This is a genomic window from Rhizobium sp. WSM409 (assembly GCF_057653825.1).
Genome location: NZ_CM172794.1, coordinates 1,172,547 through 1,228,596, shown reverse-complemented (window position 1 = coordinate 1,228,596; position 56,050 = coordinate 1,172,547). Strand labels below are relative to the sequence as shown.

The 56,050-nt window shown below is 61.0% G+C and carries 56 protein-coding genes and 1 tRNA gene (1 of these 57 running past the window's edge); 33 read left to right on the top strand and 24 right to left on the bottom strand.

All coding sequences use genetic code 11. The features are described from left to right. Positions 1–111 precede the first annotated feature (111 nt). The 4 genes from radA to AC25BC_RS06205 all read left to right on the top strand — a co-directional run bounded on the left by radA (position 112) and on the right by AC25BC_RS06205 (position 4,683). On the top strand, positions 112–1,512 hold the full coding sequence (radA, locus tag AC25BC_RS06220) for a DNA repair protein RadA (protein ID WP_026157303.1): 1,401 nt from the start codon (positions 112–114) through the stop codon (positions 1,510–1,512). 89 nt (positions 1,513–1,601) lie between these two features. Further along, the gene (locus AC25BC_RS06215) at positions 1,602–2,228 is read left to right on the top strand and encodes a CvpA family protein (RefSeq protein ID WP_128407196.1); all 627 of its coding nucleotides are present in this window, start codon (positions 1,602–1,604) and stop codon (positions 2,226–2,228) included. 148 nt (positions 2,229–2,376) lie between these two features. Beyond that, positions 2,377–3,867, top strand: coding sequence for an amidophosphoribosyltransferase (gene purF, locus AC25BC_RS06210; RefSeq protein ID WP_017993519.1), 1,491 nt, complete (start codon positions 2,377–2,379; stop codon positions 3,865–3,867). 75 nt (positions 3,868–3,942) lie between these two features. Further along, on the top strand, positions 3,943–4,683 hold the full coding sequence (locus AC25BC_RS06205; protein WP_128439168.1) for an SDR family NAD(P)-dependent oxidoreductase: 741 nt from the start codon (positions 3,943–3,945) through the stop codon (positions 4,681–4,683). Positions 4,684–4,797: 114 nt separating this feature from the next. Here the strand turns inward: AC25BC_RS06205 and AC25BC_RS06200 are convergent, their stop codons facing one another. After that, a complete protein-coding gene (locus AC25BC_RS06200) occupies positions 4,798–5,547 on the bottom strand; it encodes a glycoside hydrolase family 25 protein (RefSeq protein ID WP_128439169.1) in 750 nt (249 codons plus the stop codon). Positions 5,548–5,901: 354 nt separating this feature from the next. Here AC25BC_RS06200 and cysS point away from each other — a divergent pair, with 354 nt between their 5' ends. The 7 genes from cysS (at position 5,902) to rarD (ending at position 12,604) form a co-directional block, all read left to right on the top strand. After that, on the top strand, positions 5,902–7,293 hold the full coding sequence (gene cysS / locus AC25BC_RS06195) for a cysteine--tRNA ligase (protein WP_018070572.1): 1,392 nt from the start codon (positions 5,902–5,904) through the stop codon (positions 7,291–7,293). Beyond that, positions 7,290–7,766, top strand: a complete 477-nt coding sequence (locus AC25BC_RS06190; protein WP_128439170.1) for a GFA family protein — start codon at positions 7,290–7,292, stop codon at positions 7,764–7,766. The genes cysS and AC25BC_RS06190 overlap by 4 nt, the downstream gene beginning before the upstream one ends. Next, positions 7,763–8,251, top strand: coding sequence for a GFA family protein (locus AC25BC_RS06185; protein WP_128439171.1), 489 nt, complete (start codon positions 7,763–7,765; stop codon positions 8,249–8,251). The genes AC25BC_RS06190 and AC25BC_RS06185 overlap by 4 nt, the downstream gene beginning before the upstream one ends. Next, complete coding sequence (locus tag AC25BC_RS06180; protein WP_128439172.1) at positions 8,248–8,724, top strand: GFA family protein; 477 nt, start codon at positions 8,248–8,250, stop codon at positions 8,722–8,724. The genes AC25BC_RS06185 and AC25BC_RS06180 overlap by 4 nt, the downstream gene beginning before the upstream one ends. Beyond that, positions 8,721–9,683, top strand: a complete 963-nt coding sequence (pip, locus tag AC25BC_RS06175) for a prolyl aminopeptidase (RefSeq protein WP_128407193.1) — start codon at positions 8,721–8,723, stop codon at positions 9,681–9,683. Before AC25BC_RS06180 ends, pip begins: the two co-directional genes overlap by 4 nt. Positions 9,684–9,858: 175 nt before the next feature. Next, positions 9,859–11,472, top strand: coding sequence for a citramalate synthase (gene cimA / locus AC25BC_RS06170; protein ID WP_113547984.1), 1,614 nt, complete (start codon positions 9,859–9,861; stop codon positions 11,470–11,472). A 217-nt stretch (positions 11,473–11,689) separates the two neighbouring features. Then, positions 11,690–12,604 carry an EamA family transporter RarD gene (gene rarD / locus AC25BC_RS06165; RefSeq protein ID WP_003558146.1) on the top strand — a complete coding sequence of 305 codons (915 nt, stop codon included), beginning with the start codon at positions 11,690–11,692 and terminating at the stop codon, positions 12,602–12,604. A 115-nt stretch (positions 12,605–12,719) separates the two neighbouring features. Here the strand turns inward: rarD and AC25BC_RS06160 are convergent, their stop codons facing one another. After that, entirely contained in the window at positions 12,720–13,343 is a 624-nt protein-coding gene (locus AC25BC_RS06160; protein ID WP_128407192.1) for an LOG family protein, read from the bottom strand. A gap of 155 nt (positions 13,344–13,498) precedes the next feature. Here AC25BC_RS06160 and AC25BC_RS06155 point away from each other — a divergent pair, with 155 nt between their 5' ends. From AC25BC_RS06155 to AC25BC_RS06135, 5 genes are all read left to right on the top strand, one after another. Beyond that, positions 13,499–15,529 (top strand): LysM peptidoglycan-binding domain-containing protein, encoded by a 2,031-nt coding sequence (locus AC25BC_RS06155; protein ID WP_128407191.1) that lies wholly within the window; start codon positions 13,499–13,501, stop codon positions 15,527–15,529. A 212-nt stretch (positions 15,530–15,741) separates the two neighbouring features. Next, a complete protein-coding gene (locus tag AC25BC_RS06150; protein WP_113547987.1) occupies positions 15,742–17,619 on the top strand; it encodes an ABCB family ABC transporter ATP-binding protein/permease in 1,878 nt (625 codons plus the stop codon). A 133-nt stretch (positions 17,620–17,752) separates the two neighbouring features. Beyond that, positions 17,753–18,451: a phosphatidylserine decarboxylase gene (locus AC25BC_RS06145; RefSeq protein WP_128439173.1), complete on the top strand. Its 699-nt coding sequence runs from the start codon at positions 17,753–17,755 to the stop codon at positions 18,449–18,451. A gap of 79 nt (positions 18,452–18,530) precedes the next feature. Continuing rightward, positions 18,531–19,376 (top strand): CDP-diacylglycerol--serine O-phosphatidyltransferase, encoded by an 846-nt coding sequence (gene pssA / locus AC25BC_RS06140; protein ID WP_012756808.1) that lies wholly within the window; start codon positions 18,531–18,533, stop codon positions 19,374–19,376. A 310-nt stretch (positions 19,377–19,686) separates the two neighbouring features. Continuing rightward, positions 19,687–19,833 (top strand): hypothetical protein, encoded by a 147-nt coding sequence (locus tag AC25BC_RS06135; RefSeq protein WP_003558132.1) that lies wholly within the window; start codon positions 19,687–19,689, stop codon positions 19,831–19,833. Positions 19,834–20,056: 223 nt separating this feature from the next. Here the strand turns inward: AC25BC_RS06135 and AC25BC_RS06130 are convergent, their stop codons facing one another. Then, positions 20,057–20,821 (bottom strand): SOS response-associated peptidase, encoded by a 765-nt coding sequence (locus AC25BC_RS06130; RefSeq protein WP_012756807.1) that lies wholly within the window; start codon positions 20,819–20,821, stop codon positions 20,057–20,059. A gap of 41 nt (positions 20,822–20,862) precedes the next feature. After that, positions 20,863–21,183: a YnfA family protein gene (locus AC25BC_RS06125; RefSeq protein WP_012756806.1), complete on the bottom strand. Its 321-nt coding sequence runs from the start codon at positions 21,181–21,183 to the stop codon at positions 20,863–20,865. Between the two features lie 71 nt (positions 21,184–21,254). On the opposite strand from AC25BC_RS06125, the gene AC25BC_RS06120 reads away from it, so the two are divergent. The 8 genes from AC25BC_RS06120 (at position 21,255) to AC25BC_RS06085 (ending at position 26,311) form a co-directional block, all read left to right on the top strand. After that, positions 21,255–21,671, top strand: a complete 417-nt coding sequence (locus AC25BC_RS06120) for an NUDIX hydrolase (protein ID WP_012756805.1) — start codon at positions 21,255–21,257, stop codon at positions 21,669–21,671. Between the two features lie 34 nt (positions 21,672–21,705). Continuing rightward, a complete protein-coding gene (locus AC25BC_RS06115) occupies positions 21,706–22,152 on the top strand; it encodes a TIGR02301 family protein (RefSeq protein ID WP_171815676.1) in 447 nt (148 codons plus the stop codon). A 103-nt stretch (positions 22,153–22,255) separates the two neighbouring features. Continuing rightward, positions 22,256–22,513 (top strand): hypothetical protein, encoded by a 258-nt coding sequence (locus tag AC25BC_RS06110; RefSeq protein WP_012756803.1) that lies wholly within the window; start codon positions 22,256–22,258, stop codon positions 22,511–22,513. Positions 22,514–22,531: 18 nt separating this feature from the next. Next, positions 22,532–23,284, top strand: coding sequence for a hypothetical protein (locus AC25BC_RS06105; RefSeq protein WP_012756802.1), 753 nt, complete (start codon positions 22,532–22,534; stop codon positions 23,282–23,284). 97 nt (positions 23,285–23,381) lie between these two features. After that, positions 23,382–24,236 (top strand): CAF17-like 4Fe-4S cluster assembly/insertion protein YgfZ, encoded by an 855-nt coding sequence (ygfZ, locus tag AC25BC_RS06100; RefSeq protein ID WP_012756801.1) that lies wholly within the window; start codon positions 23,382–23,384, stop codon positions 24,234–24,236. Next, positions 24,233–24,841: an HD domain-containing protein gene (locus AC25BC_RS06095; protein ID WP_011651215.1), complete on the top strand. Its 609-nt coding sequence runs from the start codon at positions 24,233–24,235 to the stop codon at positions 24,839–24,841. Before ygfZ ends, AC25BC_RS06095 begins: the two co-directional genes overlap by 4 nt. Then, a complete protein-coding gene (locus AC25BC_RS06090) occupies positions 24,838–25,368 on the top strand; it encodes a tyrosine phosphatase family protein (protein ID WP_128439174.1) in 531 nt (176 codons plus the stop codon). Before AC25BC_RS06095 ends, AC25BC_RS06090 begins: the two co-directional genes overlap by 4 nt. Positions 25,369–25,426: 58 nt before the next feature. After that, positions 25,427–26,311: a mechanosensitive ion channel family protein gene (locus AC25BC_RS06085; protein WP_012756799.1), complete on the top strand. Its 885-nt coding sequence runs from the start codon at positions 25,427–25,429 to the stop codon at positions 26,309–26,311. A gap of 102 nt (positions 26,312–26,413) precedes the next feature. Here AC25BC_RS06085 and AC25BC_RS06080 read toward each other — a convergent pair whose 3' ends face one another. Both AC25BC_RS06080 and AC25BC_RS06075 read right to left on the bottom strand, forming a co-directional pair. Continuing rightward, positions 26,414–26,929 carry a superoxide dismutase family protein gene (locus AC25BC_RS06080; RefSeq protein ID WP_012756798.1) on the bottom strand — a complete coding sequence of 172 codons (516 nt, stop codon included), beginning with the start codon at positions 26,927–26,929 and terminating at the stop codon, positions 26,414–26,416. 138 nt (positions 26,930–27,067) lie between these two features. Next, a complete protein-coding gene (locus AC25BC_RS06075; RefSeq protein WP_206642386.1) occupies positions 27,068–27,421 on the bottom strand; it encodes a hypothetical protein in 354 nt (117 codons plus the stop codon). Between the two features lie 427 nt (positions 27,422–27,848). On the opposite strand from AC25BC_RS06075, the gene AC25BC_RS06070 reads away from it, so the two are divergent. The 3 genes from AC25BC_RS06070 to AC25BC_RS06060 all read left to right on the top strand — a co-directional run bounded on the left by AC25BC_RS06070 (position 27,849) and on the right by AC25BC_RS06060 (position 31,413). Further along, positions 27,849–29,750, top strand: coding sequence for a putative bifunctional diguanylate cyclase/phosphodiesterase (locus AC25BC_RS06070; protein ID WP_128407185.1), 1,902 nt, complete (start codon positions 27,849–27,851; stop codon positions 29,748–29,750). A 136-nt stretch (positions 29,751–29,886) separates the two neighbouring features. Further along, on the top strand, positions 29,887–30,546 hold the full coding sequence (locus AC25BC_RS06065) for an HD domain-containing protein (protein ID WP_171815713.1): 660 nt from the start codon (positions 29,887–29,889) through the stop codon (positions 30,544–30,546). Positions 30,547–30,555: 9 nt separating this feature from the next. Further along, positions 30,556–31,413 carry an MOSC domain-containing protein gene (locus AC25BC_RS06060; RefSeq protein WP_012756794.1) on the top strand — a complete coding sequence of 286 codons (858 nt, stop codon included), beginning with the start codon at positions 30,556–30,558 and terminating at the stop codon, positions 31,411–31,413. 67 nt (positions 31,414–31,480) lie between these two features. On the opposite strand, the gene AC25BC_RS06055 is transcribed toward AC25BC_RS06060, so the two are convergent. From AC25BC_RS06055 to rpoZ, 12 genes are all read right to left on the bottom strand, one after another. Further along, the gene (locus AC25BC_RS06055; protein ID WP_012756793.1) at positions 31,481–32,476 is read right to left on the bottom strand and encodes an aldo/keto reductase; all 996 of its coding nucleotides are present in this window, start codon (positions 32,474–32,476) and stop codon (positions 31,481–31,483) included. Positions 32,477–32,578: 102 nt separating this feature from the next. Further along, complete coding sequence (gene recO / locus AC25BC_RS06050; protein ID WP_113547995.1) at positions 32,579–33,349, bottom strand: DNA repair protein RecO; 771 nt, start codon at positions 33,347–33,349, stop codon at positions 32,579–32,581. 121 nt (positions 33,350–33,470) lie between these two features. Next, positions 33,471–33,956, bottom strand: a complete 486-nt coding sequence (locus AC25BC_RS06045) for a response regulator (RefSeq protein ID WP_012756791.1) — start codon at positions 33,954–33,956, stop codon at positions 33,471–33,473. A 208-nt stretch (positions 33,957–34,164) separates the two neighbouring features. After that, positions 34,165–34,917 carry a Crp/Fnr family transcriptional regulator gene (locus tag AC25BC_RS06040; RefSeq protein WP_012756790.1) on the bottom strand — a complete coding sequence of 251 codons (753 nt, stop codon included), beginning with the start codon at positions 34,915–34,917 and terminating at the stop codon, positions 34,165–34,167. Positions 34,918–35,067: 150 nt separating this feature from the next. Further along, the gene (gene era, locus AC25BC_RS06035; RefSeq protein WP_012756789.1) at positions 35,068–36,009 is read right to left on the bottom strand and encodes a GTPase Era; all 942 of its coding nucleotides are present in this window, start codon (positions 36,007–36,009) and stop codon (positions 35,068–35,070) included. 7 nt (positions 36,010–36,016) lie between these two features. Further along, entirely contained in the window at positions 36,017–36,736 is a 720-nt protein-coding gene (rnc, locus tag AC25BC_RS06030; RefSeq protein ID WP_003546941.1) for a ribonuclease III, read from the bottom strand. Continuing rightward, positions 36,733–37,476 carry a signal peptidase I gene (gene lepB / locus AC25BC_RS06025; protein ID WP_012756788.1) on the bottom strand — a complete coding sequence of 248 codons (744 nt, stop codon included), beginning with the start codon at positions 37,474–37,476 and terminating at the stop codon, positions 36,733–36,735. The genes rnc and lepB overlap by 4 nt, the downstream gene beginning before the upstream one ends. 157 nt (positions 37,477–37,633) lie before the next feature. Further along, positions 37,634–38,038: a holo-ACP synthase gene (gene acpS, locus AC25BC_RS06020; protein ID WP_012756787.1), complete on the bottom strand. Its 405-nt coding sequence runs from the start codon at positions 38,036–38,038 to the stop codon at positions 37,634–37,636. A gap of 38 nt (positions 38,039–38,076) precedes the next feature. Beyond that, positions 38,077–38,667 (bottom strand): DUF2062 domain-containing protein, encoded by a 591-nt coding sequence (locus tag AC25BC_RS06015; protein WP_012756786.1) that lies wholly within the window; start codon positions 38,665–38,667, stop codon positions 38,077–38,079. Between the two features lie 160 nt (positions 38,668–38,827). Beyond that, positions 38,828–38,977 (bottom strand): DUF3563 family protein, encoded by a 150-nt coding sequence (locus AC25BC_RS06010; RefSeq protein ID WP_012756785.1) that lies wholly within the window; start codon positions 38,975–38,977, stop codon positions 38,828–38,830. 193 nt (positions 38,978–39,170) lie between these two features. Continuing rightward, positions 39,171–41,405, bottom strand: coding sequence for a RelA/SpoT family protein (locus AC25BC_RS06005; protein WP_012756784.1), 2,235 nt, complete (start codon positions 41,403–41,405; stop codon positions 39,171–39,173). 203 nt (positions 41,406–41,608) lie between these two features. After that, positions 41,609–42,013: a DNA-directed RNA polymerase subunit omega gene (gene rpoZ, locus AC25BC_RS06000; RefSeq protein ID WP_003558080.1), complete on the bottom strand. Its 405-nt coding sequence runs from the start codon at positions 42,011–42,013 to the stop codon at positions 41,609–41,611. A 297-nt stretch (positions 42,014–42,310) separates the two neighbouring features. On the opposite strand from rpoZ, the gene AC25BC_RS05995 reads away from it, so the two are divergent. Next, positions 42,311–42,892, top strand: coding sequence for a LabA-like NYN domain-containing protein (locus tag AC25BC_RS05995; RefSeq protein WP_012756783.1), 582 nt, complete (start codon positions 42,311–42,313; stop codon positions 42,890–42,892). Positions 42,893–42,960: 68 nt separating this feature from the next. On the opposite strand, the gene smpB is transcribed toward AC25BC_RS05995, so the two are convergent. Continuing rightward, the gene (gene smpB, locus AC25BC_RS05990) at positions 42,961–43,440 is read right to left on the bottom strand and encodes an SsrA-binding protein SmpB (protein WP_128439176.1); all 480 of its coding nucleotides are present in this window, start codon (positions 43,438–43,440) and stop codon (positions 42,961–42,963) included. A gap of 102 nt (positions 43,441–43,542) precedes the next feature. Further along, positions 43,543–44,427, bottom strand: a complete 885-nt coding sequence (gene dapA, locus AC25BC_RS05985; RefSeq protein WP_012756782.1) for a 4-hydroxy-tetrahydrodipicolinate synthase — start codon at positions 44,425–44,427, stop codon at positions 43,543–43,545. A 214-nt stretch (positions 44,428–44,641) separates the two neighbouring features. Here dapA and AC25BC_RS05980 point away from each other — a divergent pair, with 214 nt between their 5' ends. Then, positions 44,642–46,717, top strand: coding sequence for a lytic transglycosylase domain-containing protein (locus AC25BC_RS05980; protein ID WP_012756781.1), 2,076 nt, complete (start codon positions 44,642–44,644; stop codon positions 46,715–46,717). Between the two features lie 65 nt (positions 46,718–46,782). Next, positions 46,783–47,679: an alpha/beta fold hydrolase gene (locus AC25BC_RS05975; protein WP_012756780.1), complete on the top strand. Its 897-nt coding sequence runs from the start codon at positions 46,783–46,785 to the stop codon at positions 47,677–47,679. Between the two features lie 102 nt (positions 47,680–47,781). Here the strand turns inward: AC25BC_RS05975 and AC25BC_RS05970 are convergent, their stop codons facing one another. The 4 genes from AC25BC_RS05970 to AC25BC_RS05955 all read right to left on the bottom strand — a co-directional run bounded on the left by AC25BC_RS05970 (position 47,782) and on the right by AC25BC_RS05955 (position 52,126). Continuing rightward, positions 47,782–48,789 carry a porin gene (locus AC25BC_RS05970; protein ID WP_012756779.1) on the bottom strand — a complete coding sequence of 336 codons (1,008 nt, stop codon included), beginning with the start codon at positions 48,787–48,789 and terminating at the stop codon, positions 47,782–47,784. A 557-nt stretch (positions 48,790–49,346) separates the two neighbouring features. Then, positions 49,347–49,437: transfer RNA gene (locus tag AC25BC_RS05965), tRNA-Ser, on the bottom strand. A gap of 169 nt (positions 49,438–49,606) precedes the next feature. Then, positions 49,607–50,824 carry an NAD(P)/FAD-dependent oxidoreductase gene (locus AC25BC_RS05960; protein WP_128439177.1) on the bottom strand — a complete coding sequence of 406 codons (1,218 nt, stop codon included), beginning with the start codon at positions 50,822–50,824 and terminating at the stop codon, positions 49,607–49,609. A 186-nt stretch (positions 50,825–51,010) separates the two neighbouring features. Then, entirely contained in the window at positions 51,011–52,126 is a 1,116-nt protein-coding gene (locus tag AC25BC_RS05955; protein ID WP_012756777.1) for a Gfo/Idh/MocA family protein, read from the bottom strand. 207 nt (positions 52,127–52,333) lie between these two features. On the opposite strand from AC25BC_RS05955, the gene AC25BC_RS05950 reads away from it, so the two are divergent. The 3 genes from AC25BC_RS05950 to iolD form a co-directional block, all read left to right on the top strand. Next, on the top strand, positions 52,334–53,209 hold the full coding sequence (locus AC25BC_RS05950) for a MurR/RpiR family transcriptional regulator (RefSeq protein ID WP_128439178.1): 876 nt from the start codon (positions 52,334–52,336) through the stop codon (positions 53,207–53,209). Between the two features lie 92 nt (positions 53,210–53,301). Further along, positions 53,302–55,236, top strand: a complete 1,935-nt coding sequence (locus AC25BC_RS05945; RefSeq protein WP_128439179.1) for a bifunctional 5-dehydro-2-deoxygluconokinase/5-dehydro-2-deoxyphosphogluconate aldolase — start codon at positions 53,302–53,304, stop codon at positions 55,234–55,236. 199 nt (positions 55,237–55,435) lie between these two features. After that, positions 55,436–56,050: the 5' portion of a 3D-(3,5/4)-trihydroxycyclohexane-1,2-dione acylhydrolase (decyclizing) gene (gene iolD / locus AC25BC_RS05940; RefSeq protein WP_012756774.1), read on the top strand. Its footprint extends 1,236 nt past the window's final position; the window shows 615 of its 1,851 coding nt (coding positions 1–615); the start codon lies at positions 55,436–55,438; the stop codon falls past the right edge of the window.

Below are 56,050 nucleotides of genomic sequence, written 5' to 3'. Positions count from 1 at the left end.
GGGGAAATCATTAGTTTTGATCCGTTGCGATAGCCATTATCTCAAGCACGACAATGATTCGATGAAGCGGCGCGTCGCGTCGCTCGCGAACCCCGACTGAAAGAGTAATTGATGGCGAAGGCCAGGACACAATTCATCTGCCAGAGTTGCGGCACGGTTCATAACCGCTGGGCCGGCAAATGCGAGAACTGCGGCGAGTGGAACACCATCGTCGAGGAAGACCCGATGGGTGGGATCGGCTCCGGTCCTGGTAAGACGCCGAAGAAGGGCCGACCAGTGGCGCTGACGGCACTCTCCGGCGAGATCGAAGAGGCACCGCGTATCCATACCGCCATGTCGGAGCTCGACCGGGCGCTCGGCGGCGGTTTCGTGCGCGGTTCGGCGGTGCTGATCGGCGGCGATCCCGGCATCGGCAAATCGACGCTGCTGATGCAGGCCGCCGCCGCCCTTGCGCGGCGCGGCCACAAGATCATCTACGTCTCCGGCGAAGAAGCCGTGGCGCAGGTGCGGCTGCGGGCACAACGCCTTGCGGCGGCCGATACCGACGTGATGCTGGCGGCCGAAACCAATGTCGAGGATATTCTGGCGACGCTCGCCGAGGGCAAGCGGCCGGACCTCGTCATCATCGATTCCATCCAGACGCTGTGGAGCGAGCTTGCCGAATCGGCGCCGGGAACGGTGACGCAGGTGCGCACCGGCGTCCAAGCAATGATCCGTTTCGCCAAGCAGACGGGGGCCGCCATGGTGCTCGTCGGCCACGTAACCAAGGACGGGCAGATTGCCGGGCCGCGCGTCGTCGAGCACATGGTCGACGCCGTGCTCTATTTCGAAGGCGATCGCGGCCATCACTACCGCATCCTGCGCACAGTCAAGAACCGCTTCGGCCCGACCGACGAGATCGGCGTCTTCGAAATGTCCGACAAAGGCTTGCGCGAAGTCGCCAATCCTTCCGAGCTCTTCCTTGGTGAGCGCAACGAAAAATCGCCGGGTGCTGCCGTCTTTGCCGGCATGGAAGGCACCCGCCCCATTCTCGTCGAGGTGCAGGCGCTGGTGGCGCCGACCTCGCTCGGTACACCGCGGCGCGCCGTGGTCGGCTGGGATTCGGCACGGCTGTCGATGATCCTTGCGGTGCTGGAAGCCCATTGCGGCGTCAGGCTCGGCCAGCACGACGTCTATCTCAACGTCGCCGGCGGTTACCGCATCTCCGAACCGGCGGCCGATCTTGCCGTCGCCTCGGCGCTCGTTTCCTCGCTTGCCGGTATTGCCCTTCCTGCCGATTGCGTCTATTTCGGCGAAGTCAGCCTGTCGGGTGCCATCCGGCCGGTTGCGCACACCGCCCAGCGTCTCAAGGAAGCCGAGAAGCTGGGATTTTCCGCAGCGCTGCTTCCGTCCGCCTCCGCCGAATTGCCGAAGGGCCCCGGCGGGCGCTGGAGCGAAGTCGCAAGCCTGCCGGATCTGGTCGCGCGCATTGCCGGATCGAAGGGAGCGCTGCGTGTGGAAGACGACGTTTGATCCTTTCATTGCCAAGAGTGGTGATGATATAGGAGCACACGATAAGGCACGACACGGCCGCCAAGCGGCAGTCCTGGAGTTGAATCTACATGCCCATTACGATTTTCGACGGTATTGTCATCGGCGTCGTGCTCTTCTCCGCGGTGCTGGCGATGGTCCGCGGCTTTTCGCGCGAGATCCTCTCGATCGCGAGCTGGGGCGGTTCGGCCGCCGCTGCCTATTATCTCTATCCGTACCTGCTGCCCTATGCGAAGAAATATACCGATGACGACCGTATCGCGATCGTCGGTTCGGCAGCGGTCGTCTTCCTGATCGCGCTCATCGTCATCTCCTTCATCACGATGAAGATCGCCGATTTCATCATCGACAGCCGTGTCGGCGCGCTCGACCGCACGCTCGGCTTCCTGTTCGGGGCAGCGCGCGGCGTGCTGCTCCTGGTCGTCGCCGTCGCCTTCTGGAACTGGCTCGTCGATGCCGACCACCGTCCGGCTTGGGTCAACGAAGCGAAGTCGAAGCCCTTCCTGGATTCGATGGTCGTGAAGCTGAAATCGATTCTGCCGGAGCAATTTGCCCAGATGATACCGGAAAGCATCCGTGATAAGCTGCAGCCGCCGGCACAGGGCGCCGAAGGTACCACTCCGCCGACGGGCGACCAGGCTCCGGCGGAAGACGCACCGACCGCGCCTGCAGGCGGCGCGCAGCAGCCGGCGAATTGACACAGTGTTCAAGAGCTTGACCCGCCTTCCGGCAATTGCCATTTGAGCGGGACATGAAATGAGGGTCCGGCCGAGCATTCCAGCTCCGCCGGGCTCAGCTATTTCTGGAAATGCCGATCCATTCTTGTGAGAGCAGAGGCCCGCAGAAATGAACCAGTCCCATTCCTTCCCGACCGACGATCCGCTCGACGGAGATACGCTGCATGAAGAATGCGGGGTTTTCGGAATTCTGGGACATCCCGATGCCGCCGCGCTCACGGCGCTCGGCCTGCATGCCTTGCAGCACCGCGGACAGGAAGCGGCCGGCATCGTCTCCTTCGACGGCAAGCGCTTTTATCAAGAGCGCCACATGGGCCTCGTCGGCGACCACTATACCAATCCGATGACGCTCGCCCGCCTGCCCGGCAGCATTACGATCGGTCATACCCGCTACTCGACAACCGGCGAAGTGGCCATGCGCAACGTGCAGCCGCTCTTTGCCGAACTGGAAGAGGGGGGCATCGCCATTGCCCATAACGGCAATTTCACCAACGGCCTGACGCTGCGCCGCCAAATCATCGCGACCGGCGCCATCTGTCAGTCGACCTCCGATACCGAGGTCGTCCTCCACCTCATCGCCCGCTCCCGCCACGCTTCCACATCCGACCGCTTCATCGATGCCATTCGCCAGATGGAAGGCGGCTATTCGATGCTCGCCATGACGCGCACCAAGCTGATTGCCGCGCGCGACCCGACCGGCATCCGCCCACTGGTCATGGGAGAATTCGACGGCAAGCCGATCTTCTGCTCGGAGACCTGCGCGCTCGACATTATCGGCGCCAAGTTCATCCGCGACGTTGAGAACGGCGAGGTCATCATCTGTGAAATCCAGCCCGACGGCTCGATCAGCATCGATGCGCGCAAGCCTAGCAAGCCACAGCCGGAGCGCCTCTGCCTGTTCGAATATGTCTATTTCGCCCGCCCGGACTCGGTCGTCGGCGGCCGCAACGTCTATACGACGCGCAAGAGCATGGGCATGAACCTCGCCAAGGAATCGCCCGTCGATGGCGACGTGATCGTGCCGGTGCCGGACGGCGGCACGCCGGCAGCACTCGGCTATGCACAGCAGAGCGGGATTCCATTCGAATACGGCATTATCCGCAATCATTATGTCGGGCGCACCTTCATCGAGCCAACGCAGCAGATCCGCGCCTTCGGCGTAAAGCTGAAGCATTCGGCCAACCGGGCGATGATCGAAGGCAAGCGCGTGGTGCTGGTTGATGATTCCATCGTGCGTGGTACGACGTCTCTCAAGATCGTGCAGATGATCCGCGAAGCCGGCGCGCGCGAAGTCCATGTCCGCGTCGCAAGCCCGATGATCTTCTTCCCGGATTTCTACGGCATCGACACGCCCGATGCCGAAAAGCTGCTGGCAAACCAGTATGCCGACGTCGAAGCCATGGCCAAATACATCGGCGCCGATTCGCTCGCCTTCCTGTCGATCAACGGCCTCTATCGCGCTGTCGGCGGTGAAGATCGCAACCCGGCTCGGCCGCAGTTCACCGACCACTATTTTACCGGCGACTATCCGACGCGTCTGCTCGACAAGAACGGCGAGTCCATGGGCAACAAGATTTCCATGCTCGCCAGCAACGGCTGATGCGGCTCGGCTTTCCCATTATCCATCCCGAGGGGTTCATCGCACCCCTCTCCCCTCGTGAGGGAACACCACATCATGAATATCAATCTTGAGGGCAAGATCGCACTCGTCACCGGTGCGTCGCGCGGCATCGGCTATTTCACGGCGCTGGAGCTTGCCAACGCCGGCGCCCATGTGATTGCCTGCGCCCGCACGGTCGGCGGGCTCGAGGACCTCGACGATGCGATCAAGGCCATCGGCGGCACGGCGACGCTCGTGCCCTTCGACCTTGCCGACATGAACGCGATCGACGCGCTCGGCGGCTCGATCTTCGAGCGCTGGGGCAAGCTCGACATCCTCGTCGCCAATGCCGGCGTGCTCGGCGTCATTTCGCCGATCGGCCATATCGAGGCGAAGGTGTTCGAGAAGGTGATGACCATCAACGTCACCGCGACATGGCGACTGATCCGTTCGGTCGACCCACTGCTTGCCCTCTCGGATGCCGGCCGCGCGGTGATCATCTCGTCGGGTGCGGCCCACAAGTGCCGCCCCTTCTGGGGCGCCTATTCCGCGTCCAAGGCTGCGGTCGAGGCGCTGGCACGCACATGGGCCGGAGAAAGTCAAAGCACACCGCTGCGGGTCACCAGCGTCGATCCGGGGGCGACCCGCACGGCGATGCGGGCGCAGGCGGTGCCCGGCGAAGATCCGCAGACGCTGCCGCATCCCTCCGAGGTCGCAAAGGCGATCCTGCCGTTGCTCGGGCCTGGAGTGACCGAGACGGGTAAGCTGTTCATCGTGCGGGAGAACAAGCTCGTCGATTACCGGTTGCCGGAATAAGCTCCTGCATAATTCCTTAAATCGGAATCGATTTAAGGATAAAATTATGCAGCAATTCAAAGTGCCACAGCGTCCTTTGCGGCTCTCGAAAAGACGCGTGGCGCTGTCGACGTCTCAGTTCGCTGCAACTGCCGGGAACAGATGCGCCAGGCCCGCTTCCGACGGGCAAAGCGCATTGAGGTCAACCGGTCCCTGGATGCCGTCCAAGGTGCCGTTATCGGCAAATTGCCAGATTGACCAACGACTGCACTCTTCCTGCCTCGGTTCCCTGAATACACTACGCAGCCACAGATAGTGGTCGGGAAAGCGCGATTCATTGCCTTTCAGATATTGATCGAAGAACTCCTGCGTGACGTAGAAAATAGGCTTCTCCGGAAAAGTGCCCTTCAGCTCGGTGAAGAATGCGTTCACCTCGGCAGCCATTTCCTCGAGCGTCGGGATTTTGTTACAATTGCCGACAAACTCCAGATCGACGGCGATGGGCAGAGTTCCCTGTTCCTTCGGGACGGTCGCGAGGACGTTCTGCGCCTGATCCTTGCCCGGTCGGCAGAAGGTGAAGAAATGATAAGCGCCCCTGACCAATCCAGCATCTCCGGCGCGCTGCCAGTTGTCGGCGAATTTGGAATCCCGATGATCTCCACCTTCGGTCGCCTTCATGAAGGCGAAGCGGACATTCGCCTGCGAGGCAACCACCTTCCAATCGATATCACCTTGGTGATGGCTGACATCGATGCCTTGGATCGGATAGCTGCTTAAGGAAGGATTGTTGAAGCGAAGCATTCCGAAATCGTATGCGAAATATGCAGCGAATGCGACCACCAGCATTGCGGTCGCTCCGATCGTCGATCGAGCCGGTCTCCGCATCCCTTCCTCCCTATTAACAACAGCTTCTCAACCGGCTATGCGAGATTTGCGCCGCGAGAATGGCGGGCGAATTTCAAGGGCGCGCCAACTGGTTTCACCAGATGTCGCGGCTGCGATCGATTCATCGGATGGATGGATCCTGTTGCCGCTGGATCGCTCTTCGCCCCCTTGACCGGAAGCGCGAACCGGGCCATAAAACCCGCCATGAAAACGGTTATCTGCATTATCTGCCGGAAAATTATTCGCTAGCGCGAGCGCTGGCCCGGCCGTTTTCGTCTCCCAAATAGTCAAGATGCGAAACGCCCCGGTCCGCCGGTCGCGATATTTTTCTGATCGTGCATTTGGGAGAGTAAAATGGACGCGACGCCGGAACTGAAGCTGTACAACACGCTGACACGGGAAAAATCGGTCTTTTCGCCGATCGATCCCAACAATGTCCGCATGTATGTCTGCGGCCCGACCGTCTATGACTTCGCTCATATCGGCAATGCCCGGCCGGTCATCGTCTTCGACGTGCTGTTCCGGCTGCTGCGCCATGTCTATGGCGAAGACCACGTCACTTATGCCCGCAACATCACCGACGTTGACGACAAGATCAATGCGCGGGCGCTTCGGGACCATCCGGGCCTGCCGCTCAACGACGCGATCCGCGCGGTAACGGAAAAGACCGAGACCCAATTTCACGCCGATGTCGCCGACCTCGGCTGCCTGGAGCCGGACTTCGAGCCGCGCGCCACCGACAATATCGTTGAGATGACCGAGATCATCGAGAAGCTGATCGGCAACGGTCATGCCTATGTCGCATCGGGCGAAGTGCTGTTCGACACCAAATCCATGGCGGATTACGGTCAGCTTTCGAAGCGCCCGCTCGACGAACAGCAGGCCGGCGCCCGCATCGCCGTCGACGCACACAAGAAGAATCCTGGCGATTTCGTGCTCTGGAAGCTGTCGAGCCACAACGAGCCCGGCTGGGACAGCCCTTGGGGCCGCGGCCGGCCCGGATGGCACATCGAATGCTCTGCGATGAGCAAGCGTTATCTCGGCGATGTCTTCGACATTCACGGCGGCGGGCTGGACCTGATCTTCCCGCATCATGAAAACGAGATCGCCCAGTCGCGCTGCGCCCACGGTACCGAGGTGATGGCGAATGTCTGGATGCATAACGGCTTCCTGCAGGTCGAAGGCCGCAAGATGTCGAAATCCGAAGGCAATTTCGTCACAATCCACGAGTTGCTGCACACGGAAACCTTCGGCGGCCGCAAATGGCCGGGCGAGGTGCTGCGCCTTGCCATGCTGATGACGCATTACCGCGAGCCGATCGATTTCTCGATCAAGCGACTGGAAGAGGCCGAACGTCTGCTCGCCAAATGGCCGGCAACAGATGCCGGCGATGCGGCGCCCGATGAAAGCGTGCTGAACGCGCTTTCGGACGACCTCAATACGGTGGCGGCGGTGCAGGCATTGCATGCGTTGGCGCAAGCTGCCCACACGGATCCTGCCGTGGGTGCCACTTTTGCCGCAACGGCCGACCTTCTGGGCCTGCTGCCGAAAAAGATGGAGATCGACGAAGCCGTCGCATCGGCAATCGATGCGCTGATCGCAATGCGTCTCGAAATGCTGAAGGCGAAAAACTTCACTGAGGCCGACAAGATCCGCGACGAGCTGACGGCCAAGGGTATCCAGTTGAAGGACGGCAAGGATCCGGTGACCGGCGAGCGCGTGACGACGTGGGAGGTCAAGAGATGACGACCTATACCGGCGGATGCCAATGCGGAGCGATCCGTTTCCGCGTCAGCGGTGACACCAAGGATTCGTCGATCTGTCATTGCCGCATGTGTCAGAAGGCGTTCGGTGCCTATTATGCGCCGCTGGTCTCGGTGCGCGGCGCCGATTTCGAATGGACACGCGGAGAGCGGAAAACATTCCGGTCTTCCAATTTCGTCGAGCGTGGCTTCTGCGGCGATTGCGGCACGCCGCTGACCTACGAGGCGCCGGATGGAATGGCGATTGCCGCCGGCGCCTTTGACGACCCTTCGGCGTTTCCGCCGGTGATCCAATTCGGCATCGAGGGCAAGATCGGTTTCGTCGATCATCTGCACGAATTGCCGGGCCACCGGACGGAAGAGGATGCGCAAGCCGCCCCCTTCCTGCTCGAGCTCGTCTCCTGCCAGCATCCCGATCATGAGACGCAGGCGTGGCCACCGAAGGAGATCGGATGACGACGGAATCAGACAAAAGCGGTGGGTGCCAGTGCGGGGCGGTGCGCTACCGCGCCAAAGGCGAACTCGGCTATCCCCATCTTTGCCATTGCCGCATGTGCCAGAAGGCAGCCGGCAACTATTTCATGCCGCTTGCCGCCGTGATACGCAGCGATTTCACCCTGACGCGCGGCGCGCCAAAATGGTTTCAGTCCTCGGATCTGGTGCGGCGCGGCTTCTGCGGCGATTGCGGCACGCCGCTGTTCTACGACATTCCGGAGACTGATTTCATCAACATCACGCTCGGCTCGCTTGATGATCCCGATGCGGTCAAGCCGGTGATGCAGTCGAACACCGGCCGCAAGATGTCCTGGTTTCACGCGCTGGACGGCCTGCCGGTGGAACCACAGGCTGAAACGCCCGACCGCGAGAATGCGATCGCGGCAAGCAACCATCAACACCCCGACCACGACACGCAAAATTGGCCCCTCGGAGAAACCTCATGACGGACACAATCAAGACAGGCGGATGCCAGTGCGGTGCCGTGCGCTTCCGCATCTCAGGCAAACTAGGACGTCCCTCGATCTGCCATTGCCGCATGTGCCAGAAGCAGTTCGGCGGTTTCTTCTCGGCGCTCGTCACCGCGCCTGAGGAAGGGATGGAGTGGACACGCGGCGAGCCGAGCTACTTCCAGTCCTCGGTCAATATCGAACGCGGCTTCTGCAACAATTGCGGCACGCCGATGACCTATCGTCATCCGGGCGGGCTGGAGCTTGCGATCGGCACTTTCGACGACCGCAGCGACCTCGCTCCGCTGATCCAGGTCAACTACGAGGCCCGCCTGCCCTGGGTCGAGGAGATCTTCGAGGCTCCGGTGCTGAAGGATCAGGATTTTTACTCCCGGCAGGAGGCGATTATCTCCTTCCAGCATCCCGATCACGACACCGAAGTCTGGCCCGCGAAAGGCGTGAAGATATGACCGAGATACTGCGCACGCTCTATCCCGAAATCGAGCCCTATGCTTCCGGCCATCTCGATGTCGGCGATGGCCATGTGATCTATTGGGAGCGCTCGGGAACACCTGGCGCCAAGCCCGCCGTCTTCCTGCATGGCGGCCCGGGCGGCGGCATCTCGCCCGCCCATCGCCGGCTCTTCGATCCCGCCCTCTACGACGTCATGCTGTTCGACCAGCGCGGTTGCGGCAGGTCGACGCCGCATGCGGAACTGCATGCCAACACGACCTGGCACCTCGTCGCCGATATCGAGCGGCTGCGCGAGATGGCCGGCGTCGACAGCTGGCAGGTGTTCGGCGGCTCCTGGGGCTCGACGCTGGCGCTCGCCTATGCCGAGACGCATCCGCAGCACGTCTCCGAGCTCATCCTGCGCGGCATCTATACGCTGACCAAGGCCGAGCTCGACTGGTATTATCAATTCGGCGTCTCGGAGATGTTCCCTGACAAGTGGGAGCGGTTCATCGCGCCGATTCCGCCGGAAGAGCGGCATGAGATGATGCATGCCTATCATCGCCGCCTGACGCATGAGGACAGGAATGTGCGCCTCGCGGCGGCGCAGGCCTGGAGCATCTGGGAAGGCGAAACGATCACGCTGCTGCCGGAACCTTCGACGAGCTTCAAGTTCGAGGAGCCGGAATTCGCCTATGCATTTGCGCGCATCGAGAACCATTTCTTCGTCCATGCCGGCTGGATGGACGAGGGACAGCTGATCCGCGATGCCGGCAGGCTCAAGAATATTCCCGGCGTCATCGTGCATGGCCGCTACGACATGCCCTGCCCGGCCAAATATGCCTGGCTGCTGCACAAGGCCTGGCCGAAGGCGGAGTTCCACCTGATCGAGGGCGCGGGCCATGCCTATTCGGAGCCCGGGATTCTCGACCAACTGATCCGGGCGACGGATAAGTTTGCCGGGAAGCAAGACTGATCGTTAGCATTGGGGGCAGCCCCTCACCCTAACCCTCTCCCCGCCCGCGGGGAGAGGGGACGTGCCCCGCGATACGGCATATCCCTTCTCCCGTCATAACGGGGAGAGGTGGCTGCAGCCGGATGAGGGGCAGCATCCGCACTCCATAACAACCCGCCTGGCGGGAGGAAACGACATGAAAGAACGCATCTACCTCTTCGACACGACGCTCCGAGACGGGCAGCAGACGCCCGGCGTCGATTTCTCCGTCGAGGACAAGATTGCGATCGCCGCCATGCTGGACGAGTTCGGCCTCGATTACGTCGAGGGCGGATTTCCCGGCGCCAATCCGACGGATACCGCCTTCTTCAGCGAGAAGCGCACCAGCCAGTCCAGCTTCGTCGCCTTCGGCATGACGAAGCGGGCCGGCGTTTCGGTCTCCAACGATCCCGGCATTGCCGGGCTGCTGCAGGCCAAAAGCGACGCCATCTGTTTCGTCGCCAAGAGCTGGGATTATCATGTCGCGGTGGCGCTCGGCTGCACCAACGAGGAAAACCTCGAATGCATTGCCGAAAGCGTCAAAGCGGCGGTTGGCGCAGGCAAGGAGGCGATCGTCGATTGCGAGCATTTCTTCGACGGCTTCAAGGCCAATCCGGCCTATGCGCTCGCCTGCGCCAAGACGGCCTATGAGAGTGGCGCCCGCTGGGTTGTACTCTGCGACACCAATGGCGGCACGCAGCCGCCGGAGGTGCGCGCCATCGTCGAGGCGGTGATCGCCTCAGGCGTTCCCGGCCACTGTCTTGGCATCCATGCGCATAACGATACCGGTCAGGCGGTTGCCAATTCGCTTGCCGCCGTCGACGCCGGCGTCCGGCAGATCCAGGGTACGCTGAACGGCATCGGCGAGCGCTGCGGCAATGCCAATCTGGTGACGCTGATCCCGACGCTGGCGCTGAAGAGCGCCTACAACAGCCGTTTCGAAACGGCGATCGACGAGGAGCGGCTGCTCAACCTCACCCGGCTCTCGCATGCTTTCGACGAGTTGCTCAATCGCTCGCCGGATCACCAGATGCCCTATGTCGGCGCCTCAGCCTTCGCCACCAAGGCCGGCATCCACGCATCGGCGCTGCTCAAGGATCCGCGGACCTATGAACACGTGCCGCCTGAAACCGTCGGTAACTTCCGCAAGGTCATGGTCTCCGACCAGGGCGGCAAGGCGAACTTCATCAATGCGCTGAAGCGGCGCGGCATCGAGGTCGCCAAGGACGATCCGAAGCTCGACCTGCTGATCTCGATCGTCAAGGAACGTGAATCGATCGGCTATGCATATGAGGGCGCGGATGCGAGCTTCGAGCTGCTGGCCCGCCGCACGCTCGGCACGATCCCAGAATTCTTCACCATCGAAGGCTTCCGCGTGATGATCGAGCGCCGCTTCGACAGTCTCGGCCGTGTGAAGATCGTCTCGGAGGCGGTGGTCAAGATCACCATCGACGGCCAGACGCTGATGTCAGTTGCCGATGCCGAAGGCCCGGTCAACGCGCTCGACCTCGCGCTGCGCAAGGATTTCGGCAAGTACCAGCACGAGATCGACGATCTGGTGCTCGCCGATTTCAAGGTGCGTATCCTCAATGGCGGCACGGAGGCGATCACCCGCGTGCTGATCGAATCCACCGACAGCGACGGGGTGCGCTGGTGGACGGTCGGCGTCTCGGAGAACATCATCGACGCTTCGTTCCAGGCGCTGATGGATTCGGTCATCTACAAGCTGATGAAGAACCGGCAGCTGGCGGGCAAGATCGCGGCGGAATAAACCTTTTCCGCGGCTCGGCGGAGGGGTCCCAGCCCTCGCCCGAATACCATTCGCATCCTTCGGACTTCGTCTTCCAGCCAAGGGCGTCGGATATCTTCTCGTCCATCGCTTCGTCTCCGGGTTCAAATCCTCTACCCTTCATTCAACGAAATGAATTGGCCTATTCACGGCGCTTAAGCTAGGCCGGATCAGAAGAAGAACAAAGATGGAAACACCGATGTCGACCGATGCATCCGTTCCGTTGGCCAAGAACGAAGACAGTCCGCGCGGGTTCGCCTTCGCGCTGACGGCCTATCTGCTCTGGGGCTTTCTGCCGATTTACATGAAGGCGGTGGCGCATATCTCGCCGGCCGAGGTGATCGCCCATCGTATCGTCTGGTCGCTGCCGTTGGCGGGCATCGTGCTGATCGTGCTCGGGCGCACGCAGGATATCCGCGCAGCACTCAGTTCGCCGCGCATGCTGGCGATGGCGGCGCTGACGGCGTCGCTGATCACCGTCAACTGGGGCACCTATGTCTGGGCGATCGGCGCCGGCCATTCGCTCGACGCAGCACTTGGCTATTTCATCAATCCGCTGTTCAGCATCTTCCTCGGCGCGGTGTTCCTCAAGGAAAAGCTGCAACCGCTGCAGATCGCGGCGATCGCGCTTGCGGCGCTTGCCGTCGCCATTCTCGCGCTGGACAGCGGCGGCATCCCGTGGGTGGCGCTGACACTGGCGATCAGCTGGGGGTTCTACGCCCTGTTGCGCAAGACGCTGCCGCTCGGGCCGAACCAGGGCTTCTTCCTGGAAGTGCTGATCCTCAGCGGGCCGGCCCTCCTCTACATTCTCTATCTGGAATTCGGCAGCGGCCAGGGCCATTTGTACCGCACCGGTCTTGCCGACACGACCCTGCTGCTCGGCTGCGGCGTCATCACCGCCGTGCCGCTGATGATCTATGCAAACGGCGCCAAGCTGCTGAAACTCTCAACGATCGGCATCATGCAGTATATCGCGCCGACGATGATCTTCCTGATCGCCGTCTTCGTCTTCCACGAGCCATTCGGCACGGCGCGCATGATCGCCTTCCCGCTGATCTGGGCGGGGCTGTTCCTCTATAGCTGGTCGATGCTGAAGGGAAGCCGCGGGCGCTGAGGCGCTAAAGCGCGTCACGTCGAATCGGATTCATGCGACGCGCTTCAGGTCTTTGTTTTATGCATGTCTTTGTCCCAAAACCGCTGGACACTTTTGGGCGACATGCATTGAATCCCTACATCTTCGAAATCACCTCGTCCTCGCCGTCACGATCGGCGGCGAGCTGGGCTGCCTGGGCCATGATCGCCGGAATGATGCCGGGGATCTCGTCGACGACGAGTGGCTGCACCCGGTGGGCGGTGTGCAGGAAGCCTTCTTCGGTCATATGGCGCATCAGTTCCATCATCGGATCCCAAAAACCGTTGACGTTGGCGAAGACCATCGGCTTCTCGTGGCGGCCGAGCTGCGCCCAGGTCATGATCTCGACGATCTCCTCCAGCGTGCCGATGCCGCCGGGCAGCGCGACGAAGGCATCGGAGCGCTCGAACATGGTGTGTTTGCGCGCATGCATGTCAGGGGTTACAATGAGTTCGTTCAGCTGACTCAGCGAGTGGCGAGTCGCTTCCATATCGATCAGGAATTCGGGAATGATGCCCGTGACCTGACCGCCGCCTGAAAGCACGCCGCTGGCAACCGCGCCCATGATGCCTTTGGTACCCCCGCCATAGACGAGGCGCAGGCCGTATTCGGCGATCTCTCTTCCGAGAGCACGCCCGGCCGCCATGTGGGAAGGATCGCGTCCCGGCCTGGAGCCGCAGTAAACGCAGATGGATCGAATCGATACAGATTGTTCGGTCATGAGGGCAAAACAACTATTCCATTTCAATGCAGTCAAGAAAATTGACTGAAAAGCAGCGTGCCTAGCTTGCCTAATTGCTTTGAATGCTTGTGGAAAGCAACGGGAATCGCTAGCAATTTTGGGTATTACGGCAAATTGCCGCTCTGGGAGACATAATGATGAAGAACCGTGCCGGCTTGCTGGCTCTTGCAGTCCTCGCAATCGCAATCCTACTGATGGTGTTTGTCGTCATGCCGCGTATCGGCGGCGATGCAACCAAGGTCGGCGACGCCATCAACCAGGCGAGCACGGAGCTCAAGAACACGGTTAACGAGGCGTCAAAGACATCGCGCTCCGCTGTGGGCGATGCGGCTGCGGTCGCCGATCAGGTCGGCCGCCTTTCGGCCGATGCCGGCGTGTCGCTCAGCGAGCTCAAGGCGCTGTTTGCCGACGGCAAAGGCCCTGCCATCGATGTCTTCACTGCCGCCAAGACCAAGGCCGTCAACGCGCTGACCGCACTTGCCGGCTTCACTATTCCCGAGGGCCTCGATCCCGCGACCCAGACCCTTGCCGCCAAGGCCAAGGACGGTGGCGCGAAGGCGCTCGCCATCGTCCGGTCGCTGCCCGAGAACATCGCCGATGCGCTTGCCGCGATCGCCAAGGCCGAGGTTGCGCTGACCGGTGCGCCGGAGACCGCCCCTGGGGCGAATACGGCAGCGGAAAATACCGGCCCGAAACTTCCCGCCTTCGACGTATTGCGCGTCGAGCCCGACGGATCGACGGTGATTGCCGGTTCCGCCGAACCGAACGGCAAGCTCGAGGTGCTCGACGGCGAGAAGGTGGTGACGACGGCCAATGTCGATGCGAGTGGCGATTTTGCTGCCGTTCTCGACGATCCGCTTCCAGCCGGCGACCACCAGCTGGTGCTCAAGTTCACGGGCAAGGACGGCAAGAGCACGCTTTCCGAAGAAGTCGCGACCATTTCCGTGCCGAAGGATGGCAATGGCGCCAATCTGCTCGCCATGGTTTCCAAACCCGGCGCGGCGAGCCGCATCATCACCGCGCCGAAGGCCGGAACCGAAGTTGCCGATGCCTCCAATCCGATGGCGCCGCCTGCGGACAAGCCGGCAACCGGTGAAAGCTCGGCTGCACCAACCGGCGAGCTGGCGCTGCAGACGCCGAACCTCACCGACACACCCTCCGGCGGCGCTGATACGGCACCGGCCATTCCCGGCACTGCCGCACCGGATAAGACGAATGCACCCGACGTGATGGTCAATGCCGTCGAGATCGAAGGCAACAAGATCTTCATTGCCGGCACGACGCGCTCCAATGCCAAGGTCATCGGTTATGCCGACGACAGCCTCGTCGGCCAGGATACCGCCGGCTCCGACGGCCATTTCGTCATCGACGGTGTGGTGGCGCTTTCGGTCGGCGACCACAAGATCCGCGTCGATGTCGTCGATCCCACTGGCAAGGTGATCGTGCGTGCGTCGGTGAATTTCAATCGCCCCGCCGGCGATCAGGTGAGGGTCGCCGCGCAATCGGCACCCGCCGACGCCAACGGCGCTTCCTCGATGGTGCCGCTCGACGAAGGCGAGCTCCGCAAACTCAAAGTCGAAGTCGGCAAGGCCTTCGGCCTGCTGAAGGGACTGTTTGCCGATGGCAAGCTGCCAGGCGCCGAGCAGCTTGCGGCGGCGCGCTCGGCAACGGAATTCGCGCTGCGCTCCGTCGCCGATTTCCGCCCGGCCGCTGATGCGCCAGATGTCTTCAAGCAATCGTCCGGTTCCTCCTCGCAGGTCGCCGGCAATGCGCTGAAGCTGCTGCAGGGCCTGCCTGGGGATGCGAAGTCGGTCGGCGCCGCACTCGTCAAGCTGGGCGGGATGATTGCCGAGCTCACCGCCGCACCCGCGCCGGCAACGCCGTCTGCAAACGAGGTCGGAAGCAACCAGCCGAAGACGATCGAACAGGCGCCGCTGACGGCGAACAACGCGGCGGTCATCATTCGCCGCGGCGACACGCTTTGGCAGATCTCGCGCCGTACCTATGGTCTCGGCGTTCGCTACACGACGATCTACATCGCCAACGAGGACAAGATCATCAATCCCGATCGCATCCGCCCTGGCCAGATTTTCGGCCTGCCGAAGGATGTACTGCCGAATGCCGAAGAGCTGCACCGCAAGCGCATGTCCGGCCAGCATCTCTAAGCTGCAAAACAACACGACGAGGCCGGGCGGGATGAGCGCCCGGCCTCGTCGTTTCCTTACCCCAGCAATTGTTGTATTCGTCCGCCCGGCACCCTATCTGGCGGTGGCGGCTGCGGGTTGTGGGAAGCGCTTTCAGGCACGTCCCGGTTCCGCGCTCTTGCCGGCATCGAATCGCCGCAATCGCGGCAAGCCCTTCCGGGCTGGAGACAATCATGGCAAACGGCAAGACAGTCTCGGAATCCAACCTGCCGCAGACGCTTCTCAACCTCTGGCCCTATATGTGGCCGGCCGGCCGGCCCGACCTCAAGATGCGCGTCGTCTGGGCTTCGGTCTTTCTGCTGATCTCCAAGTTCGTACTGTTGCTCGTTCCCTATTTCTTCAAATGGTCGACCGATGCGCTGAACGGCAGGATGGATCTTGCCGGCTCGGTGCCGCCGCTGCTGGCCGGCGCCATCGCGCTTGTCATCGCCTATAACATCACCCGGCTGATCCAGCTCGGCCTCAATCAGCTGCGCGACGCGCTCTTTGCCAGCGTCGGACAACATGCGGTGCGCCAGCTCGCCTACAGGACCTTCGTGCACATGCACGAGCTGTCGCTGCGCTTCCATCTGGAGCGCAAGACCGGCGGGCTGTCGCGCATCATCGAGCGCGGCACCAAGGGCATCGAGACGATCGTGCGCTTCACGATCCTCAATTCGGTCCCGACCGTCATCGAATTCCTGCTGACGGCAGTGATCTTCTGGTGGGGCTACGGCTTCTCCTATCTCGCCGTTACCGCCTTTACCGTCTGGGCCTATATCTGGTTCACGATCCGTGCATCCGACTGGCGCATCGCCATCCGCCGGTCGATGAACGATAGCGATACCGACGCCAATACCAAGGCGATCGACTCCCTCCTCAATTTCGAGACCGTCAAATATTTCGGCAATGAAGAGATGGAGGCCAAGCGCTTCGACAAATCGATGGAACGCTACGAGAAGGCGGCAACCGATGTCTGGACCTCGCTCGGCTGGCTGAACTTCGGCCAGGGCGTCATCTTCGGCATCGGCACGACCATCATGCTGGTGCTGTCGGCGCTGGCCGTGCAGCGCGGCGAGCAGACGGTCGGCGATTTCGTTTTCGTCAATTCGATGCTGCTGCAGCTTTCCGTACCGCTCAACTTCATCGGCTTCGTCTACCGGGAAATTCGCCAGGGGCTGACCGATATCGAGCAGATGTTCGATTTGCTTGAGGTGCAGACCGAAGTCAAAGACGCGCCCGATGCGACCGAACTTCGGATCGGCCAGGGCGCGATCTCCTTCAAGGACGTGCATTTCGCCTACGACGCGGCCCGTCCGATCCTGAAGGGCATTTCCTTCGAGGTGCCGGCCGGCAAGACGGTCGCCGTCGTCGGTCCGTCGGGTGCGGGCAAATCGACGCTGTCGCGCCTGCTCTATCGTTTCTACGATATCCAGAGCGGCGCGATCACCGTCGACGGCCAGGATATCCGCAAGGTGACGCAGAAGAGCCTGCGTACGGCGATCGGCATGGTGCCGCAGGATACAGTGCTCTTCAACGACACGGTCGCCTACAACATCCGCTACGGCCGCACATCGGCCAGCGACGGCGAGGTCTTTGCAGCGGCCGAGGTGGCGCAGATCGCACATTTCATCGAAACGCTGCCCGAGGGTTTCGAAACCAAGGTTGGCGAGCGCGGGCTGAAGCTTTCGGGCGGCGAGAAGCAGCGGGTGGCGATCGCCCGCACCATCCTCAAGGCGCCGCCGATCCTGATCCTCGACGAGGCGACGTCGGCGCTCGACACGACGACGGAACGAGAAATCCAGGAAGCACTCGACCTGGTTTCGAAGAACCGCACGACGCTTGTTATCGCCCACCGGCTTTCGACTGTCATCAGCGCCGATGAAATCATCGTGCTCAAAAGCGGCGAGATCGCCGAGCGCGGAACACATGCAGCCCTCCTCGAAAGGAACGGCCTTTATGCCTCGATGTGGAACCGCCAGCGCGAGGCGACACAGGCGGAGGAACATCTGAAGCAGGTGCGCGAAAGCGACGACCTCGGCGTGATAACACGACTTGCTCCGGCAAGCTGAGGGGGAAACCGACGTCGGCCGGCTTTTGTTGTTCAGAAACCCGGCGTGGGAACCAGGGCCGATGCCGCAGCATTGCCCCGGAGACGGTTTTTCGCTAACCAGCAAAAATGAAAACGCAAGGAGACCGGCAGCCATGAGCCTGTTCAACACGGTTCGCAACACGATCGTCCCCGTGCACAAGGAGGGTTATCCCTTCGTTGCCGCCTTCTTCGTCGCATCGCTGGTCTTGGGATGGATCTTCAAGCCGCTCTTCTGGATCGGCATGATCTTCACGCTCTGGTGCGCCTATTTCTTCCGCGATCCGGAGCGCGTGACCCCGCAGGACGACGACCTGGTGATCTCTCCCGCCGACGGCAAGGTCTCGGCGATCCAGATGGTGACCCCGCCGGCCGAGCTCAACCTCGGCTCCGAGCCGATGCTGCGCATCTCGGTCTTCATGAACGTCTTCAATTGCCATGTGAACCGGGCGCCGATGCGCGGGCGCATCATCAGCATCAACTACCGCTCCGGCAGCTTCGTCAACGCCGAGCTCGACAAGGCGAGCGAGGACAATGAGCGCAACGGGCTGGTGATCGAAACCCGCCACGGCCAGATCGGCGTCGTGCAGATCGCCGGCCTCGTGGCGCGGCGCATCCTCTGCTGGGCAAACCCCAACGAGCCGGTGGATGCCGGCAAGCGCTTCGGGCTGATCCGTTTCGGCTCGCGGCTCGACGTATTCCTGCCCGCCGGTGCTGCGCCGCGCGTCTCGCTCGGCCAGACGGCGGTTGCGGGAGAAACCGTCATCGCCGAATTCGCCTCCGCCAAGGGTCCCGTCATCAGCCGCCGCAGTTAGAGCGGGTGAGCTTTTCATGGAAGTGCAGAAGCGCTACGCACTGTTGCTGGAATTGCCTTAGGAACGATTGGAACGCGATATGGAAACGCCTTTTCCGCCTTTCGAGCCCAATGGGCCGGATGATTCCGCCCGCGGCCCGCGTCTGCGCGAAATCCCGCTCCGGCTCGTCTTTCCGAACCTTATCACCATTCTGGCGATCTGCGCCGGGTTGACCGGCATCCGGCTGGCTTTCGAGAATCGTTACGAGCTCGCCGTTTCCATGGTGCTGCTCGCCGCCTTCCTCGACGGTATCGACGGGCGCGTAGCGCGGCTGATGAAGGCGACTTCTAAGTTCGGCGCGCAGATGGATTCGCTTGCCGACATCGTCAATTTCGGCGTCGCACCCGCCCTCGTCGTCTATGTCTTCGCGCTCGACCAGGCGCGCTCGCTCGGCTGGATCGCCGCGCTGATCTATGCCATCGCCGCCGGACTTCGCCTTGCCCGCTTCAATGTCATGGCCGAACGCGAGAACAAGGCGAGCTGGCAATCGGAATATTTCGTCGGCGTGCCGGCGCCGGCCGGCGCCATGCTTGTGCTGCTGCCGGTCTATCTCGGCTTCCTCGGGCTGGCGACGGATCGCACCTTCGCCTATATCTCGTCGATTTACACCGTGCTCATCGCCTTCCTGCTGATCAGCCGGCTGCCGGTCTGGTCGGGCAAATCGGAAGGCAACCGCTTGCGGCGCGACCTCGTACTGCCGATGATGCTCGGCGTCGTGCTCTATGTGGCTCTGCTGATGAGCTACACCTGGGAGGTGATGGTCTTCACCGTGGCCGCCTACCTCGTATCGCTTCCCTTCGGCGCCCGTAAATGGCGGCGGAAATACGGGACGCTGACGATCGAGGAGCCGGGCATCGGCGACGACGATATCGGCCGGCACATCTGATCTCCTAGCATTTCCGGATTTCTTGGAATGACGGAAATGCTTCTCTCCCTTCGTTCTGACGTATCCCCGGGAAAAGCATGCGTTTTATCCGGATGAAGCTGTTCTGCGCTTTTCCCCAGAAAACCGCTTTCGGACTTTTATTGGAACTGCTCTCTTCAGTAAGTATTAACCAACGTAGGCTTCAGTTAAGCCTCGCGAATTATGGTGCGCGTTTACAAATCCTGATAAGCGACGCCCCCGTTTTGTCGCTATTCGTGATGAAACATCAAACTATAAAATACCCAGGGAAGAACCACGCAAGGAGAGTATCGTGACTTCGAAGAAGAGCAGTACCGGCGAACAGCAGGCGGCCAAGCCAGACCTCGCCGCCAATTATCGCCCCGTCGGCCTGAAGGCTGTTGCCGCAGCATCGCTGATGGCGAAGCATAAGCCGACCAGCGTCAAAAAATCCGCTTGAAGCGGAAGGCTTCAAATTGGAATCACGCGTGCTTTCGGGTTACATGCGTTAGGCACCGCTGACGAAGCGAATGACGAGGCGATCGTCGGAAATCTCCCGACAACGCTCTGGCGACCAAGCACAACGCGAAAAACCTGATGGAGGAAGCGATGCATCGCCGTCGCTTATGTGAGACGTCGGCGCCGATAGGTCGCCGACGGCCTGCAGGGATGGCGGATAGTGTTCAGAAGAAGCTGAGTTGGCCGCCGTCAGGCTTTTGCTTGTCGGGCGCCTTTAGCGGCTTTTCGACGACGACCGGCGCCTGCAGGTCGGGGCCCATGTTGGCAACCTTGTTGACTCTGTCGGAGACCGGTACGGCCTCGAAGAAATCATCCTGAACCGGCTGCATCAAGTCGACCACTTCGCGCGGCTCCTGAGTCTTGCAATCCAGCCAGCGCGTGAAATCCTCAGGTCTGATGACGACGGGCATGCGATCGTGGATCGCTGATATGGCTGAATTGGCTGATGTCGTCAGGATCGCGCCGGTATCGACCTCGGACCCGTCGGCCGAGGACCATGTCTCCATCAGCCCGGCAAAGGCGATGACCCCACCCCGGCGCGGCCTGATCCAGTAGGCCTGCGGCTTCTCGCCGCTTTCCTTCGACGGACGATGCCATTCATAGAAACCGGAGGCCGGGATGAGCACGCGGCGATGACGCATGGCGGCGCGGAAGGAGGCCTTGCCGATCGCGGTTTCGGAGCGCGCGTTGATCAGCAGCGGGAAATCCTTCGGATCCTTGACCCAACCCGGCGTCAGGCCCCAGCGCACGAGCACGGCGCGCCGGTCGGCCAAGTTGCTGCCCTGCTCCCTGCCCTCGCCTGATATGACAACGAGGATCGGTTGCGTCGGCGCGATGTTGTAGCGCGCCGGAAAATCGTCGAAATCGAGACCGGAGAAGACGTCGCGCAGGTCGACGCTGGAGATTGTCAGGGCGAAACGTCCACACATCGGCTTGTCTTTGCACCCGGCCGGTGCTCCGTCAAGACGCCTCAGCCTCTCGGCGCGAAGAGGATGAGGCTGGCGCCGGCAAGGCAGATCAGCGCACCGCCGATATCGTAACGATCAGGCACGCGGGCTTCGACCAGCCACAGCCAGTGCAGCGAAGCGAGGATGTAGATGCCGCCATAGGCTGCGAAGGCGCGGCCGGCGGCCTCGCTCGGCACCAACGTCAGAAGCCAGGCGAAAAGCGCCAGGGAGACCATGCCCGGCGCCAGCCACCAGACGGGTTTTTCGAGTTTCAGCCATGCCCAGAAGGCAAAGCAGCCGGCGATCTCGAAGAGGGCAGCAAACGCAAAAATGATGTAGGTCACGGAAGCACCTTTCGAATCCTCGTGGCACTATTCATTCGATAAGATGAGCCATCACAGCAAGAGCAGTCCCGATGACCTCCACCGCTAAACCCGGCTCAGCCGCCATTCTCGAACGTGATGGACGATTCCTTCTGGTGTTGCGACGCAATCCGCCTTCCGCCGACATGTATGCCTTTCCCGGCGGGCGGGCCGAGCCTGGCGAAACGCCGGAGCAAACGGCATTGCGCGAACTCCATGAAGAGACCGGCATTTCGGCACGGAATCCGCGGCTGTTTTCGACCTACGACCTGAAGACGCATGCGGCCGACGGCAGCGTCAACAGCCATTTCCTGCTATCGGTCTTTCGGGTCGATGCGGATGAAGACGCAGTGGCGGAAGCCGCCGACGATGCGGCCGCCCTCGGCTGGTACACGGTGGAGGAAATCCGGCGGCTGCCCGTGCCGCAGAGCGTGCTCGAATGCGCGGAACGGCTGGCGGGCGGCGAATAGACGTGGAAACTTTGAAGCACGCCTTGTTGCCGTCATGCTCAACGTATCAACTGGGTGCATGATTCCCGTTCGACGCGTTTTCCTGTCCCTGCTCGTGCTCGCCGGCCCCACGATGGCGCAGGGCAAGAATACGCCGCCTCCGCAGCAGGAGGAAATTGCGCCCCCACCTGCTGTGATCGTGCCCTATGACGACAAGCTGGCGCGGTTCGCCGAGGTGCTGGGTTCGGTGCATTATCTGAGAACGCTCTGCAAGGCGCCTGGCGGCGACGAGTGGCGAAACAGCATGCAGCAGCTGCTTGATTCGGAGACCGGCAACGAGCCGCAGCGCAAGGAGAAGCTGACAGCAGCCTTCAATCGCGGCTATCGCGCCTTCGCCTCGGTCTATACGGATTGCACCCCGGCGGCCATCGTGGCAGAAGAGCGCTACCGTAACGAAGGTGCAACACTTGCCACAGAAATTACCTCGCGCTTTGGAAATTGACGTTTAATTAACCTGTTTTCGCAAGCGGACGTGTCGTTTTGGGAAAAGGCTGTTAGTGTTGTTAACGGTGCAGTAAGACATGAGAAGTTCTGAGGAAAAGACAATGGAAGCAAGCCTCAACGACATCGACGACATGATCGTCCACGAAAAGATGCAGGCAGCTCTGGAGTACCAGAACGAGGCTTGGGCCGACGGCATGGCCGACGGGATCGAGCCTGAAATCATCGCTGATGCCGCCATTGCACATGCGCTGCGCGAGACGATCAGATTGCATGGGGAAAAGAGCGCCGAAGCCCTGCTGGATTCGCTGCGTGAGCGCATGCTTGCCGGCGATTTCTCCGCGAACCGCACCCTGCAATAATTGTTATCAGAGAGTTTGATGCACACCGGTAAAAAGAAAGTTTCGCGAATTTCCCTCGCGCCGGTGCTGCTTGCGTTCAGCCTCGCCGCCGGCAATGTTTTCCTTGCGCCGGCAGCCTACGCGCTTTCCGAACTGCACAAGATCCCCGGCCAAGCGGCCAACGAGACGCCACCCGCACAGGGAAGCGCTCAGGGACAGAGCCAGCCGCAGACCACTCCCGGCGTTCCCATGGCCGATCCGCTGGTCAACGGCCAGAACAATCAGGGTGTCGACAAGACGCCGGGCGCTCAGGACAATTCCAAGCCTGCCGAGGTGATCTACGACATCAGCAAGGTGCCAGAACCGGTTCGCAAGATGCGCGAGCAGATCGTCGAGGCGGCCGCCTCCGGCGATCTCGAGCGGCTGCGGCCGCTGATGGGCACTGGTGCCGACCAGACGCAGGTGACTGTGGGCGAACCGACCGACGATCCGATCGGCACGCTGAAGGATCTATCGGGCGATCCTGACGGTGACGAGATCCTTGCCATCATGCTCGACATCGTCTCGACCGGCTTCGTACATGTCGGCCAGGGCACAGCAGACGACATGTATGTCTGGCCCTATTTTGCCGAGAAGGACCTGAAGACGCTGACGCCGCCGGAGCGTGTTGAACTGCTGCGCATCGTCACTGCCGGCGATCTCTCCGACATGCAGGAATTCGGCGGATATAATTTCTACCGCCTCGGCATTACGCCTCAGGGTAAATGGAAATTCTTCACAGCGGGCGATTGATGCCCGTCTTGGCTGCGCTTTTCACGTTCGCATGGCGCTTGCGATCCACCTCATGAAGACATACCTCTGAGCGATGACCAACGCGACAGGTTCCGCCATGCCAGCCGTATTCCTGAAAGACCGCTCATTGCTCTTCGTCAGCGGCGCGGAAGCCCAATCCTTCCTGCAGAACCTGATCACCACCGATATCACCGCGCTTGGGCCTGATGAGGCGCGGCCCGGGGCACTCTTGACGCCGCAAGGCAAGATCCTGTTCGACTTCATGATCTGGCAGGACGGCGACGGCTACATGATCGAAACCGATGCCGGCCAGCGCGACGGCCTGTTGAAGCGGCTGACGATGTACAAGCTGCGCGCCGCCGTCACACTTTCGCCAAGCACCGAAGAGGGCGTTACCGTTTCCTGGGACGAGGGTGCCGAGGGCGTCCGGGAGAGCCAGGGTGCCCGAGACAGTCGCTTCGCCAAGGCGGGCGTCACGCTCACCCGTCGGGCAGGAAGACACGGCGATGGTGCAGAAGTGCTCTACGACGCGCTGCGCATCAGCCACGGCATCGTCACATCAGGATCTGACTTTGCCCTGCAGGACGCCTTCCCGCATGACGTGCTGATGGATTTCAACGGTGGCCTCTCCTTCAGGAAAGGCTGCTATGTCGGCCAGGAGGTCGTCTCGCGCATGCAGCATCGCGGCACCGCGCGCCGGCGCGTCGTGACAGTGTCCGCCGCAACGGCCCTGCCAGGGACCGGGACGGAGATCACCGCCGCCGGCAAGCCTGTGGGAACACTCGGTTCGGTCGAAGGCGGCAATGGACTTGCGATCGTGCGCATCGACCGCGCCGGCGCGGCGATGGCGGCAGGCACGCCGCTGCTCGCCGGCGACACGCCTGTGTCCCTCGTCCTGCCGGCATGGTCCGGTCTCGTCTTTCCCGCCAGCGCCGACGAGGCCAGCGCGTGACAACACCGAAAGCTCCGCGTGCCTGGCAGCGCATGCTGTCCGGGCGCAGGCTCGACCTGCTCGACCCCTCGCCGCTCGATGTCGAACTGATCGACATCGCTCATGGGCTTGCGCGTGTGGCCCGCTGGAACGGCCAGACCTCCGGAGATCATGCTTTCTCGGTGGCCCAGCACAGTCTCGTCGTCGAGGATATCTTCCGTCGCTTCAACGACGCGCGGCCGCAGGAGTGCCTGATGGCGCTGCTGCACGATGCGCCCGAATATGTGATCGGCGACATGATCTCGCCGTTCAAATCGGTGGTCGGCGGCGGCTACAAGACGGTGGAAAAGCGGCTGGAGGCCGCCGTGCACCTGCGCTTCGGCCTGCCGCCGCATCCCTCGCGCGACCTCAAGGACCGAATCAAAAAGGCCGATACGATCGCCGCCTATTTCGAAGCGACCGTGCTTGCCGGTTTCACACCTGCCGAGGCACAGAAATTCTTCGGCCAGCCGCGCGGCATCAGCAAGGACATGCTGATGATCGAGCCCTTGCCGGCCATCGAAGCACAGCGGTTGTTCTGCGAGCGCTTCGCCGCGATCGAGGTCGAGCGGGAGATGGTATCGTGACCTTCATCGTCGTCTCGCCGCTGTCGCGCATCGCGGAGATGGCGGTGCGCCACAAGGCGCGCGACATGATCAGCCTGATCGCCAAGGAGCAGGCCTTTCACCGGCCGGGCGTGATCGCGGCCGAACGTCATCTGACGCTTGCTGTGAACGACATCGTCTTCAAGGGCACCGGCAATCTCGTAGCGCCTGATGAGACGCATGTGCGCGGGATTATCGACTTTGCCGCCTCGTGGCGGCAGGAGACGCCGCTGCTCATCCATTGCTGGATGGGTGTGTCGCGATCGCCGGCCGCAGCCCTCATCGCCGCGCTGTCGCTGGCACCCGATCAAAGCGACGAAACGCTTGCCCGCCGGCTGCGGGCCGCCTCGCCTTTCGCGACACCGAATGCCCGGCTGATCCAAATCGGTGACGCGCTGCTCGGCCGCAGCGGCCGGCTGGTTGCGGCGGTGCGGGCAATCGGACGTGGCGCCGATGCCGACGGCAACGCGCCCTTCGTCCTTGCTGTCCGGGACGCCGCTTGCGGTTGACGCTGCCGCCAGCCGCTCCATCTAGGCCCCGATCACGCACAATCGACAGGGCCAGATCATGGAACAACAGGCAGCCGATGTCCTCCTCGCCACGCAAACGGCGCTCAGCCAGGCAAGCGCGCTTGCCGTGCAATATTCCTTCTCTGTCCTCGGGGCGGTGATCCTTCTCGTTCTTGGCTGGGCGCTGGCCGGTTTTACCAGTCGTTGGGCCTATGAAGGCCTGTCGCGCGTTCATGGCATCGACGAGACGCTAGCGCGTTTCTTCACCAATGTGCTGCGCTATGCCCTGCTCATTCTGGTGTTCATCACCGTGCTCGGTCAATTCGGCGTCCAGACCGCCTCGATCATCGCAACCCTCGGCGCGGCAGGCCTGGCGATCGGACTGGCGCTGCAAGGCACGCTGCAGAATATCGCCGCCGGCATCATGCTGCTGATCCTCAGGCCGTTCCGCGTCGGCGAATATATAGAGACCAGCAGCGTGGCCGGCACGGTACGCGAAATCGGATTGTTTGCAACCGAGCTCAAAACCGGCGACGGGCTTTACCGGCTGGCGCCGAATTCGACGCTCTGGAACACGCCGATTACCAATTTTAGCCGCGAACCCACCCGGCGGAACGAGCTGAAAATCAGCGTCGCCTATGAGGATGACATCGATCTGGCGATGGAGAGGCTGATGAACCTTGCCAAAGCCGATTCCAGGGTGCTGACGTCACCGGCACCCAGCGTCTTCATCGACAGCCTTGGTGACGGCACGATCTCCGTAGCGCTGCGCTACTGGGCAAAGACCGGTGACTGGTGGCTGGTCAGCCGTGACATGGTGAAGCGCGTGAAACTCGCCTTCGACGACAATCCTGACGCTGCGCCGGATGCTTCAGATGCCGCGCCGGCAAAAACGTCCAACGGCAAGGCGACGGCCGAAAAACCGACGCCGACGCGGCAGTAAGACATTGCAGCGCCGCGGGTGTTTTTAAGACCCGCGGCGCTGTGCACTTCGAATTCCCAATTTTGTTGTTAATCGATGCCGATCTGAGAATTGCGCCATAGCCTATTGAATGACGCCGCAGGAAAGTCTTTCCCCGGCATCACCCGAAGGCTGGCTTCGATAATCATCCGAATTGGCGTGCACCATCAATGCACGGCCGCGAATGCCGTCGGTCTTGCCGTCGAGCGTGACCATGCTGTCGAAGACCTGCGCCCGCAGCACGCCGTCCTGCCCGACATATTGATTGGGCATATCGCCGGCGTGCGGACCCTTGGCGGCAAGAATGCCGTGCTCGGCCTTCTCAGGATTGAAGTGGCCGCCCGCCGATTCGTGATGGGTCGCGGCGTCGCAGCGGCCGGTCTCATGAACATGGAAGGCCACCCATTTATTCACCGGCAGTCCCGATATCTCGACTTCGATCAGGACGCCGCCAGTGGCGGCAGCCGTCAGTTGCGCGCGACCGTCCTCCTTGCCGTCCTTGCCGACGAAATTGGCAACCGCCGTCTGCTTGTCCTGAGCGCCCGCCGGCAATGCAACCGCAAGCAGGCTCAGGGCGGCGATAATGCGCATGGCTTTCATGGAGATCTCCTTCCGTCCGGTTGTCCTTCTGAACGTGTCAAACCGGAAGGTGTTCCTGACCGAGGAAGATCGCACGAAGAAGACGTAACGAGAAAAGCCGACCAACGGCCGGCTTGATCATCCGGATCGGCACGCCGTTCAGGCGACCGCGTCGAAATCGAACTGGCCGTAGGTCTTGCGGTAGAGATCCTCGGGCTGATCGCCTGTCGCCGGCGCGGTCTGCTGCAATGGATAGGAAACGGCAATGCTGCTTGCCGTGGCACTGTCACGCGTGTCCATCATCAGCGCAATCAGGCTGCCGGAAAACTTCGGCTGCGTCTCGCTGGTTTTGTCCTCTTCGAGGAGTTCTTTGATGATGCTGGGCTTCTCATCGGCGGCACGTTCGCCGCGGCTGAGGACGCCATCGCCATTGGCATCGAGACGCGAAAGAGTCGCCAGATATGCATATGACGTGTCTGAAACGGATGTGGTGCTGGTCATACAAACCTCCATTCACCGCCTTTTGCCGGTGGTGTTTGTACGCAATACGAACTGGGAAAATCACTGTTGACTCGGTGGTTAAACTGATTTGCGCAGTGCGTCAATAAGTTGTTAACTTCTCATTAACGATGATTGACAAAAGTTAACGGAATGCGCGAGCGCAGGCCTCTGCCAGCATCAGGGGGCCGCTTTTCTCCGTATTTCAGGTATTTTTCACATATAAAACAGACGTCTAACGCCGCGAGGTCTCTGCTGCACTGCAACCGAATATTAATCCGGGCCATACAAAATGGGCGTCCACGCATCACCAGCAGGCGTCCAGCTTATCAAAATCAATCTCTGTATTCATTTTAGAAAGGTCTTCTATGTCCGGCGAAATGAGGCACGTTCATCAAACGAGGACGCTTCCCTCCGCTGTCGTCCCGCGAGACGCATTCACATGAAAGCTGAAGCGCTCTTCTGGCGGCAATGTACCGAGGCCGTCACCGCCGATGGATCGATCGATGCGCAGCGCCTGATGGATCTTGTGATCGCGACCTATCGCGTCCATGAAAGCGACTATGACGAAATCGAGAGAAGCGCGGAAACGCTGCTAAGGGAAAACCATGCGCTGAGAGGCAATATTTCCGCCCTCAGCAAAGCGTTCGACGGACAGAAAAAGCTCTTCGAAATCATCCTCAACAACCTGCCGCTCGGTCTCAGCGTCTTCGACTCCGACCAGCGGCTGACGCTTTCCAACACCCGCTTCCGCCAGCTCTTCGACCTGACGGACGAAGATGTCATTGCCGGCGCGACAATCGCCGATCTCACGGCCAAAATGCGCGGCACGGAGAGCGCCAGCGCCAAGCCCGGCCGGCGGACCGGGCGACATTCCTCCGCAACCGCAAGGAGCAGTAGTCTCCGTCGGCGCGAATGGTTGATGGACGATGGCCGCATCATCCAGAGCATGGTGACTATCCTTTCCGACGGCAGCAACATTTCCATTCATGCCGATATTACCGAGGATCGAAGGGCGGCCGAGCGCATCACCTATCTCGCCCACCACGACCCGCTGACCGGCCTTCCGAATCGCATCCATTTCCGCGAGCAGGTGGATGCGACGCTCACAGAGCGCAGGCCAGATCAGCAGATTGCCCTCGTTCACCTCAATCTCGACCGGTTCAAATCGATCAACAACACGATGGGCGTTTCGGCCGGCGACAAGATCCTGCTGCAGGTCGCCGAGCGCATCCGAGCCTCGGCCGGTTCGGAAAACACCCTGGCGCGCCTCGGCTCGGACGAATTCGCCATCCTGCAGACGGGCAGGCAGCAGCCCCGGAACGTGACGGCGCTTGCCGAGCGGATCCGCCGGGAGCTTTCCAAACCATTCCTCCACGGCGAAAAACAGGTGGAGCTCAGCGTCTCCATGGGCATCGCAATCGCCCCTGAGGATGGCGAGGAAACCGATATCCTGTTGAAAAATGCCGGCGTGGCGCTGTCACATGCCAAGGCGGACGGCCGCAAACGCGAACGTTTCTTCGCCAGCGAGATGGAAGCGCAGATCCAGCTGCGCCACGCACTGGAGGCGGACCTCAGAGCAGCCGTTGAGAATGAAGAATTCGAGCTGCACTACCAGCCGCTTTATGACCTCGTGCAGCGGCGCATCTGTGGCTTCGAAGCGTTGATCCGTTGGAACCACCCGGCTCGAGGCCGCGTTCCGCCGATGGATTTTATTCCGCTTGCCGAAGAGGTGGGCCTTGTCGTTGATATCGGCCGTTGGGTTTTGCACCGGGCCTGCAACGATGCAGCGCAATGGCCGGAGGGCATCAAGATCGCCGTCAACGTTTCGGCAATCCAATTCAGCAGCAGCGACCTGACGCGAGATGTCAGCGAGGCGCTTGCCGCCGCGGCGCTGTTGCCGTCGCGGCTTGAACTCGAAATCACCGAGAGCGTGCTGATGGAAAATCTAAGCGACGTGCTGCCGATCCTGCATGCGCTGAAGGAGCGCGGCATCCGCATCTCGATGGACGATTTCGGAACCGGCTATTCCTCACTGAGCTATCTCTCGAGCTTCCCCTTCGACAAGATCAAGATCGACAAGTCCTTCGTCAACGACATCGTCGACAACAAGGAAGCGCATGCGATCATGCACGCGATCATCCTGCTCGGCGATGCGCTCGGCATGCGCGTCACCGTCGAGGGCGTCGAAACGGCCGCGCAGCTGGCGCTGCTCGAATGCGAGGAATGCGACGAGATCCAAGGCTATCACATCAGTCCGCCGCGACCGGCGCGTGACGTGCCCCATCTTCTCTCCCTGCCGCCGAACGGCGGCGTGACGCATCTTCCTGAAGCCAAGCACTGAGATCCCTCTCGATTGCGACTCGCACGGCAAGCCGCTACAAAATCGGCTGCGATTCCTGAGATCTTCGTTGTCGCATCCTTTTACCGCCCGCATTCCATTCCGCGCCGATGCCTATCGGCGGAAAACGATCTTCCTCATGACAGGTGGCGCTATGTTCGCGGCTGAAGCCTTCTCCCCACACGAAACGCTTGCCGCGGCGCTGATTGCGCATGCGGCCGACGGCGACGACGGCTCGCACGATCTTGCCCATATTCTGCGCGTCTTCAGGAATGCCATGCGCATCCATGCGGAAGAAGGCGGCGACGGGCGAGTTCTTGCCGCTTCCGTGCTGCTGCACGACTGCGTCGCCGTCGAGAAGAATTCGCCGCTGCGGGCAAAAGCATCGGCTTTGGCGGCGGAGAAGGCATCGGCGATCCTGGCGGAACTCGGCTGGAGCGAGGCCGATATCGAAGACGCAGCCCACGCAATCACCGCGCACAGTTTCTCGGCCGGGGTGACGCCGCAGACGCTGGAGGCGAAGATCCTGCAGGATGCCGACCGGCTGGACGCGATCGGCATGGTCGGCGTCGCACGCTGCTTCTATATCGCCGGGCGACTGGGATCCAGGCTCTACGATCCGTTCGACCCGGCGGCAGCGGACCGCCCGTTCGATGACAAGCGTTATGCCATTGACCATTTCCAGACGAAGCTGTTCAAACTGGCGGAAGGATTCCAGACCGAGACCGGCCGCAGGCTGGCGGCCGCGCGCGATAAAAGCCTGCGCGAATTCCTCTCGGCCTTCATGGATGAAATCTAGGAGCACAACATGCGTGTCAGCGACCTCTTCATCTACCCGCTCAAGAGCGCCCGCGGCATTGCGCTGCCGGCCGCCGACATCGACGCCTATGGGCTTCCCGGCGACCGGCGGGCGATGATCACCGATGCGCAAGGGCACTTCATCACCCAGCGCGAGTTGCCCGACCTCGCGCGCATCGAAGTGCGACCGGAAGCGAGCGCCTTTCGGCTGCTGATGCAGGGGAAAACGGACATATCGGTAGCGCCGCCTCGGCCTGAAACCCGCATGGATGTGACTGTATGGAAATCTGTCGTCAGCGCCGCCGTCGCCGATCCGGAGAGCAACCGGCAGCTTTCCGAATGGCTTGGCCGCGAGGTGCGCCTCGTCTTCTTCGACGGGCAGGCACGGCGGACGGCGAATGCCGAATGGGCCGGTGAAGCCACGCCCGTCACCTTTACCGACGGCTATCAGATCCTGGTAACGACGACCGGCTCGCTGAAAGCGTTAAATGCCGATCTCGCCGCCCATGGCGAAGGCAGTGTCGGCATGGAACGCTTTCGTCCGAACATCGTCGTCGATACCGACGAGGCCTGGCCGGAGGACCGCTGGGCGGCGATCGAGATCGCCGGCATCCGCTTCGATCTCGTCAAGCCCTGCTCCCGCTGCATCATGACGACTCAGGACCAGTTGACCGGGTCCCGCGAGGGACCAAACCCGATGCCGGCCATGGGCCGCATCCGCATGTCGGCCGACCGGCGCGTGCCGGGCCCGCTCTTCGGCTGGAACGTCACGCCGCGCGGCAGCGGCAGGATCACAATCGGTGACACCGTCCGCATCGTTGAAGAGAGGCCGGAAGGCTGGGCGCTTAAGCGCCGCGCCGCAGCATAGAGCAATTCCGGGAAGAGTGCGAAGCGGTTTTCCGTCCGGAATTGCGTGAAAACAAAGAGTTAGAGCATCACACGCGATCGAGCGCGGCATCGATGCCCGCCATGATATCGGCCGGCAACGGTCCTTTTTCCAACGCGCCGGCATTTTCCTCCACCTGGGCAACAGTGCGGAAGCCCGGAATGGGAAGGGTGCGCGGCGAGCGTGCCCAGAGCCAGGCAAGCGCGCCCTGCGTCAGCGTGCGGCCGCCTGATGTCAGGAGATCGCGGACGGCATCGAGCCGTGCGGCGAATTCCGGGGCAATACGCCCGTCCTTGAAATAGACCATCCAGTCGAGGGCCGCCCCACGGACATCCTTGGCGCCCACTGCCTTGTCGGCGGTGAACTTGCCGGTCAGCAGCCCCATCGCCAGCGGACCGCGATTGATTGACATCAGGCCTTTCCCCTCGATCACCGAGATCATCTCCGGCACCGGTTCGAAAACATTCATCGTATGCTGGATCGAGACGTACCCCTGGCGGCTGGTATGACGGGCGGCACGATCGGGAAAATCGGTGCTCCAGCCGAACGCATCGATCTTGCCTTCGGCGCGCAGCGCCTCCAGCGTATCAAAGACGGCATCCGACTGTTCCAGCGGAAAATCATTGAGGTGGAACTGCAGGAGATCGAGACGATCGCGCTCGAGGCGGCGCAGCGAGGTCTCGACCGAACGGCGGATGAAGGCCTCATCGGCGAAGGCGCCGGTTGCCTGCTTGGTTTCCGGATCGGTGGCGAAGCCGAACTTGGTGGCGATGACGATATCGTCGCGATTGCCGATCGCCCGACCGAGCACTTCCTCCGAGTGGCCAGCGCCGTAGTTCGAGGCCGTGTCGAAGAAGCGGATGCCGAGTTCGATGGCGCGGTGGATCGCTTCCACGGATTCATCGTCGTCGACATCACCCCAGCCTAGCGGCGTGTCGCCGGCGAAGAAGGGACCGCCGATCGCCCAGCATCCCATGCCGAGACGCGGAATTTCGCGGCCGTTCCAGAGCGTGATCGTTGTCGATGATGCGGGCTTGGTCAGCATGAGATCCTCCTTGATTGGCAGTCCTGTGAAGACATAGGAGCCGCTCATGAGCGGGTAAACCGCCAAATCCGGAGGATGTTTTGCACCGGTAAAAAACGAAGGTCAGACGGAAACACCGTTCGGACCAGAAAGCGTCCGTGGAGTTGGATTAAGCGCCTTGAGTGCCGCCTGAACGAAGCCGTCGCGGGCTGCTACAGATTCGATCCCGCGCGGCTCGTAGACATGGCGATGCAGAAAGAACCCTGTCAGACGGAATGCAGCTGAGAGACTTTCGAAGTCGGCAGCATGATTGCCTTCGATGCTGAGGAACGGCGGCAGGAGCAGCATCTTGTCCGCCCAGGGCGCACCAGCGGCGCGGCTGACGGCGCGGCCGGATTTCGGCGAGACATAGACGAGACCGGAACGGGCGCCGGTCGCGGCGCATTCGGCAAGATCGAGGCCGAAGCCGAGATCATTCAGCACCGCAAGCTCGAAACGCACGAAGAGTTCGCCAGCATCGGCCGGGTTATGCAGGTGATCGAGGATGACCTCAAGCGCATCGAAGAGGTGCGGATGCGGATCACGCTCCGGCAGCAGCCGCAGCAGCGCACCCATCGCCTGGACACCGTAGACGGCGGTCGCCGTTTCCATCAGCCGGGCAGCGCGCAGCGTCACCGGCTCAACGCGAAATTCGCCCAGATGCTCGTCAAGCCGGGCACGCCAGATGACTTCCACGGCATTGCCCGCCTGCAGCACCGGCTGCATGGCGCGCGAGCGTCCGGAGCGCACCAGGCCGAGATGGCGGCCACGATCACGCGTCATCACCTCGACGATGACGCTCGTCTCCCCGTGGCGTTTGACGCCCAGAATGATCGCATGGTCCTGCCACTGCATCGAAAGAAGTCCTTACGGCTGACGAATCCATCCTACTGCATAATTCAACGCGTTACAGCGTCCTTTGCGCGTCTGAAAAGACGCGCTGCAATGCAAGGCCTGGCTTCCGTCATGGACCGCTTCAGGCGACAGCCGGGAAAAGCCTCTGCAGGAATTCCCGCATCGCCGTTTCGTCGAACGGCTTCACCAGAAGCGGTATGTGCTGCAGGTCAGGCGGGAAATCGCCGGTATCGGAATAGCCGCTGACGAAGCCGAAAGGGATGCCGATATCGAGAAGATGGCGGGCAAATCCGAAACTCATGCCCTCGCCGAGATTGACGTCAAGAAGGGCGAAATCATATTTCTCCGCAGCGATGGCAGCCCTCGCCTGTTCCAAACTGCCGACGATATCGATGCTCTCGACGCCGGCCAGGCGCAGAATATCCTCCGCCTCCATCGCGATGATCAAACTGTCTTCAAGAACCAGAACACGGATTGCGCTCATGATTCGATGCCCCTCGTCGGGCGCCTGTCGCAGCGCCCCGGCCGTTTCGCCAACATCATTGCCCTCCGGTGCCCCGCATGGCACGCTATCGGTGAATTCCGCCACCTTTTCTGAATAAACCATTTTTCTGCCCGGTCGATAAGAATCAAAATCGGAGGAAAGACGACGGCCGAGCTTATTTTGCCTGCTGCTAATCTGCATTTAAAAAAGACATAACCAAGCTGCTTGGCCAGGCATGTCGCGCAAAAGTGTGCAGCGGTTTTGCGACAGCGGCATGCGCAAAACAAAGACCTAAAGCGCGAGGCGCGAATCTGAAAGATCGCAACGCGCTTTAGATGAAGGGGCGTTTGCCCTCTCCGAGCCCTTCCCAGCCGGCGATCGCCATCAACTCCTCGCCGTTCAGCACCTCGCAGCCGCGCTCCTGCCAGCGGATCAACCCACGTTCGCTGAGCTTTTTCAAGGTCTTGTTGGTATGAACGATGGAAAGGCCGAGCGTGTCGGCAATGTGCTGCTGGGTGATGGGGATGAATTTGCGGCCGTTGAAGATATTGAGCTTCCGGCCGCGCTCGAACAGGAAAGCGATCAGGTAGGCTGCTCTTTCCAGCGCCGTGCGGCGGCCGATGCTCAGGAGATGCTCATCCAGGATGCGCTCCTCGCGCGCGGCGATCCAGGTGATGTCGAAGGCGAGCGAGGCGTGCTTGTTGTAGAGCGTCATCAGCCTGTCACGCTCGAAGACACAAAGGGACACGGGCGAAAGCGCTTCGACGGAATGCTGCATTTCACCGGCAATCGTTCCCTGCAGACCGACCAGGTCGCCCGGCATGATATAGTTCAGAATTTGGCGGCGCCCGTCCTCCAGCATCTTGTAGCGGAAGCCCCAGCCGGCAAGCACCGTGAAGAGGTGAGCGCTATGTGCGCCCTCGACGAGGATGGTGGAGCCGGCATCGACGGCAAGCTCACCCCTCTTGAAGCTCGAAACGAATTCCAGCTCGTCACGGCTGAATTCCCTGAAATGCGGCAGGGGCCGCAAAGGACATTGCTCGCAAGGGGTCTTGAAAGAATTGATGGGTCTCGACGTCGCCATACTTGCCCCCGCCGTCGCAAAATCGGCGCGCCAACATTGGCGCGCCGTTCATCAAGGAATGCGCAAAGCATGGATTTGTTCCATGAGCGAGGCGGATTTTTTATGCGGAAACAAAGGGCTGGCGCCAACCCGGCGAAATCCTTGCCATGCTTATTTCGGGAAATCGAGACCCATTTCGCGGAACCGCTCGGGATCATCACCCCAATTTTCGCGAACCTTGACGAACAGGAAGAGATGGACCGGCTGTTCGAGGATCTGCGACAATTCCTTGCGCGATGCAGTCGAGATCGCCTTGATGGTTTCACCACCCTTGCCGAGCGCGATCTTCTTCTGGCTGTCACGCTCGAGATAGATCACCTGCTCGATCCGCACCGAGCCGTCCTTGCGCTCTTCCCACGTCTCCGTTTCGACATGCGAGGCATAGGGAAGCTCCTGGTGCAGGCGCAGAAACAGCTTCTCGCGGGTAATCTCGGCGGCGAGCTGGCGCATCGGCAGATCGGAGATCTGGTCTTCCGGATAGTACCACGGCCCCTCCGGCAGCGTTTTCGCCAGATAGTCCATGAGGTCGTCGCAGCCGGAGCCGTTTTCGGCGGAGATCATGAAGGTGCGCTCGAAAGCGATCTTCTCGTTGGCGGCAGCGGCCAGTGCCAGCAGATCCTCGCGGTTGACGCGGTCGATCTTGTTGAGCAGCAGGATCTTCGGCTGCCGGACTTCCTTGAGGCCTTCGAGGATGGCTTCCGCATCGCCGCGCAGGCCGCGCTCGCTGTCGATCAGCAGCACGATCAGATCGGCATCCCTCGCACCGCCCCAGGCCGAGGTCACCATCGCGCGGTCAAGCCGGCGGCGCGGCTTGAAGATACCAGGCGTATCCATGAAGACGATCTGGGCATTGTCATGGATCGCGATGCCGCGGACGATGGCCCGCGTCGTCTGCACCTTATGGCTGACGATCGAGACCTTGGCGCCGACGAGGCGGTTCACCAGCGTCGACTTGCCGGCATTGGTCGGCCCGATAAGCGCGACAAAGCCCGAATGCGTCGGACCATTGGTTTCTGCGGCAGCTTCGGCCGCGATCTCTTCTTCTTGTGTCATTGTCCCGTCAGTTTCCGGCAGGCGATTGCTGCCAAATGCCTTCGCGCTCAAGCATCTTCGTTGCCGCGACCTGTTCGGCGGCACGCTTCGACCGCTCTACGCCGGTTTCGGGCTTAATGCCAGCAACTTCCACCGTCACCTTGAAGCGTGGATCATGATCCGGTCCGCTGCGTTCATCAACCCGGTAGATCGGCGTGACGCCGAATTTCGCATGCGACCACTCCTGCAGCTCGGTCTTGGCGTCGCGCTTGGCGCCATCGGCCCGCACCGCCCTTCCCTGCCAGTAACGCAGAATGAACCGGCGGGCGACTTCGAGGCCGCCGTCGAGATAGATCGCGGCGATCAGGCTTTCGACGACGTCGGCGCGCACGTTCATCATCCGCTTGCCGGTCAGTTTCTTCACATCGGCGCCGGTGCGGATATAGAGATGAAGATTGAGTTCATCGGCGACCGCGGCACAGGTTTCGGCGCTGACGAGCTGGTTGAGGCGAACCGAGAGCTCGCCTTCTCCTGCTGTGCCGAAGGTGCGGAACAGAAGCTCGGCGATGCAGAGCCCAAGGACCCTGTCGCCGAGGAATTCCAGCCGTTCGTAATTACCGCCCTTTTCGGTGCGGGCGCTGGCATGGGTCAGCGCGCGATCCAGGCGTTCCTTTTCAGCGAAGTCATGACCGATCAGGGCTTCAAGCTTTGCGCGGTCCGCCGCAGAAAGCGTCTGCGCCTTACTCATTCAACAACCTTGAAGAGGCGGTCCCAACGCATGTTCGTCGGCCACTTCCAGATTTCGCGGAAGGAGGTGTCGTTGCCGAGCGAGAAGAAGATGACGCTGGCACGGCCGACAAGATTTTCGGCAGGCACGAAGCCGACGTCGAAGCGGCTGTCGAGCGAGTTGTCGCGGTTGTCGCCCATCATGAAATAATGGCCTTCCGGCACGATGAATTCGCGGGTGTTATCGCCACGCGACACCGGCGACTGATCGAGCGTGTCGTAGGACTTGCCGTCGTCGAGCGTTTCGCGGAACACCGGCACGTCCTCGCCCGGGTCGAGCTTGTAATCCGAAGTGAACGCACCGTCCGCCACCTTCGGAACCGGCTTGCCGTTGACGTAGAGCACGCCGTCGGTAACCTGGATACGGTCGCCGGGCAGGCCGATGCAGCGCTTGATATAGTCGATTTCGGGGTTCGGCGGGAAACGGAAGACGACGATGTCGCCACGCTTCGGATCGGCGCCGAACAGGCGGCCGCTGAAAACATCTGGCGAGAAGGGCAGCGAATATTTCGAATAGCCGTAAGCGAACTTGTTGACGAAGATGTAGTCGCCGACCAGCAGCGTCGGCATCATCGAACCGGACGGAATGGTAAAGGGCTGGAACAGCACCGTTCGGATCACCATCGCCAGAATCAGCGCCTGGATGATGACTTTGATATTTTCCCAGAGGGCGTTCGGCTTGGCTTCGACTTTTTCGGACACGCAGTCTTATTCCTTCAAGACGCCGCGGCGGCGCAATTCTTTCTGTCGTTCTCTCTAGCGGCTTCGACCGGTTGCGGCAATGGCGACAACATCAAAAGCGACGAGAGGTCGCGATCAACAGCGCCCGAGGTCGCGATCAACGCTCCCGAGGTCACGATCAGAGGCTCTCGGGCAACGCCTCGATAATGACGAAGGCCTGCGCCAAGGGATAATCATCCGTTATTGTCAAATGAATGGCGGGCCTGTGGCCCACGGGCAGCAGTGATTCGAGGATCAGCGCGGCGCCGCCCGATAAAAGCATGGTCGGCTTGCCGCTCGGCAGGTTGACGACGCCCATGTCCTTCCAGAAGACGCCCTGCGCTATGCCGGTGCCGAGCGCCTTGGAACAGGCCTCCTTGGCGGCAAAACGCTTGGCATAGGATGCGGCACGGTTTGCCCGCTTGTCGGAACGGGCGCGCTCGATCTCGGTGAAGCAACGATGGGTGAAACGCTCGCCGAAGCGCTCGATGGATTTCTCGACACGGCGAATGTCGATCAGATCGCTGCCAATGCCGATGATCATGCCGGAGCCTTCCGTCGCTTAAGAATTCTTGATCGGGTTCATACGCTCGGCATGTTGCCGGCTGGAACGGCAAGGCGCAGGCGCGCCCGCTCCATCAACCGTATATGCCGGCGCGTCTGAAAACCCCTGGCGGTGTAGAACGTCAGCGCATAGAGCGCAACGGAAGTGACGATCGCCGGCGGGATGGCGCCGACCAGCATCGGCTCCAGCACCGGCCTCCATAGCTCAGTGAAGTTCAGCTTGTGGAAAAGGGCGGCGAGATCCACCGTCTGACCGGCCAGTTGATCCTTGCGGCTCAACAGCAAATGTCCGATCTCCCAGGTGATCCCCCAGATAAAGGGATAGGTCAGCGGATTGCCGAAGGCGGCGCAGCCGAGGGCGGCGGCCACCATGCTACCGGAGAGGAAATAGGTGATGACGAAAGCCATGACGAAATGCACGCCGATGAAAGGCGTCCACGAGACGAAGACACCCGCAGCGACGCCGGCGGCAACCGCATGCGGCGAAGCGCTCAGGCGCAGGACGCGCATTGTCAGGTAACGGATCGGGCGAAGGAAACCCTTGCGAGGCCATAAAAGCTCCCGCATCTTTTCCTTGAATCCCGCAGGTTTGCGACGGCGAAACAACATGGCCGGTATTTAGTGCAGTGCACACCACCATGACAAGAGCGGCAAATGATACCGCTCGAAAATCCGCCCCTCATTTCTCTCTGTGAAGAGGAGCTTCTTCATGCCGAGGGGCGTCCGTTATGCATAACGTCCCTCACTCGTCTCAAGTATAAGTTTGGTATCAGCGATTACGGAACAGACCGCGATCGACCTGGCGCTGACGAAACTCGAGGTCGATACGGTCGAACGAGCCATCCAAATATGCCATTTCACGTTCCTGCGTGGTCGGAGCGCGAAAGGCACGAGCGAATTTCTTAATAGGGTCAAACATTACGTTGTCTCATCTTCTGTTTACGTTTCGATGACCAGAAGATAGGCCCAGCAGAGGTTAATTACCACCACCGCAACATGGAGACAGCCATGCACTCACTGCATTACTCGCCTTTTTGATGCGCCATTCCGATCCTAAAACGACCATAAAATGTGCAATTTTTCGCTCAAATCCCTGAGGGCTTAATAAAAACTTACTCGTAGAGCCGCCGGACCGTGGCGATGCAATCCAGTTCCTTCATCTGGGCGAGCAGCTGGTTGAGCTGACGCAGGTCCCAGACCTCGACCTCGAGCATCATTTCGGTGAAATCGGCCGCCACCCGCACCGTGTTCAGCAAGCGGATATTGACGTCGATGCCTGCCACCGTCTGGGCGACCTTGGCAAGCGTGCCGGGTTCATTCAGCCCATTCACCATGATGCGCGCCATGAAACGCGACTTATTGGCTTCGTCGAGATCCCAGCGGACGTCGATCCAGCGGTCGGGCTGATCGTCGAAGCGCTGCAGGCTCGGCGACTGGATCGGATAGATGGTGATGCCCTTGCCCTGGTCCATGATGCCGACGATGCGATCGCCGGGCACGGCACCGGTCGGCGCGAACTTGACGTCGACATTGCCGGACAGGCCGCGGATCGGCCCGATATCGGCATCGGCGTCGATTTCCGAATGGCCGCCGTCGTGCCCTGCCTTGGTCTTGCCGGGGATCTTGAAGATCATGCCGGCGGCGCTGCGGACGTTGAACCAGCCGTCATCGCCGGAGGGCTTCACGGTGACGCGCTCGTCCTGATGATCAGGATAGACGGCGCGCAGCACGTCGAGCGAAGACATTTCGCCGCGGCCGACAGCGGCGATCGCATCCTCGACATCCTTCTGGCCGAGACGGTGCAGCGCCGGCTTCATCGCCTCGCGCGAGAAAATCTTGCCGGCCCTGTTGAAGGTGCGCTCGAGAATGCGGTGGCCGAGGCCGGCATATTGCTTGCGGATCGCCATGCGGGTGGCGCGACGGATGGCGGCGCGCGCCTTGCCGGTCACGACGATCTCCTCCCAGGCGGCCGGCGGAACCTGCACGCCGGAGCGGATGATCTCGACCTCGTCGCCATTCGCAAGCCGCGTCACCAGCGGCATGATGCGGCCGTTGATCTTGGCGCCCACCGTGGTATCGCCGATATTGGTGTGCACCGCATAGGCGAAATCGATCGGGGTGGCGCCACGCGGCAAGGCAATCAGCTTGCCCTTCGGCGTGAAGCAGAAGACCTGGTCCTGGAACAGCTCGAGCTTGGTGTGCTCGAGGAATTCTTCCGGGCTGTCGCCCTCGGCCAGCGCCTCGATCGTATGGCGCAGCCAGGAATAGGCATTGGATTCGCGAGAAAGGATGTCGCCATCGGCATTGGTGGCGCCGTCCTTATAGAGCGTGTGGGCGGCGATGCCGAATTCGGCGATTTCGTGCATGCGCTTGGTGCGGATCTGCAGTTCGATGCGCTGGCTGGAAGGACCGACGATGGTGGTGTGCAGCGAACGGTAGTCGTTCTGCTTCGGCGTCGAGATATAGTCCTTGAAGCGGCCGGGCACGACGCGCCAGCGCGTGTGGACGATGCCGAGCGCCCGGTAACAGGAGGGTATGTCCTCGACGATCAGGCGGAAGCCGTAGACATCGGAAAGCTGCTCGAAGGAAAGCGACTTCGACTGCATCTTGCGGAAGACCGAATAGGGCTTCTTCTGCCGGCCCTTGACGTAGGCGCTCGTCAGGCCGCTTGCGACCAAAAGGTCGCGCAGCTCGGCCTCGATCTTCTTGACGATGCCCTCGTTGCGCTTCGAAAGCTCTTCCAGCCTTTTGGTGACGGTCTCGTAGGCTTCCGGGTTCATATGCCGGAAGGAGAGCTCTTCGAGTTCCTCGCGCATGTCCTGCATGCCCATGCGGCCGGCGAGCGGCGCATAGATTTCCATCGTCTCCTCGGAGATGCGGGCACGCTTGTCGGCCGACATGTGATCGAGGGTGCGCATATTGTGCAGGCGGTCGGCAAGCTTGACGAGCAGCACGCGCACATCGTCGGAAATGGCGAGCAGCAGCTTGCGCAGGTTTTCCGCCTGCTTGGCCTTTTTGGTGACGAGATCGAGCTTCTTGATCTTCGTCAGACCCTCGACCAGGCGGCCGATATCCTCGCCGAACAGTTCATCGATTTCGGCGCGCGTCGCCGTCGTATCCTCGATGGTATCGTGCAGCAGAGCGACCGCGATCGTCGATTCATCGAGGTGCATGTCGGTGAGGATGGCGGCGACCTCGAGCGGATGGGAAATATAGGGATCGCCGCTCGCGCGCTTTTGCTGGCCATGTTTCTGCATGGCATAAACATAGGCCTTGTTCAGCAGTGCTTCATTGGCATCGGGCTTGTATTGCTGAACCCGCTCCACGAGCTCGTACTGCCGCATCATTCCAAAGCCACTCCGATAAAAATAAAAGCGCGCCAATCAACGATTGGCGCACACATGGGCAATAATATGCCTAAGCAATAAAGGTGCAAGATTGACGATTGGTAATCGTCGCTCTTTTCCATCGCATGCAGCTTTTTCCGGATCGCATCAGTGCGACCGGGGGATCGCATTCAACCGATGCGACAGGGATCCGGCAGACGCGCTTAGTAGTCGTCGCTCTTTTCCGGCGGCACCAGGCCTTCGATGCCGGCGAGCAGCTCTTCTTCCGACATCTGGTCGAAAGTGATCGTCTCGGGCACGTCGTCCTGCTCCTCGCTGTCGGCTGCGGCGACACCGCCGGCAGCGATCATGCTTGCCGGATCGGGTTCGGGCTCGTCGACTTCGACATGCTTCTGCAGCGAATGGATCAGATCTTCCTTGAGGTCATCCGGCGAAAGCGTCTCATCGGCAATTTCGCGCAGGGCCACCACAGGGTTCTTGTCGTTGTCGCGATCGATGGTGATCGAGGCACCCTGGGAAATCAGCCGGGCGCGGTGGCTGGCGAGCAGAACCAGCTCGAAGCGGTTCTCCACCTTGTCGATGCAATCTTCAACTGTGACACGGGCCATTGCCTGTCCTTTACGGTCGTGATTTCGGGATTAACACGCCCGATACAATTAAAACCGGGCAAATACAAGTTTTTCATTCCGGCTCCCCTCGTCTTTATCCGCGGCTGAGCTAGATTCCCATGGAGAATGTCATAATTCCACCGACGGTTGCTTGGAATATGTCGAATCGTGCCCTAAATCTTTCATATATGAATAATTCATAAAGTAAGGACCGGATCGAAATCGAAACACAAGCTATTGTTTTTATTTAAGTTTGGCCCATGCGGATTTCGATTGCTCTCATTGGATTGGTAAGCGATGTTTGACCCACGCGAAAAAATTGCACTCTTCATTGACGGCGCCAATCTCTACGCTGCATCCAAGAGCCTCGGCTTTGACATCGATTACCGCAAGCTCTTGAAAGCGTTCCAGAAACGCGGATATTTGCTGCGCGCGTATTATTATACCGCTCTGATCGAAGATCAGGAATATTCATCGATCCGGCCGCTGATCGACTGGCTCGACTACAACGGCTACAAAGTCGTCACCAAGCCCGCCAAGGAATTCACGGATTCCATGGGCCGCCGAAAGATCAAGGGCAACATGGACATCGAGCTTGCGATCGACGCCATGGAACAGTCCGAAACGGTCGATCATCTCGTCATCTTCTCGGGCGACGGTGATTTCACGAACCTGGTCGAGGCGTTGCAGCGCAGAGGCCGCAAGGTCTCGGTGATCTCGACCATGGCGACCCAGCCGCCGATGATTGCCGACGACCTGCGCCGTCAGGCCGATCATTTCATCGATCTCTTATCTCTGAAGGCTGAAATCGGTCGCGACCCCTCCGAGCGGGCGCCACGCCCGGTCGAAGTCGCCCCGGTCAGCGATCTCGAGGATTGACCTCTCCATCATCCCGAACCGAAGTGGCCGCGACGATCAGGACGTGATCATAAACCACGGCAACGCGGTCAGCCATGAGCTTTCAGCAGGCGGCTCTTCTGCCGGTTCCAATCGCGCTCCTTCTCGGATTCGCGCTTGTCGTGCAATTTCTTACCCTTGGCGAGCGCCAGTTCCATCTTCGCCCGACCGCGATCGTTGAAATAGATCTTCAGCGGGATCAGCGTCATGCCTTCGCGGTTGATGGCAGAGCGCAGACGATGGATTTCACGGCCCGACAGCAGCAGCTTGCGGCGCCGGCGCGGCTCGTGATTGAAGCGGTTGGCCTGCAGATATTCCGGCAGATAGGAATTGATCAGCCAGATCTCACCGCCCTCATCCGAGGCGTAGGATTCGGCGATATTGGCCTTGCCTTCGCGCAGCGACTTGACCTCCGTGCCCATCAGCACGATGCCCGCCTCGTAAGTATCGATGATCTCGTAGTTGAAGCGGGCCTTGCGGTTTTCGGCCACGATCTTACTCACCACGCGCTGGCTGCCTTTGGGGGCCATGACGATATTCCAATTGCTTTTTTAGAGCGCGAAAAGCCGCGCCCTCATTCCTTGCCCTCTATGTAAGGGAGAGACCCCGTCTTGTGAAGACGGCCAGTCTCGTCAGTTCAACAGGCCTGCATGGCGCATCGCGGCGTCAATCGCCGATTCCGTTGCCGGCTCCAGCGTCGAAAGCAGGGGCGAACGAACGTTGCGGCTCATCCGGCCAAGTTTGGAGAGCCCGTATTTGGCGCCGCAAAGACCCGGCTCAAGGAAGATCGCCTTGTGCAGCGGCATCAGCCGATCCTGATATTCCAGGGCGCGGGCATAGTCGCCTGCCAGCGTTGCCGCCTGGAAGTCGGCGCAAAGGCGCGGGGCGACATTGGCCGTTACCGAAATACAGCCGACACCGCCATGGGCGTTGAAGCCGAGCGCCGTCGCATCCTCGCCGGATAATTGTCTGAAATCCGCGCCGCAGGTGATGCGCTGTTCGGAGACGCGCTCGATCTTGCCCGTCGCATCCTTGACGCCGACGATATTTTTGTGCGCCTTGGCGAGCGCACCCATCGTTTCCGGCGTCATGTCGACCACCGAGCGGCCGGGGATATTGTAGATATAGATCGGCAGATCGACGGCCTCGGCGATCGCCGAAAAATGGGCGATCAAACCCTTCTGCGTCGGCTTGTTGTAATAGGGCGTGACGACCAGAACGGCGTTCGCACCGACCTTTTCGGCATGCTGGGCAAGCTCGATCGCCTCACGTGTATTGTTCGAGCCGGCGCCGGCCATGACGGGAACGCGTTTTGCGGCAACTTCGATGCACAGTTCGACCACCCGTTTGTGCTCGGCATGCGACAGCGTCGGGGATTCGCCTGTCGTGCCGACCGGAACGAGACCACCGCTGCCTTCCTTGATCTGCCAGTCGACATGAGCGGCGAAGCTGTCTTCGTCGATCAGTCCGGCATCCGTGAAGGGGGTGACGAGGGCGGGAATGGACCCATTGAACATGCAAAGCTCCTCACGACCAAATCCTTGCTTCGGCCGCATTCCATGAATAAGAGTTGCGCACCATAGAGCGCCGAAATCATCGCGACAAGCGCGCAGAGTTCGGTTTAGGGCAAATTCCGATAGCAGATGTGAATGAATTTTACCTGGTACGGTAAGGTTTCGTTAAGATGCCTCTAGCCAAATGGCAGGGCGTGTTTTCGTTGCGAGATCCCGGATGAAGAAAGCTGTCCTGATTCTGTCCGCCTTCGGCTTCATTGCCGCCGCGTGGAGCAGTGTTGCGTCGCCGCTTCCCGGCGAGAGCGCTTCCATGCCTGCCGTCAAGCCGCTTGGCTTCATTCCCGAGACAGCCATACCGGAATCGATTACAACGGGCGCCATCCCGCGGAATCCGGCCATCGCGCCTGTCAATGGCGACCTGAAAGCCGGCCTCGATGCGCTTTCCGACAAAGACCCGCAGCTGGCGCTTTCGATCCGCGACCGCATGCGCGACGAGACGCTCGACCGCCATATCCTCACCTGGGCGATCGCCGTTTCCGGATTGAAGGGCGTTCCCTCCTATGAAATCGCCAGCGCCGCACAGGAACTCAAGGGCTGGCCGGGTCTTTCGCGGCTGCGTTCCTATTCCGAACGCGCGATCTATGACGAAAATCCCGCCCCTCCCGCCGTGCTCGCCGCCTTCGGCGATACCGCGCCTGAGACGATGCAAGGCGCCGTCATTCTCGGCCGGGCGCTGGTTGCGTCAGGCAAGCAGGCGCAGGCGGCAAAATATATCCGCAAGGTCTGGCGCGAGGAGGCTCTCGACAAGGCGACCGAGGACAAGATCCTCATCGAGTTTTCCGCGCTGTTGACGCCTGCCGACCACAAGGCGCGGATGGACTATCTGATGTATCGCGGCCGGGTGGCGCAGGCCAAGCGCTTCGGCGACATGGGCCAGGCCCAGTCGCTCTATACGGCCTGGGCTGCCGTTGACGCCAAAGCCGGCAATGCCGGCGCGCTGCTCAACGCCGTCGATGCAAAATGGCGGGGCGATGCCGGCCTGCTGTTTGCGCGGATCGAGTATCTGCGCAGGCAGGACAAATATACCGAGGCGGCAGCGCTTCTGGAGCAGATGCCGCCCGAGCGCAGCGAACTCGTCAATTCCGGCGAATGGTGGAACGAGCAGCGCATCGTCAGCCGTGGCCTCGTCGACCAGGGACAATTCAAGCCTGCCTATCGCATCGTCGCAAACTACGCCGCAACGAGCCCGACGGATATCGTCGAGGCTGAATTCCATGCCGGATGGTACGCACTTCGCGGCCTGCAGGACCCGGAAACGGCGGAAAGACACTTCCGCAAGATCCTCCAGACATCAAACGGGCCGATCTCGGTTTCACGCGCCTGGTATTGGCTGGGACGAGCAGCGGAGGCCGGAGGCCCCGGCAAATCCAGCGAATTCTATGCGAAGGCGGCGAATTTTCCCGGCACCTTCTATGGCCAGCTCGCGGCCGAAAGGCTGGGGCGAAAGACGCTTGATGTCACCTATCCCGCACCGAGCACGGCCGACCGGCAGCGCTTCCAGGCACGCGAAGCCGTGCAGGCGATCGCCCGACTGGAGGCCGCCGGCCATGGATGGCGAGCCGCCATTCTCTATCTCGCGCTCGCCGACCAACTGCAAAGCCCCGGCGAATTGGCCGTCCTTGCAGCACGGGCCGAGCAATCCGGCGATCATCATCTCTCGCTGCAGATCGGCAAGATCGCCTATGGGCGCGGCATCGATGTCGCAGCGCTTGCCTTTCCGGTCGGCGTGATCCCGGCGAACGCCAATATAACAGGTTCCGGCAAGGCACTCGCCTATGCCATCGCCCGGCAGGAAAGCGCCTTCAACCCGGCCGCCGTTTCGGCGGCGAACGCGCGCGGCCTGCTGCAGCTTCTGCCGGGGACAGCCCAGGCGGTGGCCAAGCGCCACAACATCGCCTTTTCCAAGGACAAGCTGACGGCCGATGCCGGCTATAACGCGACACTCGGCGCGCATTATCTCGGTGAGCAGATCGATGCCTTCGGCGGCTCCTATATCCTCACCTTCATCGCCTATAATGCCGGGCCGAAGCGGGTGCCGGAGTGGATCGGCCGTTACGGCGATCCGCGCGGCAGGCCGATCGACGAGATCGTCGACTGGATCGAACGCATCCCCTTCCCCGAAACGCGCAACTACGTGCAGCGGGTGATGGAGAATTACGAAGTTTATAAAGCCCGTCTCGGCCAGTCCACCGATATCGAGCGCGACCTGATCGGCGGACGCAGCGCCTCCTGAAGCCGTTTGGCGCGGCTCGAAAAGCAAGCTACATCTTCGGGATCAAACAGGTCTCGAGGGATGCGATGCCGGATACGGATGAAGGCGGTTTTCAGGAACGATTTTTCACTTCTTCTGATGGGTTGAGGCTTCATGCCCGCGATTACCTGTCCGACCGGGCGGCGACCGCTGGACGGATGCCGGTGATCTGTCTGCCCGGCCTGACCCGCAATACGCGGGATTTTCATCCGCTTGCACTGCTTCTTTCCCGAGACACAAAAGTGCCGCGCAGGGTGGTTGCACTCGATTCGCGCGGGCGGGGAAACTCGGCATGGGATGAGAACAAGGCGAACTACAATCTCGCCATCGAAGCCGGCGACGTCATTGCCGCCTGCGCAGCACTCGGCATCGAGCGGGCGATCTTCATCGGCACGTCGCGGGGCGGGCTGATCCTGCATCTGATCGCGGCGACACGGCCGGATCTTCTCGAGGCTGTCATCCTCAACGACATCGGGCCTGTGCTTGAGGCTGTGGGGCTGGCGCGGATCCGCGATTACCTCAACAGCGGTCGAAAGCCGGCGGATTGGAACGAGGCGGCCGTTATATTGAAGGAAAATCATGGCGCGTCGTTTACCGCGCTTACAGAGCAAGACTGGGGCGAGATGGCGCTTGCCCTTTATCGCGATATCGATGGAAGGCCTGTCGCCGATTTCGACCCGGCGATCGCGGAGGCGCTCAAATCGATCGATTTCAGCCAGCCGCTGCCTGATCTCTGGGAGCAATTCGAAAGCCTGAGCCGGTTGCCGCTGATGCTGATCCGCGGTGACAATACGTCGCTGCTTTCACAGGAAACCGCCGGTGAAATGGCACGGCGGCATCCGGGCTTGATCCGACATGCTGCCGAAGGGCAAGGACATGCCCCGCTCCCGCATCTCGGCAATATCCCGACAGCACTTCGAGCTTTTCTCGCCACCTGCCGATAAACCTGATCGACACTGGTCAACTGGCACAATGGGCCATTCGTCCAAATACAAAAAGCCCGGCTCGAGAGCCGGGCTTTCCTGATTGACCGAAGTCAGATCAGATTAGAACGAACGCTGCAGGCGGAAGTAGCCCGTCGTGGAGTCGTCAGCATCTTCCGGATCGAGGTACTGAACCGAAGCCTTGGCGTAGAAGTTGTCGACGATCTGGTAATCAACCGTCAGACCGACCTTCCAAGCTTCGTTGTCGCTGAAGTCGTCGCCAGCAACGTAGTAGTTGCTGTAGTACTGGACACCAGGGGTGATCTTAAGCTTGTCGGTTGCCTTGATAGCGTATTCGGCAGCGATAGCCCATTCAGCCTTGGTGTAGTAGGAGCTCGGGCCGGTAGCGTATACGGCAGCGAGGCCGAGCGTACCAGGACCGATGTCAACCGTACCCATTGCACGGACAGCACCGTCTTCATTGTCGACGTCGTAGCCTGCAGTGATCTGGTAGCTGAATGCACCAGCCTTGCCGCCGAGACCGACTGCAACACCAACGTTGTTGGCTTCTTCGTCCGTCTTGTAGAAGCCGTCTTCGAGTTCGTCGACGCTGATGCCAGCGTAGAAGGAGTCAGTTTCGTACTGATAACGGATGGAGTTGTGCAGCGTGACCGGCGAGCCGATGTCGTCGGTTTCGCCGGAGAGGCCATCGTCCCACCAGCTGTAGAAGAGACCAGCGCGGAAGCCCGCGATGTCGAGGTAAGCGGAGTCGAGCTTGGCAGCCTGATCGGTGGCGTTGTCAGCATTGAACTGCATGACGATGACGCCGGTCAGCGGACCATACTCGGTGTCGCTCTTGGCCGTGAACTGAACCTGGCCGCGGGTCGTTGCATCCCAGTCAGAATCGCCGCCGATGTCTTCGCCAACGTTGACCTGGAAACGGATGTAGCCGTTGATCTTCAGGCAGGTTTCGGTGCCCGGGATGTAGAAGTAGCCGGTGCCGTAAGCGTCGCAGACGCGAACATATTCAACCGGTTCCGGCTCGGCAGCAACGATAGCGTCAGCAGCCTGAGCACCGGAAACTACTGCGAGAGCAGCAGCGGAGCCGAGAAGAAGGCTCTTGATGTTCATAAATGACCTCCAATTCAAAGTTTCGATCGGGTTTGGGATCTTTCGCTGAGCAGCGTTCCCTGCCCCATCCCCGTGTTTCAAGAAGTGGACGATCAGTCGCCCTTGCTTCCGAGGTTGAAAATACAAGACGGAAGCCGTCACGCAATCACCAACTTGTGTAGATAGGGCATTTGAGGAAGCCTTCCCGACATTCTGTTGCTGAAAGGACACAAGTCGGGCAGCCGGCCCCGGTTTCCTTTATGCTTTGTTAAGAAAACCCTGATTTTGCGGAGGCTTAGGTCGGCCCAACAAAGAATTGGACATGCGCCTAACGACACTTTCGAGACACTTTTTTGACAAAATGCGGCACTTGCGGGGGATTCATGATTGCCGGAAGCGTAACCGGACATGCACCGATCCGCTTTCGCCCCTGCCGGTGGCTTGAGCGCGGGAGGTGATTCCCGCAGGCGATTCTCTCGCTCGAGGCAGAGAGATTTTTTTTGTCGCCCGGCCTAGCCGACTAAGCGAAAATGATTCCCTGCCAGAAAAACGATCGACGCGTGCTCAGGAAATCGGAATGGCGGAGAAGATGGGATTCGAACCCACGATACGCTTTTGACGTATACTCCCTTAGCAGGGGAGCGCCTTCGACCACTCGGCCACCTCTCCGGTGCGGCCTAACTATGGCGACCGGTCTGTGAATGCAAGGGTTTTTTGAGTTTTCACCAGAAGAAATGCAGCGAGCTGCAATTCGGCTGGTTACGCAAACCGACAGCGTTTCCTGCCGCAATCCGCGGAATTTGATCGCGCTTCGTTCTCGTCGATGAACAAGCCGAGCTCAGCCGAGCAGGCTCTTGAGGTCCGCAGAAGGGTCGGCGAGAATCGATTTATCGGGGTTGGTCCCGGATTCCAGCAGTTTTTTGCCGGTCACATAGGCTTTCGCGTCGTTGATCGCATCGACGGCGATCAGTTGGCCTTCCCTGAAGTACCAGACTGAATGGGCGCCTTCGCGGGTGCCGGGGCGCAGCAGCGTCTCGTCATAACCGAGATTGAAGCCGGCGATCTGCAGCTTGACGTCATACTGGTCGGACCAGAACCACGGCTTTGGCGCATAAGGGTCGCTGCCGCCGGCGATGACGGCTGCGGCTGCTTCGGCCTGGTCGACGGCGTTCTGCACCGATTCGAGCCTGATGCGACCACCCTGCCAGGGAAGAGCGGCGCAATCGCCGGCGGCAAAGATCGCCGGATCGGAGGTGCGGGCGAATTCGTCGACGACAATGCCGTTGGCGACTTCGAGGCCGGCTTCCTTGGCAAGCTGATCGTTCGGCGCGACGCCGATGCCGACGACGGCGAAATCGATGTCGATGACTGATCCGTCGGAAAGTGCGGCGCCGGTGACGCGGCCATCCTTGCCGATCAGATGCTTGAGCCCTGTCTTTTCGCGGATCACCACGTCATGGGCCTCATGGATCGCGCGCATGATGTCGGCGGTCTCCTTCGCCGCGACGCGCTGCAGGATGCGGTCGGCCATCTCGATGACAGTGACTTCCAGACCGCGATGGCGGGCAACGGCTGCCGCCTCGAGGCCGATATAACCGCCACCGATGATCAGAACACGGCGGCCGGGGCGCATCTCCTCGGCCAGCAGATCGGCATCGCGCTTGTCGCGGGCGACATAGACGCCTTCGAGATCGCCGCCGATCGCGGCCGGCAGCCGGCGCGGCGTCGAGCCGGTGGCGAGCGCCAGCGTGCCGTAATCGAGAACGGAGCCGTCCTGCAGCAGGACCTGCTTGCTGTCCGGCTTGATCTGCTCGGCCCAAGTCGAAAGGCGAAGGTCGACGTCATTGTCGGCATACCAGTGCTCGGCGCGAAACAGCAGGCGGTCGAAGGCCATTTCGCCAAGCAGGTATTTCTTCGACAACGGCGGGCGCTGATAAGGGGCGACGTCCTCTGCTCCGACGAGGGTGATCGGGCGCGTATCCTTCAACGCACGCAGCTTGGCTGCCAATGCGAAACCGGCCTGTCCCGCGCCGATGATCACCAGTCTATCCGTCACGATCTCGCTCCTGAAGCTGCGCCCGACAACCACGCCAAGGCCTATTCCCGACAGCGCCGCGTGTCTTTCAGACGCGCAAAGGACGCAGTCGCATTTTTGAGTTTCTGCATAATCCCTGAAATCGATCCCGATTTCAGGGATTATGCAGTAGCCCACGCCCCGTCAACGGAAAGCGGCCTCTTACATTCAGCCGATCTCGATCCAGCGACGCTCGTGGAAGGACTGTGCCATGGCATGCACCGACTTTTCTATCCTGAGACCGTCTTCGAATGTCACAATCGACGACGGTTCGCCTGATATTGCCCGGATCAGCTCGCGGCATTCGATGATCTTCAGATCGTTGAAGCCGAGGCCGTGGCCTGGCGCCGGGATGAAGCGATCATAAGGCTGATGGGCGGGTGCCGCCAGTATCTTGCGGAAACCCTGTTCGGAGCCGCGGCCGTCGGCCTGATAGAGTTCGAATTCGTTCATCCGCTCCTGATCGTAGACGATCGAGCCTTTCGAGCCGTAAATCTGCAGGGCGATCCGGCCCTTGCGACCCCAGGCGGCGCGATTCGCCATCAACACGGCGGAGATGCCACCGCCAAGCCGCATCAGCACGTTGGCGCCATCGTGGTTTTCGACGGCACGGCGGCCACCCTCGCTCAACGGGCGATCGGCATAGGGCCTCACCATATCCGTTATAACGGCCTCGACATGGCCGAAGAGATACCAGAGCAGGGACAGCGGGTGCACGGCGAAATCGTCGAGCGCGCCGTAGCCGGCGGAAAGCTCGCTCTTCCAATAAAAGAAGACATCGGGATCGGCCATGAAATCCTCGTCCATCTCGACGCGGATATGATTGACTGTGCCAATGGCGCCTTCGCCAATCAGCGTTTTGATGTGCCGCATGACGGGATTCTGGATGTAATTATAGCCAAGGGCGGCAACCCTGCTGGATTTCTTCGCCGTTTCCAGCATGCGCTCGGCATCGGCATAGGCCGGCGCCATCGGCTTTTCGCACCAGACATGTTTGCCGGCCTCAAGGGCAGCAATCGCCATCTCGGCGTGGAACTGATTGGGCGTGGTGACGGAGACGACGTCGACCTCGGGATCGGCGATCAACGCCCGCCAGTCGGCCGTTGCCTTCTCGAAGCCGAATTCACCGGCCCGAGTCTCAGCAAGCCCAGCATTGGCTTCGGCCAGATGCACGAGACGCGGACGCTCGACATCGCCGAACACCGTCTTTACTGCATTCCACGCCAATGCATGGCACTTGCCCATATAACCGGTGCCGATCAAACCGATGCCGAGTGGCTTCATTTCCGTCTCCTCCAGAGCTGCGCGCGGATTTTTGGAATATTTGGATCATTTTGACAAGGGACCTACTCACAGGCATTTCTGCGTTCTTCGCGAAGAGATTGTCCAAAAGCCTTCAATTACAGGGGATTAAAAACAATTAGCCGTGTCGTTTGAAATCGTTTATGTTCGATAATATGGAATATTTGTTTCATCTCGTGAGCCGCAAGCATGGATAACGATCCCCAGAGGCACGCGCGTGTACCGCGCGATTTCGAAAGCCTGCGCAGTACCATCATCGAGCGCAAGGCAAGCATGCCGAAGCGGCTGGCACAGGTCGCCGCCTTCGCGCTCGGCAATCCCGATGAGATCGCCTTCGGCACGACGGCGAGCATCGCGGCGGCCTCCGACGTCCAACCCTCGACGCTGGTGCGCTTGGCGCATCATCTGGGCTATGGAGGCTTTTCCGACCTGCAGAGCATCTTTCGCGAAAGATTGCGGGACCGGACGCTGAGCTACGAAGAGCGCCTCGTCACGCTGGAGCAATCGAGCGGCGACGATGAGGACGCCAATCTGCTCTCCGGCTTCATTGCCGCGGCAAATCAGTCGGTCAACCGGCTGGCCGCAACGGTGCAGAGCGATACTTTCACCAAAGCGGTGAATATCCTTGCCAACGCCGAGACGATCTACCTGATCGCCAAACGGCGCTCCTACCCGCTGACGGCGCACATGACCTACGCTTTTTCTAAGCTCAACATCCGCCACCAGATCGTCGCCTCGCCGAACGGCGTCGACCCTGAAATGGTGCAGTTCGCAACACCGAAGGATGCAGCGATCGCGGCGAGCTTCTCGCCCTATGCGGCCGACAGCCTCAGCCAGAGCCAGGAGCTTGCCGATCGCGGCGTCCCCGTCATTGCGATCACCGATTCGGCCTTCTCGCCGCTTGCCGCCTGCGCCACGCACTGGTTCGAGGTGGCGGAGGCCGATTTCGCCGGCTTCCGCTCGCTTTCGGCCTCGATGGCGCTCGCCATGGCATTACCGGTTGCAATCGCTGAACGGCGGCGCAAGGGTCAGCCGTCAAAACCTGTAAAAGGCAAAATGGAATAAACATTCCGAATTGACAAAATATCGGAACCGATGTTTCATTATTGAAAATTCGCAGGCACTGGAAGCCGCGCAAAATCTAGCGGGAGGACATCATGGTACAATCGAATCCGGATTCACAGCCGGAGCCGGCGCTTGATGTGATCACCATCGGCCGCTCTTCGGTCGATCTTTACGGCCAGCAGATCGGTTCGCGGCTGGAGGATATCGGCTCCTTCGCCAAGTCCGTCGGCGGCTGCCCCGCCAATATCGCCATCGGCACGGCGCGGCTCGGCCTCAAATCCGGCCTCATCACCCGCGTCGGCGACGAGCAGATGGGACGCTTCATCCGCGAGCAGTCGGCGCGCGAAGGTGTGGCCACTGACGGCATCATCACCGACAAGGAGCGGCTGACGGCGCTGGTGCTGCTTGCGGTCGAGGCCGAGGGCGTGTCGCCAATGATCTTCTATCGCTCGGACTGCGCCGACATGGCGCTCGATGAAGGCGATATCGACGAAAATTTCATCAGATCGTCGCGCGCCGTTCTCGTTTCCGGCACACATTTCTCACGGCCGAATACCGAAGCCGCGCAACGCAAGGCTATCCGCATCGCCAAGGCGAACGGCCGCAAGGTGATCTTCGACATCGATTACCGACCGAACCTCTGGGGCCTTGCCGGGCATGCGGAAGGCTTCGAGCGCTATGTGAAATCCGACCGAGTCTCCTCGAAGATGAAGGAGACGCTGCCCGACTGCGATCTCATCGTCGGCACCGAAGAAGAAGTCCTGATCGCGTCCGGCGCCGACGACGTGCTCGGCGCGCTGAAGGAGATTCGCCGCCTGTCGCCGGCGACGATCGTGCTCAAGCGCGGCGCCATGGGCTGCATCGTCTATGACGGACCGATTGCCGACGATCTGGAAGCCGGCATCATCGGCCAGGGTTTCCCGATCGAAGTCTTCAACGTGCTCGGCGCCGGCGATGCCTTCATGTCGGGCTTCCTGCGCGGCTTCCTGCGCAACGAGCCGCTGAAGACCTGTGCGACCTGGGCCAATGCCTGCGGCGCCTTCGCTGTCTCCCGCCTGCTCTGCTCGCCGGAATATCCGACCTGGGCCGAACTCGACTTCTTCCTGACGACCGGAAGCAAACACCGGGCGCTGCGCAAGGACGAGGCGATCAACCATATCCACTGGGCATCGACCCGGCGCGGCGAAATCCCGCTTTTGATGGCGCTGGCGATCGACCACCGCTCGCAGCTCGTCAGCGTCGCCGATGAACTCGGCGTCGGCCACGAGAAGATCGTCGCCTTCAAGCGGCTGGCGGTCGCGGCGGCGGCGCGGGTTTCGAATGGCCGCGACGGCTACGGCATGCTGATCGACGAACGCTTCGGCCGCGACGCTTTCTTCGATGCGGCGACGAAGAATTTTTCCTGGATCGGCCGGCCGGTGGAATTGCCGGGCTCGAAGCCGCTGCGCTTCGAATTCAGCCAGGATATCGGCTCGCAGCTCGTCGAATGGCCGCTCAATCATTGCATCAAGTGCCTGTGTTTCTATCATCCTGATGATCCGGCTGAATCGAAGACGGAGCAGCAGGAGAAGCTGCGCACTCTGTTCGAGGCCTCCCGCAAGGTTGGCCGCGAGCTGCTGGTGGAGATCATCGCCGGCAAGAACGGCCCGCTGACCGACGATACCATCGCGACCGCGCTGGAGGAGCTCTATGCGCTCGACATCAAGCCGGACTGGTGGAAGCTGGAGCCGCAAGCATCCCGTGAGGCCTGGAAAAAGATCGATGCGGTGATCGCCAAAAATGATCCATGGTGCCGCGGTATCGTGCTGCTGGGGCTCGAGGCGCCCGCCGACGAGCTGATCTCCTGCTTCGAGGCGACGCTGGCTGCCCCCTCCGTGAAGGGCTTCGCCGTCGGCCGGACGATCTTTGCCGATCCGGCGCGCGCCTGGCTTTCGGGCGAAATGAACGACGAGGAAGCGATCGCCGATATGGCCGGCCGCTTCCGGCAACTGACAGAGGCGTGGCTGAAGACCCGCGGACATCAGTAGACTTAGAATTAAGACCCCTCCCCACCCCCTCCCCACAAGGGGAGGGACTTAACCCGGGCACCGCCTCACGCCATCAGCAAGCTTCCCATTGGAGGAGACGTTGCGGCGAGAATGAAGGGAGCCCGGCAAGTTAACCCCTCCGCTTGAGGGGAGGGTTGGGGAGGGAAAAGCGCGAAAAGAAAGATTGCGGGAGGACCCGATGGGCAAGACGATACGGTTGACGATGGCGCAAGCCGTCACGCATTTCCTCAAGGTACAGATGACGATCGTCGACGGCAAGAAAGTGCCGATCTTCGGCGGCGTCTGGGCGATCTTCGGTCACGGCAACGTCGCCGGCATCGGCGAGGCGCTCTATCAGGTGCGCGATGAATTGACGACCTATCGCGCTCACAACGAACAGGGCATGGCGCATGCCGCGATCGCCTATGCCAAGGCGAATTTCCGCACGCGCTTCATGGCCTGCACGAGTTCGATCGGCCCCGGCGCGCTGAACATGGTGACGGCCGCCGGCGTGGCGCATGTCAATCGTATTCCCGTTCTCTTCCTGCCGGGCGACGTCTTCGCCAACCGCGCGCCGGATCCGGTGCTGCAGCAGATCGAGGATTTCGGCGACGGCACGGTTTCAGCCAATGATGCCTTCCGTTCGGTTTCGCGCTATTTCGACCGCATCACCCGGCCCGAGCAGATCATCGCGGCGCTGAAGCGCGCCATGCAGGTCCTGACCGACCCCTTGGATTGCGGCCCGGTGACATTGTCGCTCTGCCAGGACGTTCAGGCAGAAGCCTTCGATTATCCGGAAAGCCTGTTCGATGAA

What these genes read in the sequence shown, in the direction of transcription:
- radA (WP_026157303.1), top strand. Translation starts at nt 112, where the DNA reads ATGGCGAAGGCCAGGACACAATTCATCTGCCAGAGTTGCGGCACGGTT.
- AC25BC_RS06215 (WP_128407196.1), top strand. Translation starts at nt 1,602, where the DNA reads ATGCCCATTACGATTTTCGACGGTATTGTCATCGGCGTCGTGCTCTTC.
- purF (WP_017993519.1), top strand. Translation starts at nt 2,377, where the DNA reads ATGAACCAGTCCCATTCCTTCCCGACCGACGATCCGCTCGACGGAGAT.
- AC25BC_RS06205 (WP_128439168.1), top strand. Translation starts at nt 3,943, where the DNA reads ATGAATATCAATCTTGAGGGCAAGATCGCACTCGTCACCGGTGCGTCG.
- AC25BC_RS06200 (WP_128439169.1), bottom strand. Translation starts at nt 5,547, where the DNA reads ATGCGGAGACCGGCTCGATCGACGATCGGAGCGACCGCAATGCTGGTG.
- cysS (WP_018070572.1), top strand. Translation starts at nt 5,902, where the DNA reads ATGGACGCGACGCCGGAACTGAAGCTGTACAACACGCTGACACGGGAA.
- AC25BC_RS06190 (WP_128439170.1), top strand. Translation starts at nt 7,290, where the DNA reads ATGACGACCTATACCGGCGGATGCCAATGCGGAGCGATCCGTTTCCGC.
- AC25BC_RS06185 (WP_128439171.1), top strand. Translation starts at nt 7,763, where the DNA reads ATGACGACGGAATCAGACAAAAGCGGTGGGTGCCAGTGCGGGGCGGTG.
- AC25BC_RS06180 (WP_128439172.1), top strand. Translation starts at nt 8,248, where the DNA reads ATGACGGACACAATCAAGACAGGCGGATGCCAGTGCGGTGCCGTGCGC.
- pip (WP_128407193.1), top strand. Translation starts at nt 8,721, where the DNA reads ATGACCGAGATACTGCGCACGCTCTATCCCGAAATCGAGCCCTATGCT.
- cimA (WP_113547984.1), top strand. Translation starts at nt 9,859, where the DNA reads ATGAAAGAACGCATCTACCTCTTCGACACGACGCTCCGAGACGGGCAG.
- rarD (WP_003558146.1), top strand. Translation starts at nt 11,690, where the DNA reads ATGTCGACCGATGCATCCGTTCCGTTGGCCAAGAACGAAGACAGTCCG.
- AC25BC_RS06160 (WP_128407192.1), bottom strand. Translation starts at nt 13,343, where the DNA reads ATGACCGAACAATCTGTATCGATTCGATCCATCTGCGTTTACTGCGGC.
- AC25BC_RS06155 (WP_128407191.1), top strand. Translation starts at nt 13,499, where the DNA reads ATGATGAAGAACCGTGCCGGCTTGCTGGCTCTTGCAGTCCTCGCAATC.
- AC25BC_RS06150 (WP_113547987.1), top strand. Translation starts at nt 15,742, where the DNA reads ATGGCAAACGGCAAGACAGTCTCGGAATCCAACCTGCCGCAGACGCTT.
- AC25BC_RS06145 (WP_128439173.1), top strand. Translation starts at nt 17,753, where the DNA reads ATGAGCCTGTTCAACACGGTTCGCAACACGATCGTCCCCGTGCACAAG.
- pssA (WP_012756808.1), top strand. Translation starts at nt 18,531, where the DNA reads ATGGAAACGCCTTTTCCGCCTTTCGAGCCCAATGGGCCGGATGATTCC.
- AC25BC_RS06130 (WP_012756807.1), bottom strand. Translation starts at nt 20,821, where the DNA reads ATGTGTGGACGTTTCGCCCTGACAATCTCCAGCGTCGACCTGCGCGAC.
- AC25BC_RS06120 (WP_012756805.1), top strand. Translation starts at nt 21,255, where the DNA reads ATGACCTCCACCGCTAAACCCGGCTCAGCCGCCATTCTCGAACGTGAT.
- AC25BC_RS06115 (WP_171815676.1), top strand. Translation starts at nt 21,706, where the DNA reads ATGCTCAACGTATCAACTGGGTGCATGATTCCCGTTCGACGCGTTTTC.
- AC25BC_RS06110 (WP_012756803.1), top strand. Translation starts at nt 22,256, where the DNA reads ATGGAAGCAAGCCTCAACGACATCGACGACATGATCGTCCACGAAAAG.
- AC25BC_RS06105 (WP_012756802.1), top strand. Translation starts at nt 22,532, where the DNA reads ATGCACACCGGTAAAAAGAAAGTTTCGCGAATTTCCCTCGCGCCGGTG.
- ygfZ (WP_012756801.1), top strand. Translation starts at nt 23,382, where the DNA reads ATGCCAGCCGTATTCCTGAAAGACCGCTCATTGCTCTTCGTCAGCGGC.
- AC25BC_RS06085 (WP_012756799.1), top strand. Translation starts at nt 25,427, where the DNA reads ATGGAACAACAGGCAGCCGATGTCCTCCTCGCCACGCAAACGGCGCTC.
- AC25BC_RS06080 (WP_012756798.1), bottom strand. Translation starts at nt 26,929, where the DNA reads ATGAAAGCCATGCGCATTATCGCCGCCCTGAGCCTGCTTGCGGTTGCA.
- AC25BC_RS06075 (WP_206642386.1), bottom strand. Translation starts at nt 27,421, where the DNA reads ATGGAGGTTTGTATGACCAGCACCACATCCGTTTCAGACACGTCATAT.
- AC25BC_RS06070 (WP_128407185.1), top strand. Translation starts at nt 27,849, where the DNA reads ATGAAAGCTGAAGCGCTCTTCTGGCGGCAATGTACCGAGGCCGTCACC.
- AC25BC_RS06065 (WP_171815713.1), top strand. Translation starts at nt 29,887, where the DNA reads ATGACAGGTGGCGCTATGTTCGCGGCTGAAGCCTTCTCCCCACACGAA.
- AC25BC_RS06060 (WP_012756794.1), top strand. Translation starts at nt 30,556, where the DNA reads ATGCGTGTCAGCGACCTCTTCATCTACCCGCTCAAGAGCGCCCGCGGC.
- AC25BC_RS06055 (WP_012756793.1), bottom strand. Translation starts at nt 32,476, where the DNA reads ATGCTGACCAAGCCCGCATCATCGACAACGATCACGCTCTGGAACGGC.
- recO (WP_113547995.1), bottom strand. Translation starts at nt 33,349, where the DNA reads ATGCAGTGGCAGGACCATGCGATCATTCTGGGCGTCAAACGCCACGGG.
- AC25BC_RS06045 (WP_012756791.1), bottom strand. Translation starts at nt 33,956, where the DNA reads ATGGTTTATTCAGAAAAGGTGGCGGAATTCACCGATAGCGTGCCATGC.
- AC25BC_RS06040 (WP_012756790.1), bottom strand. Translation starts at nt 34,917, where the DNA reads ATGGCGACGTCGAGACCCATCAATTCTTTCAAGACCCCTTGCGAGCAA.
- era (WP_012756789.1), bottom strand. Translation starts at nt 36,009, where the DNA reads ATGACACAAGAAGAAGAGATCGCGGCCGAAGCTGCCGCAGAAACCAAT.
- rnc (WP_003546941.1), bottom strand. Translation starts at nt 36,736, where the DNA reads ATGAGTAAGGCGCAGACGCTTTCTGCGGCGGACCGCGCAAAGCTTGAA.
- acpS (WP_012756787.1), bottom strand. Translation starts at nt 38,038, where the DNA reads ATGATCATCGGCATTGGCAGCGATCTGATCGACATTCGCCGTGTCGAG.
- AC25BC_RS06015 (WP_012756786.1), bottom strand. Translation starts at nt 38,667, where the DNA reads ATGTTGTTTCGCCGTCGCAAACCTGCGGGATTCAAGGAAAAGATGCGG.
- AC25BC_RS06010 (WP_012756785.1), bottom strand. Translation starts at nt 38,977, where the DNA reads ATGTTTGACCCTATTAAGAAATTCGCTCGTGCCTTTCGCGCTCCGACC.
- AC25BC_RS06005 (WP_012756784.1), bottom strand. Translation starts at nt 41,405, where the DNA reads ATGATGCGGCAGTACGAGCTCGTGGAGCGGGTTCAGCAATACAAGCCC.
- rpoZ (WP_003558080.1), bottom strand. Translation starts at nt 42,013, where the DNA reads ATGGCCCGTGTCACAGTTGAAGATTGCATCGACAAGGTGGAGAACCGC.
- AC25BC_RS05995 (WP_012756783.1), top strand. Translation starts at nt 42,311, where the DNA reads ATGTTTGACCCACGCGAAAAAATTGCACTCTTCATTGACGGCGCCAAT.
- smpB (WP_128439176.1), bottom strand. Translation starts at nt 43,440, where the DNA reads ATGGCCCCCAAAGGCAGCCAGCGCGTGGTGAGTAAGATCGTGGCCGAA.
- dapA (WP_012756782.1), bottom strand. Translation starts at nt 44,427, where the DNA reads ATGTTCAATGGGTCCATTCCCGCCCTCGTCACCCCCTTCACGGATGCC.
- AC25BC_RS05980 (WP_012756781.1), top strand. Translation starts at nt 44,642, where the DNA reads ATGAAGAAAGCTGTCCTGATTCTGTCCGCCTTCGGCTTCATTGCCGCC.
- AC25BC_RS05975 (WP_012756780.1), top strand. Translation starts at nt 46,783, where the DNA reads ATGCCGGATACGGATGAAGGCGGTTTTCAGGAACGATTTTTCACTTCT.
- AC25BC_RS05970 (WP_012756779.1), bottom strand. Translation starts at nt 48,789, where the DNA reads ATGAACATCAAGAGCCTTCTTCTCGGCTCCGCTGCTGCTCTCGCAGTA.
- AC25BC_RS05955 (WP_012756777.1), bottom strand. Translation starts at nt 52,126, where the DNA reads ATGAAGCCACTCGGCATCGGTTTGATCGGCACCGGTTATATGGGCAAG.
- AC25BC_RS05950 (WP_128439178.1), top strand. Translation starts at nt 52,334, where the DNA reads ATGGATAACGATCCCCAGAGGCACGCGCGTGTACCGCGCGATTTCGAA.
- AC25BC_RS05945 (WP_128439179.1), top strand. Translation starts at nt 53,302, where the DNA reads ATGGTACAATCGAATCCGGATTCACAGCCGGAGCCGGCGCTTGATGTG.